At 61.7% G+C, this 41,232-nt stretch carries 37 protein-coding genes and 5 tRNA genes; 23 read left to right on the forward strand and 19 right to left on the reverse strand.

Annotated elements, in window-relative coordinates; translation table 11 throughout:
- Window positions 1–182: 182 nt before the first annotated feature.
- On the reverse strand, window positions 183–1,520 hold the full coding sequence (gdhA, locus tag Q1Y33_RS05960) for an NADP-specific glutamate dehydrogenase (RefSeq protein ID WP_300798834.1): 1,338 nt from the start codon (window positions 1,518–1,520) through the stop codon (window positions 183–185).
- A gap of 125 nt (window positions 1,521–1,645) precedes the next feature.
- Window positions 1,646–4,627 (reverse strand): PEP/pyruvate-binding domain-containing protein, encoded by a 2,982-nt coding sequence (locus Q1Y33_RS05965; RefSeq protein ID WP_300798835.1) that lies wholly within the window; start codon window positions 4,625–4,627, stop codon window positions 1,646–1,648.
- 250 nt (window positions 4,628–4,877) lie between these two features.
- Here Q1Y33_RS05965 and Q1Y33_RS05970 point away from each other — a divergent pair, with 250 nt between their 5' ends.
- The 3 genes from Q1Y33_RS05970 to Q1Y33_RS05980 are packed head-to-tail and all read left to right on the forward strand — an operon-like array spanning window position 4,878 to window position 8,215.
- Window positions 4,878–6,086 carry a hypothetical protein gene (locus Q1Y33_RS05970; RefSeq protein ID WP_300798836.1) on the forward strand — a complete coding sequence of 403 codons (1,209 nt, stop codon included), beginning with the start codon at window positions 4,878–4,880 and terminating at the stop codon, window positions 6,084–6,086.
- Between the two features lie 24 nt (window positions 6,087–6,110).
- Window positions 6,111–7,211, forward strand: a complete 1,101-nt coding sequence (gene gcvT, locus Q1Y33_RS05975) for a glycine cleavage system aminomethyltransferase GcvT (RefSeq protein ID WP_300798837.1) — start codon at window positions 6,111–6,113, stop codon at window positions 7,209–7,211.
- A gap of 29 nt (window positions 7,212–7,240) precedes the next feature.
- Window positions 7,241–8,215: a dihydroorotate dehydrogenase-like protein gene (locus Q1Y33_RS05980; protein WP_300798839.1), complete on the forward strand. Its 975-nt coding sequence runs from the start codon at window positions 7,241–7,243 to the stop codon at window positions 8,213–8,215.
- Between the two features lie 81 nt (window positions 8,216–8,296).
- Here the strand turns inward: Q1Y33_RS05980 and Q1Y33_RS05985 are convergent, their stop codons facing one another.
- The 6 genes from Q1Y33_RS05985 to ftsY all read right to left on the reverse strand — a co-directional run bounded on the left by Q1Y33_RS05985 (window position 8,297) and on the right by ftsY (window position 14,371).
- Window positions 8,297–8,965 (reverse strand): HD domain-containing protein, encoded by a 669-nt coding sequence (locus Q1Y33_RS05985; protein ID WP_300798840.1) that lies wholly within the window; start codon window positions 8,963–8,965, stop codon window positions 8,297–8,299.
- Window positions 8,966–9,097: 132 nt separating this feature from the next.
- On the reverse strand, window positions 9,098–10,642 hold the full coding sequence (gene rny / locus Q1Y33_RS05990; RefSeq protein WP_300798841.1) for a ribonuclease Y: 1,545 nt from the start codon (window positions 10,640–10,642) through the stop codon (window positions 9,098–9,100).
- 601 nt (window positions 10,643–11,243) lie between these two features.
- Window positions 11,244–11,546 carry a cell division protein ZapA gene (locus Q1Y33_RS05995; RefSeq protein ID WP_300798842.1) on the reverse strand — a complete coding sequence of 101 codons (303 nt, stop codon included), beginning with the start codon at window positions 11,544–11,546 and terminating at the stop codon, window positions 11,244–11,246.
- 14 nt (window positions 11,547–11,560) lie between these two features.
- Window positions 11,561–11,887 (reverse strand): hypothetical protein, encoded by a 327-nt coding sequence (locus Q1Y33_RS06000; protein WP_300798843.1) that lies wholly within the window; start codon window positions 11,885–11,887, stop codon window positions 11,561–11,563.
- A gap of 66 nt (window positions 11,888–11,953) precedes the next feature.
- Window positions 11,954–13,264, reverse strand: coding sequence for a 30S ribosomal protein S12 methylthiotransferase RimO (gene rimO / locus Q1Y33_RS06005; RefSeq protein WP_300798844.1), 1,311 nt, complete (start codon window positions 13,262–13,264; stop codon window positions 11,954–11,956).
- A gap of 102 nt (window positions 13,265–13,366) precedes the next feature.
- A complete protein-coding gene (gene ftsY / locus Q1Y33_RS06010) occupies window positions 13,367–14,371 on the reverse strand; it encodes a signal recognition particle-docking protein FtsY (protein ID WP_300798845.1) in 1,005 nt (334 codons plus the stop codon).
- Between the two features lie 88 nt (window positions 14,372–14,459).
- On the opposite strand from ftsY, the gene Q1Y33_RS06015 reads away from it, so the two are divergent.
- Window positions 14,460–15,398 (forward strand): hypothetical protein, encoded by a 939-nt coding sequence (locus tag Q1Y33_RS06015; RefSeq protein ID WP_300798846.1) that lies wholly within the window; start codon window positions 14,460–14,462, stop codon window positions 15,396–15,398.
- A 191-nt stretch (window positions 15,399–15,589) separates the two neighbouring features.
- Here the strand turns inward: Q1Y33_RS06015 and Q1Y33_RS06020 are convergent, their stop codons facing one another.
- From Q1Y33_RS06020 to Q1Y33_RS06045, 6 genes are all read right to left on the reverse strand, one after another.
- Window positions 15,590–15,748, reverse strand: a complete 159-nt coding sequence (locus tag Q1Y33_RS06020) for a DUF4295 domain-containing protein (protein WP_300798847.1) — start codon at window positions 15,746–15,748, stop codon at window positions 15,590–15,592.
- Between the two features lie 12 nt (window positions 15,749–15,760).
- On the reverse strand, window positions 15,761–15,943 hold the full coding sequence (rpmG, locus tag Q1Y33_RS06025; protein WP_300798848.1) for a 50S ribosomal protein L33: 183 nt from the start codon (window positions 15,941–15,943) through the stop codon (window positions 15,761–15,763).
- Between the two features lie 13 nt (window positions 15,944–15,956).
- Window positions 15,957–16,190, reverse strand: a complete 234-nt coding sequence (gene rpmB / locus Q1Y33_RS06030; protein ID WP_295908567.1) for a 50S ribosomal protein L28 — start codon at window positions 16,188–16,190, stop codon at window positions 15,957–15,959.
- A gap of 137 nt (window positions 16,191–16,327) precedes the next feature.
- A complete protein-coding gene (locus tag Q1Y33_RS06035; RefSeq protein ID WP_300798849.1) occupies window positions 16,328–17,581 on the reverse strand; it encodes a competence/damage-inducible protein A in 1,254 nt (417 codons plus the stop codon).
- Between the two features lie 28 nt (window positions 17,582–17,609).
- On the reverse strand, window positions 17,610–18,842 hold the full coding sequence (locus Q1Y33_RS06040; protein ID WP_300798850.1) for a quinone-dependent dihydroorotate dehydrogenase: 1,233 nt from the start codon (window positions 18,840–18,842) through the stop codon (window positions 17,610–17,612).
- Window positions 18,843–19,268: 426 nt separating this feature from the next.
- A complete protein-coding gene (locus Q1Y33_RS06045; RefSeq protein WP_300798851.1) occupies window positions 19,269–20,282 on the reverse strand; it encodes a 4-phosphoerythronate dehydrogenase in 1,014 nt (337 codons plus the stop codon).
- A gap of 77 nt (window positions 20,283–20,359) precedes the next feature.
- Here Q1Y33_RS06045 and Q1Y33_RS06050 point away from each other — a divergent pair, with 77 nt between their 5' ends.
- The 4 genes from Q1Y33_RS06050 (at window position 20,360) to Q1Y33_RS06065 (ending at window position 24,702) form a co-directional block, all read left to right on the forward strand.
- Window positions 20,360–21,415, forward strand: coding sequence for an agmatinase family protein (locus Q1Y33_RS06050; RefSeq protein WP_300798852.1), 1,056 nt, complete (start codon window positions 20,360–20,362; stop codon window positions 21,413–21,415).
- Complete coding sequence (nhaA, locus tag Q1Y33_RS06055; protein ID WP_300798853.1) at window positions 21,412–22,785, forward strand: Na+/H+ antiporter NhaA; 1,374 nt, start codon at window positions 21,412–21,414, stop codon at window positions 22,783–22,785. The genes Q1Y33_RS06050 and nhaA overlap by 4 nt, the downstream gene beginning before the upstream one ends.
- A gap of 16 nt (window positions 22,786–22,801) precedes the next feature.
- The gene (locus tag Q1Y33_RS06060; protein ID WP_300798869.1) at window positions 22,802–23,518 is read left to right on the forward strand and encodes an FKBP-type peptidyl-prolyl cis-trans isomerase N-terminal domain-containing protein; all 717 of its coding nucleotides are present in this window, start codon (window positions 22,802–22,804) and stop codon (window positions 23,516–23,518) included.
- 74 nt (window positions 23,519–23,592) lie between these two features.
- Complete coding sequence (locus Q1Y33_RS06065) at window positions 23,593–24,702, forward strand: FKBP-type peptidyl-prolyl cis-trans isomerase (protein WP_300798854.1); 1,110 nt, start codon at window positions 23,593–23,595, stop codon at window positions 24,700–24,702.
- A 375-nt stretch (window positions 24,703–25,077) separates the two neighbouring features.
- On the opposite strand, the gene Q1Y33_RS06070 is transcribed toward Q1Y33_RS06065, so the two are convergent.
- From Q1Y33_RS06070 to Q1Y33_RS06090, 5 genes are all read right to left on the reverse strand, one after another.
- On the reverse strand, window positions 25,078–25,440 hold the full coding sequence (locus Q1Y33_RS06070) for a DUF3127 domain-containing protein (RefSeq protein ID WP_300798855.1): 363 nt from the start codon (window positions 25,438–25,440) through the stop codon (window positions 25,078–25,080).
- Window positions 25,441–25,514: 74 nt separating this feature from the next.
- Entirely contained in the window at window positions 25,515–26,834 is a 1,320-nt protein-coding gene (locus Q1Y33_RS06075) for a TolC family protein (RefSeq protein WP_300798856.1), read from the reverse strand.
- Window positions 26,831–29,872 (reverse strand): efflux RND transporter permease subunit, encoded by a 3,042-nt coding sequence (locus tag Q1Y33_RS06080; protein ID WP_300798857.1) that lies wholly within the window; start codon window positions 29,870–29,872, stop codon window positions 26,831–26,833. Before Q1Y33_RS06080 ends, Q1Y33_RS06075 begins: the two co-directional genes overlap by 4 nt.
- 12 nt (window positions 29,873–29,884) lie before the next feature.
- Window positions 29,885–30,967 (reverse strand): efflux RND transporter periplasmic adaptor subunit, encoded by a 1,083-nt coding sequence (locus Q1Y33_RS06085; RefSeq protein ID WP_300798858.1) that lies wholly within the window; start codon window positions 30,965–30,967, stop codon window positions 29,885–29,887.
- Between the two features lie 404 nt (window positions 30,968–31,371).
- Window positions 31,372–31,445: transfer RNA gene (locus tag Q1Y33_RS06090), tRNA-Ile, on the reverse strand.
- Window positions 31,446–31,615: 170 nt separating this feature from the next.
- Here Q1Y33_RS06090 and Q1Y33_RS06095 point away from each other — a divergent pair.
- The 15 genes from Q1Y33_RS06095 to rpoB all read left to right on the forward strand — a co-directional run.
- Window positions 31,616–31,882: a type B 50S ribosomal protein L31 gene (locus tag Q1Y33_RS06095; protein WP_015548070.1), complete on the forward strand. Its 267-nt coding sequence runs from the start codon at window positions 31,616–31,618 to the stop codon at window positions 31,880–31,882.
- A 223-nt stretch (window positions 31,883–32,105) separates the two neighbouring features.
- Entirely contained in the window at window positions 32,106–32,978 is an 873-nt protein-coding gene (locus Q1Y33_RS06100) for a hypothetical protein (RefSeq protein WP_300798859.1), read from the forward strand.
- Window positions 32,979–33,278: 300 nt separating this feature from the next.
- Window positions 33,279–34,013 (forward strand): helix-turn-helix domain-containing protein, encoded by a 735-nt coding sequence (locus tag Q1Y33_RS06105; protein ID WP_300798860.1) that lies wholly within the window; start codon window positions 33,279–33,281, stop codon window positions 34,011–34,013.
- Window positions 34,014–34,391: 378 nt separating this feature from the next.
- Window positions 34,392–34,465, forward strand: a tRNA-Thr gene (locus Q1Y33_RS06110).
- A gap of 98 nt (window positions 34,466–34,563) precedes the next feature.
- A tRNA-Tyr gene (locus Q1Y33_RS06115) sits at window positions 34,564–34,646 on the forward strand.
- Between the two features lie 92 nt (window positions 34,647–34,738).
- A tRNA-Gly gene (locus tag Q1Y33_RS06120) sits at window positions 34,739–34,814 on the forward strand.
- Window positions 34,815–34,937: 123 nt separating this feature from the next.
- On the forward strand, window positions 34,938–36,125 hold the full coding sequence (gene tuf / locus Q1Y33_RS06125; RefSeq protein WP_300798861.1) for an elongation factor Tu: 1,188 nt from the start codon (window positions 34,938–34,940) through the stop codon (window positions 36,123–36,125).
- A 50-nt stretch (window positions 36,126–36,175) separates the two neighbouring features.
- Window positions 36,176–36,249, forward strand: a tRNA-Trp gene (locus Q1Y33_RS06130).
- Between the two features lie 17 nt (window positions 36,250–36,266).
- Entirely contained in the window at window positions 36,267–36,464 is a 198-nt protein-coding gene (gene secE, locus Q1Y33_RS06135; protein ID WP_300798862.1) for a preprotein translocase subunit SecE, read from the forward strand.
- Window positions 36,465–36,477: 13 nt separating this feature from the next.
- On the forward strand, window positions 36,478–37,038 hold the full coding sequence (gene nusG, locus Q1Y33_RS06140; protein WP_300798863.1) for a transcription termination/antitermination protein NusG: 561 nt from the start codon (window positions 36,478–36,480) through the stop codon (window positions 37,036–37,038).
- A 16-nt stretch (window positions 37,039–37,054) separates the two neighbouring features.
- Complete coding sequence (gene rplK, locus Q1Y33_RS06145) at window positions 37,055–37,495, forward strand: 50S ribosomal protein L11 (protein WP_300798864.1); 441 nt, start codon at window positions 37,055–37,057, stop codon at window positions 37,493–37,495.
- Between the two features lie 8 nt (window positions 37,496–37,503).
- The gene (gene rplA, locus Q1Y33_RS06150; protein ID WP_300798865.1) at window positions 37,504–38,202 is read left to right on the forward strand and encodes a 50S ribosomal protein L1; all 699 of its coding nucleotides are present in this window, start codon (window positions 37,504–37,506) and stop codon (window positions 38,200–38,202) included.
- Window positions 38,203–38,219: 17 nt separating this feature from the next.
- Entirely contained in the window at window positions 38,220–38,744 is a 525-nt protein-coding gene (gene rplJ / locus Q1Y33_RS06155) for a 50S ribosomal protein L10 (protein ID WP_300798866.1), read from the forward strand.
- A 41-nt stretch (window positions 38,745–38,785) separates the two neighbouring features.
- Window positions 38,786–39,163 carry a 50S ribosomal protein L7/L12 gene (gene rplL, locus Q1Y33_RS06160; protein ID WP_300798867.1) on the forward strand — a complete coding sequence of 126 codons (378 nt, stop codon included), beginning with the start codon at window positions 38,786–38,788 and terminating at the stop codon, window positions 39,161–39,163.
- Window positions 39,164–39,396: 233 nt separating this feature from the next.
- Window positions 39,397–41,232, forward strand: a 1,836-nt coding sequence (gene rpoB / locus Q1Y33_RS06165; RefSeq protein WP_300798868.1) for a DNA-directed RNA polymerase subunit beta, incomplete at its 3' end; no start/stop codon positions are given.

Consider the following 41,232-nt stretch of genomic DNA (forward strand, 5'->3'; position numbering starts at 1 on the left):
CGTTTTTTTGACATAAAAACAGAGATTAGTAGAAACCGGTTTCTACTAATCTCTGTTTTATCCTCCTAACTGCCAAATATTAGGTCGGTTACATTTTATATCTCCAACCAATTTTGGCATCATTACCCAAAAAAGGCGGACCCTGAAGTCCGCCTTTCCCGTATTATCTCCGCGTCTTCCGATTACAGGATGCCCTGCTCGACCATCGACTTGGCAACCTTCATGAAGCCGGCGATGTTGGCGCCCTTCATGTAGTTGATGTAGCCGTCCTTCTCCGTTCCGTACTCCAGGCAGGCGTGGTGGATCGACGACATGATCTGATGCAGCTTGGCATCGACCTCCTCGGCCGTCCAGTTGAGCTTCTGGGAGTTCTGCGTCATCTCCAGACCCGACGTGGCCACGCCGCCGGCGTTCACGGCCTTGCCCGGTCCGTAGGGAATCTTCGCCGCGATGAAGGCGTCGATGGCCTCCGGGCGGCAGCCCATGTTCGAAACCTCGGCCACGATCTTCACGCCGTTGGCCAGCAGCTTCTTGGCATCCTCGCCGTCCAGCTCGTTCTGCGTGGCGCACGGCATGGCGATGTCGACCTTGACCTCCCACGGCTTGCGGCCTGCGAAGAACTGCGAACCCGGGAACTTCTTGGCATAGGGTTCCACGACGTCGTTGTTCGAGGCGCGCAGCTCGAGCATGTAGGCGATCTTCTCGGCGTTCAGACCCTCCGGATCGTAGATGTAGCCGTCGGGACCCGAAATCGTCACGACCTTGGCCCCCAGCTCCGTAGCCTTCGTCGCAGCGCCCCAGGCCACGTTGCCGAAGCCCGAGATGGCGATCGTCTGGCCCTTGATGTCCATGCCGGCCTTCTCGAGCATCTGGCGCAGGAAGTAGACGGCGCCGAAGCCCGTAGCCTCGGGACGGATGAGCGATCCGCCGTAGGTCATGCCCTTGCCCGTCAGCACGCCCGTGTTCTCGCGGGCCAGCTTGCGGTACATGCCGTAGAGGAAGCCGATCTCGCGGCCGCCCACGCCGATGTCACCGGCCGGAACGTCCGTCTCGGGACCGATGTGGCACCACAACTCCGTCATGAAGGCCTGGCAGAAGCGCATCACCTCGCGATCCGACTTGCCCTTGGGGTTGAAGTCCGAACCGCCCTTCGCACCGCCCATGGGCAGCGTCGTCAGCGCGTTCTTGAAAATCTGCTCGAAGCCCAGGAACTTCAGGATCGAGGGGTTCACCGAGGGGTGGAAACGCAAACCGCCCTTGTAGGGGCCGATGGCGTTGTTGAACTGGATGCGGTAGCCGGTGTTGACCTGCACCTCGCCCTTGTCGTCGACCCATACCACCTTGAAGGTGAAGATGCGGTCCGGCTCGACGATACGCTCGGCAATCCGGTTGGCCTCGAATTCGGGATGCTGGTTGTAAGCCTCTTCCACCGTCATGAGGACCTCACGGACGGCCTGCAGATACTCGCTTTCGCCGGGGTGCTTGCGCTCAAGCTCCGCCATAATTTTGTTTACGTTCATAACAATAGGTATTTTGGTTGGTTGATCGTTCTGCGGTTTTGTCGGACAATGCGATGTTGTCTGTTACAAATATAGCAAATTTTATTATGGATCGTAACTTTTCGTGAAAAAAATCTGCGGGATCGTCATTCCTCCCGCTCCTCGCGCACCATGCCCTTGTTCGAGCGGCCGTCGATGGTGACCCACAGCGGCCTCTCGAAGCGCACCAGGCGCAGGTAGCGGCCCTCCCACACGGCGGGCCGGGCGTCGAGCAGCTTTTCGCGGAAGATGCCCTCGCCGCGCGAGGGGTTGATCGTCAGATAGCCCACGCCCAGCGACGTGACGTTCTGGAAGAAGTGTGTGCCCTGCGAGGGCTCGACGTCGAACTTCTCGATGTTGCACTCGACGATGACCTTCGCCTCGGAGATGTGCGTCCACTTGACCGGCACGCCGAGGAACGGGTCCGACGAGCCCCAGCGTCCCGGACCGACGAGGATGTAGCTGCGCTTCTCGTCGCGCATGCGGGCGTTGAGGCCCAGCAGCTCGTCGGCGATCTTCTCCGTGGAGAGCGAGTCGAAGTCGGCGCTCTTGACGTAGATGATGTCGGCGATGTCGGACATGCGGCCGATGCCCAGGGCGCTCTCGCCGTAGATGAGCGCTTCGGCCGGGTTCTCGCGGCTCCAGTCGATCGGGCGGTTGTCCTGGTTGTCGATGATCGGCCGGATCTGCAGCAGGTTGAAGATCCGCTGCCGCCCGGGTGCGACGTCCATGTTCACGGCGAACTCCACCTCTACGGGGCAGCGCATCTCGTCGGCGCCCATGCGCAGGATGTCCGAGATGATCTCGGCCAGCGGGAAGGTGTTGTACTTGAGGATGTTGTTGAAGGTGATGACGCGGCGGCCCCGGTCGAACGGGCTGTCCGATATGCGTTCGTTCTCGCGGTCCCAGACCGAGCAGACGTGGCGTGCGTTGCGGTAGTCGCCGATCTCCTGCAGCGTCAGGCGGTGGAGGTTCACCGCGTCGTCGATCGACGTGCGGAACTCCTCGGGGCGCAGGCTCAGGGCCAGCACCTCGCTCTGCGTGTCGCGCAGCGCCAGCTCGGGCGTCGAGGTCTGGAGGACCTTCTGCGGGTAGCGGGGCGAGAAGCGCAGCGTGCGGCCGCCGTCGACGACCAGCTTGCCCAGCCCCATGGCGATGTTGCAGACGCCGTCCTCGGGCTTCTCGTCGCCGATGGGGTAGTAGTTGATCGAGCGCGCCACGCCCGAGAAGGTCGGGAAGTAGAGCCCGTTCTGCTCCGTGCCGCACACCTCCTGCAGGATGACGGCCATCTTCTCCTCCGAGATGAGGTTCTGCGACGTCTGGATGTAGGCGCGCGACGCCGCGAAGTAGACCGAGGCGTAGACGCTCTTGACGGCGCGCAGCACGAGGCGCAGCATCTGGTCCTCGTTCTCCGTGTAGGGGATCATGTAGGTGGAGTAGATGCCGGCGAAGGGCTGGTAGTGCGAGTCCTCGAGTTTCGACGACGAACGCACGGCCAGCGGCGTGCGCACGGTGCGGATATAGGCCTTGAGCTCCTCCTGCAGCCGCTGCGGGATTGTCGAGGTGACAAACTCCGAGAGAATCTCCTCGTCGGAAGCTTCCTGCGAGATGACGTACTTCAGGCCGTTCATGTCGATGAACTCGTCGAAATACTCCGTGGCGATGACCACCGAGCGGGGGATCATGATGCGCACGTTCTCGTGCTTGTCGTACTGGCGGTACTTGATGAGCATCGAGTTCATGAAGGCCAGGCCGCGGGCCTTTCCGCCGAGCGACCCCTCGCCGATGCGGGCGAAGGCCACGGCGTCGGAGTAGGTCTCGGGGTCGAAGCGTGCGACGACGCCCTGTCCGAGCAGCGTGCGGTAGTCGCGGATGAGGTTCTCGAGCACGCGGCGGTGCTCCTCGACCGTCGCGAAGTGGCTCTTGTTGTACTGGCGGATCGAGGCAGCCAGCGGGAAGAGGCCCCGCGAGTAGAGCCATTTCGAGAGGTGGTTCTGCGAGGTGTGGTACTCGAACGCCCGGTCGGGGATCGTGGCGATCATCTGCTGCATCTGGGCGAGGTCCTTCGCGCGGCCGATCTCGGCCCCCGTGTCGGGGTCCTTGAAGACGAAGTCCCCGAAGGCGAACTCCTTGGAGATGTATTCGTGCAGCTGCGTGAGCAGCGTCTTGGAGTTCTTGGCGATGAACCCCGCACCGAGGCGCCCGGCCTCGGCGGCGAACTCCGTCTGCGAGGATTGCAGCAGCACCGGCATCAGCGGGTTGTCCTCCTTGATGCGGCGGCAGAGGTCGATGCCGGCGTCGAGCTTCTCGCTCTGCGGCGGGTCGTGGCGGTGCAGCACGAAGCCCACGTCGGAGATCACGCCCAGCAGGTTCTTCTTGTAGCGGTCGTAGAGCTCCGTGGCCTCTTCGTAGCTCGTGGCCAGCAGGATTTTCGGCCGCGCGCGCTTGCGCAGCACCTGCTGCTGCTCGTTGAAGGCATCCTTCAGGAACTCGGTGTTCTGGAGCAGGATCAGCTTGTAGAGTTCGGGCAGGTAGGTCGAGTAGAAGCGGATCGAGTCCTCGACGAGCAGGATTGCCTGCACACCCCCCTGGAGGATGTCCTCCGGGGCGTTCATGTGGTCCTCGATGAGCTTGATGATGGCGATGATGAGGTCCGTGTTGCCGTGCCAGCAGAAGATGTAGTCGAGCCCCGAGCGGTCCTGCTCCTCGATGCGGCGGTAGATGTCCTTCGAGAAGGAGGTCAGCAGCGCCACGGGAATCTGCGGATGGCGCTCCTTGACCAGCCGGGCGAAGGCGAAGACGTCGGGTTCGCCGACGTTGTACATCGTCAGGATGAAGTCGAACGTGTCGTCCTCGGCGAGCAGCGCCAGCGCCTCGGAGGTCGAGCTCACGCGCGTGAACGACGGCGGGTTGGACATGTTCAGGTCGAGGTACTCCTGGTTGATCTGCGATTCGATGTGTCCGTCCTCCTCGAGGATGTAGCCGTCGTAGCTGCAACAGACGAGCAGAATCTTGTGAATCCGGTACTTCATGAAGCGGTACTGGGCGAGGCTGTCGTCCGGGAGGTACTTTTCGAGATGCTGGTTCATGGGCGTGGGTTTGTTTCGGTACGGGGGTTGCCGGACGAAGGGGCAGGCCGCGCGGCCGCGGGTGACGGCGCGTGCCGCGGCGTGGACGCCTGTCGGAGCGGGAGTGCGCGGAATGCCATTTCGTGTCGGTCGGTTTGTGTGGTTGTGCTCCTCTTGTCGCAAAACAAGTGATGTCAAATGTAAAAATACACAAAAAAATGGTTACCTTTGTTCGGATGAACGAATTTTCGGACGAATCAAACGCAAAAAGATGAATACGGGAAAATATACCCTGCAGGAGGTCACCTCGCCGGCCGTCGAGCGCGAGTGGCTCGACCTGCCCAAGCGCATCTACAAGGGCAACCGCAACTGGGTCTGCCCGCTGGACTGCGATATCCGCAAGGTCTTCGATCCGGCGAAGAACGAACTCTTCGCCGACGGCGAGGCCATCCGCTGGGTGGTCCGCGACGCCGAAGGCGAGGTCGTGGGACGCATCGCGGCCTTCTACAACCGCGAGAAGGCAGCCCTCGAGGAGCAGCCCACGGGCGGCTGCGGCTTCTTCGAGGCGATCAACGACCAGCAGGTTGCCGACATGATGTTCGACGCCGCGCGCATGTGGCTTGCGAGCCGCGGCATGGAGGCCATGGACGGCCCGGTCAACTTCGGGCAGCGCCGCGACTGGTGGGGCCTGCTCGTCGAGGGCTACGAGTTCCAGCCCCTCTACGCGAACCCCTACAACCCGCCCTACTACAAGGAGCTGTTCGAGAACTACGGCTTCCAGAACTACTTCAACCAGAACAGTTACATCTGGCGGGCCAACATCTCGGAGATGAACGAACGCACCTTCGACCGGGCCGAACGGCTGCTCTCGATTCCGGGCTACCACATCGAGAACATCGACATGAACAACCTGGAGGAGGCGGCCGAGAACTTCCGTCTGGTCTACAACAAGGCGTGGGCGCTCTTCTCGGGTGTCAAGCCCATGACGCGCGAGGAGGCGCTCGAGATGCTGCACGAAATGAAGCCGCTGATCGACCCCAACATCATTTTCTTCGCCTACTTCAACGACGAGCCGATCGGCTTCTTCATCACGGTGCCCGACCTGAACTGCATCATCGGCCGCTTCAACGGCAAGTTCGGCCTGTGGCAGAAGCTCCAGTTGTTGTGGGAGCTGAAGGTGCGCAAGCGCAGCAGTCGCATCTTCGGCATCATCTTCGGCATCGCGCCCGAATTCCACGGCAAGGGGGTCGAGTCGGCGATCATGGTGCGCTACTGGCACTTCATGATGCAGACGCAGACGCGCTACAAGACGCTCGAACTGGCGTGGATCGGCGACTTCAACCCGGTGATGAACCGCATGATCGAGACCTACGTCTGCGCCAAGCGCTACAAGGTGCACACGACCTATCGCTACCTGTTCGACCGCACGAAGGAGTTTCACCGCTGCCCGCGTCTGGGGGTCAAGCGCCGTTACGAATAAGACCAAAACCTTAATACTTTCCTGATGAAAACCACCGTATTTACCAAGTACCACATCGCCGCAGGGGCCCGCATGGCCGAATTCGCGGGATACAACATGCCCATCGAGTTCACGGGCATCAACGACGAGCACATGGCCGTGCGTGAGGGTGCGGGCGTCTTCGACGTGAGCCACATGGGCGAAATCTGGGTCAAGGGCCCGCATGCGCTCGACCTGCTGCAGCGCATCACCTCGAACGACGTGTCGAAGCTCTACGACGGCAAGGTGCAGTATACGTGCATGCCCAACGGCCGCGGCGGCATCGTCGACGACGTGCTGGTCTACCGCATCGACGCCGGGACCTACATGCTCTGCGTGAACGCCGCCAATATCGAGAAGGACTGGAACCACATCTGTGAGGAGGGCAGGGCCTTCGGCATGGAGGCGGGCCACGGCAAGCAGCTCTACAACGCTTCGGACGAGATTTGCCAGCTGGCCGTGCAGGGACCGCTGGCCATGAAGATTGTGCAGAAGATGTGCGACGAGCCCGTCGAGCAGATGGAGTACTACACCTTCCGCAAGATGAAGGTCGCCGGTGTGGATGCCATCCTTTCGATTACGGGCTACACGGGCTCGGGCGGCTGCGAAATCTACGTCGCCAACGAGGACGGCGAGCAGCTGTGGAAGGCCCTCTGGGAGGCCGGTGCCGAATACGGGCTGAAGAACATCGGCCTCGGCGCACGCGACACGCTGCGCCTGGAGAAGGGCTTCTGCCTCTACGGCAACGACATCGACGACACGACCTCGCCGCTGGAGGCCGGGCTGGGCTGGATTACGAAGTTCGCCGAGGGCAAGGAGTTCATCGACCGCCCGCTGCTTGAGCGGCAGAAGGCCGAGGGGCTGAAGCGCCGGCTCGTGGGCTTCCGCATGGTCGAGCGCGGCGTGCCGCGCCACGGCTACGAACTCGCCGCTCCGGACGGCACGGTCATCGGCCATGTCACGTCGGGCACGATGTCGCCCTGCCTGAAGGTGGGTATCGGCATGGGCTATGTCGACGCGGCCCATGCGAAGGCCGGCAGCGAAATTGCCGTCGTGATTCGCGGCAAGGCCGTGAAGGCCGAGGTCGTCAAGATACCTTTTGTATAACACATAACGCAACCAAAACAGAAAACGCCATGAAGGCCAAATACCTCGGACTCGAACTCTCGAGCCCTGTCATCGTCAGCAGCTCCCCCTATACGGCCACGAAGGCCTCCGTCGCGCAGTGTGTGCGCAACGGCGCCGGGGCTGTCGTGCTGAAGTCGATCTTTGAAGAGCAGATTCTCCGCCATGCCGCCGCGTTGGAGTACGCCTCCGATGCCGGCATGGGGGATTCGGGCGAATACCTCGAGCGATACCTCGGCGACGCCTACAAGGCCGAGTTCCTGCAGCTGGTCCGCGACGCGGCGGGCGAGGGCGTGCCGGTCATTACCAGCATCAACTGCATCGCTTCGGCCTCCGCGTGGGTCGACTACGCCGTCATGATGGCCGAAGCCGGTGCTTCGGCTCTCGAGCTGAACATCTTTCTCCAGCCGACGGACCGCCACCGCACGGCTGCCGAGATCGAGCAGGAGTATGCCGATGTCGTGCGTGCCGTGGCCGCAGCCGTGAAGATCCCCGTCTCGGTGAAGCTGCCGCAGCGCCTGACCAACGTGCTGTCGGTCGCCGATGCCCTGCTGGCGCGCGGCGCCCGCGGCGTGGTGCTCTACAACCGCTTCTTCGAGCCCGACATCGACATCGAACGGATGGAGTTCACGAAGGGCAACCCCTTCAGCAGCCCCTCCGAGCTGCGCAGCGTGCTGCGTTCGACGGCCCTCTGCTCGGCAGCGCTGCCGCAGCTCGACCTGGCCGTCTCGACCGGTGTGCACGACGGAGAGGCTGCAGTCAAGGCCCTGCTGTGCGGTGCGCGTGCCGTACAGGTCTGCTCGGCGATCCACGAGAAGGGATATGGCGTCATTGCCGAGATCAACCGTTTCGTCGACGAGTGGGCCGCGCGTCATGGGTTTGCCTCGCTCGAGGAGTTCCGCGGCAAGATGGACTTCGGGCATCCCGAAAACGACATTTACCAGCGCGTGCAGTACATGAAGTACTTCCCGCATGATGCGGAGTAGCCCTGCGCTCCTGTAAGCTTCTGTGAAAAGTTGACCGCCGCCGGAGATGTCTCCGGCGGCGGTTGTTTTGTCTGCGCGGCGCTATCCGCGGCGGGAGATGGGCTGCACGGCGCTCTCCTCCGCAAAGAGACGGTCGAAGAGCCGGTCGAGCTGCGGCGTGTCGCGGATCAGGGCGCGCAGCTCTTCCAGCCGGCGGGCATTCTCCGACTCGGCAATCCAGAGTTGCAGGTAGCCCCCGTCGCCGTATTTGTCGCGCAGGTGCTCCATGCAGCGGGCACGGTGGCCTTCGCGGTCGAGCGCGGGGTAGTGGTCGAGCCCGTACTGGATGGTGCGGCGGAGGATTGTTGCGGCGTCGATGAGCCGGTCGGCTTCGGCGACGATGCGCCCGTAGAGCGAGCGCGGCGGCCGCTTTGCCGACGCACGGTGGTCCTCCACGGCATCGCACATCATGGCCATCTGTTCCGCCGAGAACCAGCGGGACAGGTTTCGGTCCGCCGCGAGGATTTCGGCCGAGACAAGGTGGTGGCGTTCGCGCCCCGCGACGAGCCCCGTGTCGTGATAGGCGGCAATGGCGTAGACCATGTCAAGGTCGACCGTGTAGTGTCCGGCCAGCGCGAGACTGCGCGCAATGACCGTTCGGACGTGGTCCGTGCCGTGTGCACGGTCGAAGCCCTCGTAGCGCGGGATAATCTCGCGTTCGACATAGTCGACCAGCGAAGGGGTGGGGGATTCTGGTTCCGTTGCCTGCATCGGGTGGGTTGTTTGTCTCTTTTTTTCCGGTGTGAAAAGAGCCCTCCGCCGCAGCGGGGAGCTCTTTGTCGTGGTTGGCCGGATGCCGCCGTTGCGGATTCCCGGCCGGGCCTTCCGTGACGCCCGGGCGGCCTACTTGGCGTAGGCGACGGCGCGGGTTTCGCGGATTACGGTGATTTTCACCTGACCCGGGTAGGTCATCTCGTCCTGGATCTTCTTGGCAATGTCGTGCGAGAGGCTCTCCGACTGCTGATCCGAGAGCTTGTCGGCGCCGACGATCACACGCAGCTCGCGGCCGGCCTGGATGGCGTAGGTCTTCACCACGCCGGGGTACGAGAGGGCGATGTCCTCCATCTCCTTCAGTCGCTTGATGTAGCTCTCGACCACCTCGCGGCGGGCGCCGGGACGGGCTCCCGAGATGGCGTCGCAGACCTGGATGATCGGGGCGATGAGCGAGGTCATCTCCACCTCGTCGTGGTGTGCGCCGATGGCGTTGCAGACCTCGGGCTTCTCCTTGTACTTCTCGGCGAGCTTCATGCCGATGATGGCGTGCGGCAGTTCGGGTTCGTCGTCGGGCACCTTGCCGATGTCGTGCAGCAGACCGGCGCGGCGTGCGATCTTGGGGTTGAGCCCCAGCTCGGCGGCCATGATGCCGGCCAGGTTGGCCGTTTCGCGGGCATGCTGGAGCAGGTTCTGTCCGTAGGACGAGCGGTACTTCATCTTGCCGATCATGCGGATGAGCTCGGGGTGCAGTCCGTGGATTCCGAGGTCGATGGTCGTGCGTTTGCCGACCTCGACGATCTCCTCCTCGATCTGCTTCTGCACCTTGGCCACGACCTCCTCGATGCGTGCGGGGTGGATGCGGCCGTCGGTGACGAGCTGGTGCAGGGCCAGGCGTGCGATTTCGCGGCGCACGGGATCGAAGCCCGAGAGGATGATCGCCTCGGGCGTGTCGTCGACGATGATCTCGATGCCTGTCGCGGCCTCGAGGGCGCGGATGTTGCGGCCCTCGCGGCCGATGATGCGGCCCTTGACCTCGTCGCTCTCGATGTTGAAGACCGTCACGGCATTCTCGATCGCCGTTTCCGTAGCCACGCGCTGGATCGATGCCACGATGATGCGCTTGGCCTCCTTCGAGGCGGTCATCTTGGCCTCCTCGATCGTTTCGTTGATATACGATGCGGCTTCGGCCTTGGCCTCGGCCTTCATGTTTTCGATGAGAATATTCCGGGCATCCTCGGAACTCATGCCTGAAATCTGCTCCAGACGCATGTTCTGCTCGCGCATCATCTGGTCGATCTCCTCCTTCTTGTGGTCGACGAGCTGGAGCTGGTTCTTGAGCTGCTCCTTGAGTCGGTCGTTCTCGCGCATGCGGTTCTCGAGGTCGCGCTGCTGGTTCTGGAGGTTCTGCTCGATCTGCTTGGCGCGCTGTTCGCTCTGTGCGATCTTCTGGTTCCGCTCGTTGACCTGACGGTCGTATTCGCTCTTGAGCTGTATGAACTTCTCCTTGGCCTGGAGGATCTTCTCCTTCTTGATCATCTCGCCTTCGGCCTCGGCCTCCTTGAGGGCGGCCTCGCGCTTGCGTCGGATCGACGTCCTGGCCACCATGTTGGTGACCACGGCGTAGACCGCAACGGCCGCGATGGCGGAGATGCAGGCTGTCAAAATGATATCCATTTGGTTCGCTGTGTTTTTTAATTGTTATTATTAAGGTTCCTGAATATTGCCATAAAAAAACCGCATAGGATTCCTTAGTCTTGTTTGACGAATCTGCAAGATAAGTCATTTGTGGGGGCTCCGGCAATCGCAATCTTCCAACGGTACGCCGAGGCGGACACCCCGAAGGGTCAAGGCCTGATTTTGAAGCACCGTGAGTTGCCCCAATATAAAAAGTGTTCAGTTTCGCAAAGCTGTAAGGAATCTATGCGGGTAGATTTTTCCTTCGTATGTTAAAGAACGTCGGCTGTTCCCGAAACCGGAGCCGCAACCTTTTCTCTTCGCTGCATCTCCTGCCGTCCCGTTCCGGCCTATCCTCTTTTTTCTCCTTTTTCCTTTAGTCTCCCGACTCGCGTCTCTCTCGCACCCACATCCACGAGCTTTCGCCCATCCCTTCTCTCTCCTTCTCTCTCCTTCGTCTCTCCTTTTCTCCTCTCTCGTCCCTTTCTCGTCCCTCCTTGTCTCCGTCTCTCGTCTCTCCTCTCTCGCCCCCCCCCGGAATGGTGGTCTCCCGGGTTTTCTTCTGCGGCAAATCGGCTCCGGGGCCCTTCCCGGGTAGCGGTCACTGCTTGTCCATCTCGTTCAGATAGGCGTCGATGCGTTCATCGAGCCTGTGCAGCCGCTTGAGGTCCTCGCTTCCGACTTCGCGGCTCTGCCGCATCTCGACATTCGCGATGGCGAAATTCAGCGCCGTCATCGAGAGGTAGTCCTTTTCGCTCCAGTTTTCGAAGCGCTTTTGCGTGATTCGGGCCAGGTAGGTGTTTACCTCGCGCTCGGCCAAACGGTACATCTCCTCCTTCTCGCTCTCGATATTGAACGAGTAGCTCCGGCCTGCCACCTTGAGCGTTATCGACTGTTTGGCCATCTTTTTTCCGTGCGTTATCTCTGTTCAGCGTCCTGTGTCGTCCCGGCGCTTTCGGGTCTTTCGAGCAGCGCGATGCATTTGTCCACCTCCCGCATAAGACGGTTGACGCGCGCCCGCGCCTTTTCCCGGTTGCGCCCTCCTCCCGACAACCCTTCGACCAGCTGCATGCGTCCGACTTCGGCATCCAGACTGCGGATGCGTTCTTCGAGCCTGCGGTTCGCGACCTTCAGCGCATCGCGCTCGGCGGTCAGCTCGCGGCAAAGCGCGCTCATGCGCCCGTGCTCTTCGATGAGCCTCCCGATCCGGACTTCGAGGTTCGCTATCACGCTTTTGTCGGCCATAGGGCTTCGGGTAAAGTTCCTTTAACTTTTCAAAGGTACGTAAAAGAACGGTAAAAAGCAAATTTTTTATTTTATGCGGCCTTTCGGCTCCACCCGCCCGTAGAGGTCGTAATCGGCGGCATTGACGATTTGCACATCGTAAAAACGACCCCGGAGCAGCCGCCTTTCGGCCGCGGGAATCAGGATTTCCTGATCCACCTCGGGCGAGTCGTACTGCGTGCGGCCGACGTAGTAGTCGCCCTGCCGCGAGTCGATGATTACGCGCTCGGTGCGGCCCACGCGGCGCCGGTTGTTCTCCGCGGCGATCGTGTGCTGCAGCTCCATGATGCGCTCCACGCGCTGCTGCTTGACCTCCTCCGGAACGTCGTCATGCAATTCCCGCGCCGAAAAGGTCCCCTCCTCCTCCGAGTAGGCGAAGACCCCGAGCCGCTCGAAGCGCACGTCGCGCACGAAGTCCATGAGCTCCGCGAAGTCGGCCTCCGTCTCGCCCGGATAGCCCACCAGCAGCGTCGTGCGCAGCGTCAGGTCGGGAACCGCAGCGCGCAGCCGCCCGATGAGCGCCAGCGCCTCGGCCTTCGTGTGGCGGCGGTGCATGGCCGCCAGCTGGGCGTCGGAGATGTGCTGGAAGGGGATGTCGAGGTACTTGCATATCCTGGGCTCGGAGGCCATCACCTCGATTACGTCGTCGGGGAATGCCGCCGGATAGGCGTAGTGGAGGCGGACCCACTCGATGCCGTCGATGCGGCACAGACGGCGCAGCAGCTCGGCCAGCCGCCGTTCGCCGTAGAGGTCGATGCCGTAGTAGGTCGTGTCCTGCGCGATGACAATCAGCTCGCGGACCCCTGCGGCTGCCAGCTTGCGGGCCTCCTCCTCGAGCGTCTCCATCGGCACGGAGACGTGGCGCCCGCGGATGAGCGGGATGGCGCAGTAGCCGCACATCCAGTTGCAGCCCTCCGAAATCTTCAGGTAGGCGTAGTGACGCGGCGTCGAGAGCAGCCGTTCGGTCTCCAGCGCCGGGTCCTGGGATGCGCCGAGCGCCCGGATGATGCCGTCCCACGTGCGGGCGCCGAAGTAGTCGTCCACCTCGGGAATCTCGTGGCGCAGCTCGTCGGCATAGCGCTCCGAGAGGCAGCCGATGACGAACAGCCGGTCGATCTTCCCGGCCTGCTTGGCGGTCGCGGCGCGCAGGATCATCTCGATGGACTCCTGCTTGGCGTCGCCGATGAAGCCGCAGGTGTTGATGACGACGGTGCGGGCGTCGGTGCGGTCGCTGTCCCAGACCACGCCGTAGCCCGCCGCGGCAAGCCGCGCCATGAGGTGCTCGCTGTCGACCGTGTTCTTCGAACAGCCGAGCGTGATGACGTTGATTTTCTTCATTTCGTTCGTTTCCCGGATTCCGCCCCGCCTCCAGAACCGGCCCTCGCAGGGCCGCGGCCGGGATGCGGGGTTGTTTTTGCGGCCCTTGCCGCTTGTCGTTTCCTATTTCCCGGCGTCGCCGAACAGGGCGTCGACAAACTCCCGGCGGTCGAAGATGCGCAGCTGGTCGATGCCCTCGCCGATGCCGATGTAGCGCACCGGGATGCGGAACTGGTCGCTGATGCCGATCACCACGCCGCCCTTGGCCGTGCCGTCGAGCTTCGTGATGGCCAGCGAGGTGACCTGCGTGGCCTGCGTGAACTGCCGGGCCTGCTCGAAGGCGTTTTGCCCCGTCGAGCCGTCGAGCACGAGCATCACCTCATGCGGTGCGCCGGGAATGACCTTCGACATGACGTTGCGTATCTTCGTCAGCTCGTTCATCAGGTTGATCTTGTTGTGCAGGCGGCCCGCCGTGTCGATCAGCACGACGTCGGCGCCGTTGGCCTTGGCCGAGGTGAGCGTGTCGAAGGCCACCGATGCGGGGTCGGAGCCCATCTCCTGGCGGATCATCGTCGCCCCGGCGCGGTCGGCCCACACCTTGAGCTGGTCGATGGCCGCGGCGCGGAACGTGTCCGCCGCGCCGATCCACACCTTGCGTCCGGCCTTCGTGAGCTGGGCCGCGAGCTTGCCGATGGTCGTGGTCTTGCCTGCGCCGTTGACCCCCACGACCATCACGACGTAGGGTTCGCCCGGCCGGGCGTCGAGCCCGAAGCTGCCCTCCGTGGCGTGCGCCTCCTCCATCAGGGCGGCGACCTCCTCGCGCAGGATGCGCTGCAGCTCCGAGGTGTTCATGTACTTGTCGCGCGCCACGCGCTCCTCGATGCGGCGGATGATCTTCACGGTCGTCTCGACGCCGACGTCCGAGGTGATGAGCACCTCCTCCAGCTCGTCGAGCACGTCGGCGTCGACCGTCGAGCGGCCCGCCACGGCGCGTGCGAGTTTCGAGAAGAGCCCCGTCTTGGTCTTTTCCAGCCCGGCGTCGAGCTGCCGCTGCTCCTCGCGCACCTCCTCCTGGGGGGCCGGTGCGGCGTTATCCTGTTTCTTTTTGAAAATGTCGAAGAATCCCATAGCAGTCCGTATATCTGCACAAAGATACGAAGAAAGTTTGGAAAAAAGCGTTACCTTTGCGATATACCTTATATATACAGTTACGAAGATGATGAAAAGGACCTTCCTGCTCTTCCTGATGCTCTGCTGCGGCATCCCGGCCGCCCTTGCGCAGGATCTGATCGTCAAGACCGACGCCTCGCGCATCGAGGCCCGCGTGACCGAAATCTCTCCCGAGACGATACGCTACAAACGCTTCTCGAATCCCGACGGCCCGACCTACCTCCTGCCCGTCGCCGATGTCGAGCGGATCGAGTACGCCAACGGCGAAACCGAGTATTTCAACCGCCCGGCTCCCGCCCCTGTTCCGGCGGCTCCGGATGCCCCGGCGGCTCCGGCGGCAGAGGGGCCTGCCGCCCCTGCTTCCCCGGCCGCTCCGACGGCCGCCGTGGAGACTCCGGCCGGACAGACCGGGGCATACCCCGTACAGTATGAGCTCAAGCGCTACAAGGTGGGCGATCTCTACGACGGCAACGGCGTGAAGGGGGTGGTCTTCAAGGTGTCGGACGACGGCCTGCACGGCCTGCTCGTTTCGCTCGACGAGGCGATGCTCCCGTGGAGCCTCTTCCGCAAGGGCGATCTGTGCACGGTGGGGGCTTCGGACAGCGCCGACGGACGTGCCAACATGGAGGCCGTCGCCCGCTACATCGCCGAAAAGGGGTTGTCGTGGGACGATTTCCCGGCCTTCAAGTGGTGCCGGGAGCAGGGCGAAGGGTGGTATCTGCCCTCCATCGACGAGCTGCTGGTCCTCGGAAACAGCTTCAACGGCGGGACGCGCGTCCACTACGACCGCCAGGCCCGCAACCGCTTCAACGACGCGCTCAAGGAGCACGGCGGCAAACGCATGGACCGGCTGGTCTACTACTTTTCCTCGACGGAACTGAACGAAAAGGAGGCTCATACCACCCACATGGACATGAAGCCGCCCTATGTCGTCGAGATTCCCAAGTACAACAAGTTCCTCGTGCGGGCCGTGCACGCATTCTGACCCGCGGCGGCCGTTTCGTCCGCACCTGCATTTCCGGCCTTCCCCGCATCTGCATTTCCGGCCTTCCCCCGTGTCGCATGCAGCCGTGCGGAGGTTGCGGCCGTCGGTCCCGTATTTCCGGCCGCAGGCATACAGACACACAAAGGGCGTCCCGAAAGACGCCCTTTGTATTTAAGATCGCTCTTAAAATACTACTTCTTCTCCTCGAAGAAATCCTTGATCTGGTCGTTGGCGATGATGCCCTCCTTGAACATGTAGGCTCCGGTCTTCTCCGACTTGACCATCTTGATGCACTTGGTGAACTGCTTGCCCGTGCCGGTCTTCAGCGTTGCGACTACTTTCTTTGCCATAAAACTTCCTTACTATTTGATTTCACGGTGAACGGTGACCCTCTTCAGGTACGGATTGTACTTCTTGCGCTCCAGACGCTCGGGGGTGTTCTTCTTGTTTTTGGTGGTGATGTAGCGGGACATTCCGGGAACGCCGCTCTCCTTCTGTTCGGTGCACTCGAGGATGACCTGAACTCTGTTGCCTTTCTTTGCCATTTGTTACGAGTTTTTAGTGTACGGCCTTTGCTGCGACAGCCTCGCGCAGAGCGACTGCAAGACCCTTCTTGTTAATGGTTTTCATACCGGCGGCCGATACCTTCAGGGTGATCCAGCGGCCCTCCTGCTCCGACCAGAAGCGCTTGGTTTTCAGATTGGGGCTGAACTTGCGCTTGGTCTTGTGGTGCGAGTGCGAGACGTTGTTGCCCACGATCGCCACCTTGCCTGTGATTTCGCAAACTTTCATTTTCGATGTTTTTTAATTAAATCCCCGTAATAAAAGGGAGTGCAAATATACAATCTTTTCGGCAAATCGCCAAAATATCGTAAAATTAATGCTCTTCGGTGTGCGGGACGGTGAAAATCCGCCGCCGCAAGCCGGGACTACTCCGCCGCCTTCTCCTGTTCGAGGCAGTCGCGCAGCAGGCCGATGGCGAAGGCCGAGGCGCGGTCGATGATCTGCCCGCGGTCGGTGCCGCACTGCTTGAGGATGGCCTGCGTGCCGCGGGGCGTTGCCACGGCGATCCACACCGTGCCGACGGACTTTGCGTCCGATCCGCCCGTGGGACCCGCGATGCCGGTGGTCGCCACGGCGTAGTCGGCGCCCGAGATGCGCCGCGCCCCCTCGGCCATGCGGCGGGCCACCTGCTCGCTCACGGCGCCGTAGCGGGCGATCTCTTCGGCCAGTACGCCCAGGATGCGGCTCTTGGCCTCGTTGCTGTAGGCCACCACGCCGCAGAGAAAGTAGGCCGACGCGCCGGGCATGGCCGTGAAGCGTGCGGCGATTGCGCCGCCCGTGCAGCTCTCGGCCGCGGCGAGGGTCTCGCCGCGCTGCGTGAGGATGCCGTGCACGAGCTCCTGCATCGTGGCGCGCTCGAAGCCGATGACGTGGTAGGGGATCAGGCGGCGCAGCGCCTCGAACTGCCGGTCGATCTCCCGCATGACGCTCTCGCCCTCGACCTCGTAGGCCGACAGGCGCAGCCGCACGACGCCCGGGCTGGGCAGGTAGGCCAGCTTCAGGTAGGGCGGCAGGGCATTCTCCCAGGGGGCGATCTTCTCGGCGAGCATCGACTCGGCCAGTCCGGCGGTGATCATCGTGCGGTGGACGATCTGCCGCAGGGCGAAGCGCGCCTTCAGCCGCGGCATCACCTCGTCCTGCATCAGGTGCTCCATCTCGTAGGGAACGCCCGGCAGCGAGACGACGACGCGGCCGTCGCGCTCGAACCACATGCCCGGGGCCGTGCCGTGGGCGTTGAAAAGCACCGTGCAGCAGGCCGGAACGAGCGACTGCGAGCGGTTGAGCTCGTTGTATTCGATGCCGCGCGCCGTGAGCATGCGCTCGACGTGCTCGGCTACGCGGGCGTCGGGCACCAGTTCGCTGTGGAACATCTCGGCGAGCGTCTTCTTGGTGATGTCGTCCTTCGTGGGGCCGAGGCCGCCGGTGAGGATCACGACATTCGACTCCTCCAGTGCCCGTTCGATGCTCCCGATGATCTGCGTGCGGTCGTCGCCGACCGAGAGCTTCTCGCGGACGACGATGCCCGCGGCATTGAGGTGTTTGGCGATGGATACGGAGTTGGTATCCACGATCTGGCCGATGAGAATCTCATCGCCGATGGTGATGATGGTGGCTTTCATGGTTTGGCTGTATGCTTTGTCCCGATGTTCACGCCTGCGGAGACTTCGGCGCGCTATCCGACGCCGGCTCCTGTGCCGCCTGGGCCTCCGTTTGGGACTGTGCGGCGGCTTCGGCCTCGGCTTTTTCAGCGGCAACCTTTTCAGCCGCGGCTTCGGCCTCGGCTTTTTCAGCGGCAACCTTTTCAGCTGCTGCCTTTTCCGCTGCTGCTTTTTCTGCTGCGGCTTTCTCCGCATCGGCGACCAGCGCCCGGCAGATATTCCCGACGAGTGCGGGGCCTTCGTAGACGTATCCCGTATAGAGCTGCACGAGGTCGGCGCCGGCATCGAGCATGGCCCGCACGTCGTCCGCCGACATGAGGCCGCCGACGCCGATGATGGGGAAGTTGCCGCCCGAGCGCGTGTGGATGCGCCGCACGATTTCCACGGCACGGGCCGCGAGCGGGGCGCCGCCGATGCGTCCGTTGCCGATTTTGTCGAGCGATTCGCGGCTGGTCTGCAGCCCGTCGCGGCGCAGCGATCCGTTCGTGGCGACGATGCCGTCGAGCGGCGTGGTCAGCAGGATGTCGCTGATGAGGTCTATCGTCTCGTCCGTCATGTCGGGTGAGACCTTGAGCATGACGGGCCGGTACTGGTTCTGTCCGCGGCGGAAGTCGAAGAGCGGATCGAGAATCTGGAGAATGTATTCGCGCGAGTGGCTCGCGCCGTCACGGCAGGCGTTGTCGCAGCTGATGTTCACGGTGAAGTAATCCGCATACTGGTAGAGGTTGCGAAAAAGCTTCAGGTAGTCCGCAGGGGCGCTCTCGGGGGGCGTCGCGGTGTTCTTGCCGATGTTGCAGCCGACGATGACCCCCTTGTGGGGTCGGCGCAGGTGCTGGATCATGCGCTCCAGCCCGCGGTTGGCCAGTCCGATGCGGTGGATGATGGCCCGGTCCTTCGGCAGGCGGAAGATGCGCGGGCGCGGATTGCCTGCCTGCGGGCGCGGGGTGACGGTCCCCACCTCGACGAAGCCGAAGCCCAGGGCCGAGCATTCGCGGATGATCTCGCCGTTGCTGTCGAAGCCGGCGGCCAGTCCGACGGGGTTGCGGAACCGGATGCCGAAGACCTCGCGTTCGAGGGCCGGGTGCTCCACGCCGTAGCACTTGTGGAGCAGCCAGCGTCCTCCCGGGATCATGCCGATGATGCGCAGCAGCAGGATAACAACCCGGTGTGCCCGCTCGATCGAGAGCGAGAAGAGTATGGGTTTTATGACTCGTTGGTACATGCGAACCTCCGTAAATTGGCGCAAAGGTACAAAAAAAAGATGATTGTGTGCACTTTCCGCCCTTTTTGCAACGTCGGAACGACGAGATGGCGACGCTGCGACGGTGCTGGGACCTCCGTCGGAGCCTTCGACCGGGCCGCCTGACGGCCGTTGCGGGGCGAGTCGAGGCCGTGTTGCAGGGCGGCTGACGGGACATGCCGCGAGGCTTGTGGCGAGCGGGTTGCGGGGCCTTTCAGCGCATATTGCGGCCGCGGGGTGAGCTGCGGTGACCGGCTGGCAACGGAGAACCGTCCCGCTCCGTTTGAACTCCGTTCTGTCCGGGCGACAGGTCAAGTGGCTGTTGTCGGGGTCGGATGGCTGCTGCCGGGGGCGGCGTCGGCCGTGCGCGGCGGGTGGGTCCGGCCGCCCTTCACCCGTTTTTATTCATCAGAAGTATTCGCGGCGGTAGCGGTAGTGGTCGCGCAGGGCCTCGAACTCCTCCGGTGCGGATTTCATGCGGCGGCTCTCCGCCTCGATATCGTAATGGGCGCCGATCGTGGCCGTGAGCTCCTCCCACGAGATCGGCCGCGGCGTCGAGGGGGGCACTTCGGGCGGATACCACCCCTCGAGCGGGAAGCCGAAGAAGCGGGCAAGCGTGGCGACGGACTGCGCCGTGGCGTTGGCCTTGCCCTGCTCGGAGTAGCCGGCGATGTGGGGCGTTGCGAGCAGTGCGCGGTCGAGCAGCGTGCGGTCGAGGTGCGGCTCGTGCTCCCAGACGTCCAGCACGCAGTCGTGGCGGCTTGCCTTCAGCGCCTCGCCGTCGACCACCTCGCCGCGCGAGGAGTTGATGACCACGGCGCCGGGCTTCATCTGCGCAAGGAGCGAGGCATCGGCCAGGTGGCGCGTCGTGGCGTCGAGCGGCGTGTGGAAGGTGATGAGGTCGGCCTCGCGGACCACCTCGCCCAGCGGCCGGAAGCCGGCGTGTTCGCGCTCCTCGCGCGGCGGGTCGCAGCATACGGTGCGGAATCCCCACGCTTCGGCATAGCTTTTGACCAGCGACCCGACGTGTCCCACGCCGACGATGCCGAGCGTCCGCTCGCGGGGTGTCCAGCCTTGCCGGCGGGAGAGATGGGCCAGCACGGCGCCGATCCACTGCAACACGCCCCGGGCGTTGCAGCCCGCGGCCGTGGCGACGCGGATGCCCCGGGCGGCGCACCAGGCCGTGTCGATGTGGTCGAATCCGATCGTCGCCGTGGCGATCAGCCGCACGGACGACGCCCCGAGCAGGGCCTCGTTGCAGCGCGTGCGCGTGCGGATGACCAGCGCATCGGCCGTGCAGACATCCTCCGCACCGATGGCCGCTCCGGGCAGGTAGCGGACCTCGGCCCACGGCTCCAGCACCCCCCGCAGAAAGGGAATGGCGCTGTCGGCCACGATTCTCGGAATGGAATTTTCTGCCATCGGACTTTGTTCTTTGAGGTGAGCAAATATAGGTAAAAAATAAAATTTTCGTACCTTTGTCCATTAATAATCACGTTATGGAAGAAAAAACCTTCGATCCGGACGGCGTGGGCATCGACAACGGCACCTATTTCGGCATGCCGTTCGATCCGGCGTCCGCCGCGCTGGTGCTCGTCTCGGCCCCGTGGGACGTGACGGTCTCCTACGGTGCGGGGGCCGCCTATGCGCCCGATGCGATCATCGAGGCCTCCACGCAGCTGGACTTTCACGATCCGCTGGCGCCGGACGCCTGGCGGCGCGGCATCGCCACGGCCGACATCGACTATACGCTGCAGGAGCTGTCGCAGCGCCTGCGCTCCGACGCCGAAAAGGTGATCGGGCACCTCGAGGGCGGCGGCAGTCCCGACGACGATTATGTCGTGCGCAAGATACGCCGCGTGAACGAGGGGTGCGCCGTGCTGAACGCCAACATCGAGGCGCAGGCCGGCGAGTGGCTCGATGCGGGCAAGATCGTGGGACTGGTCGGCGGCGACCACTCGACCCCCTACGGGCTGATCCGCGCACTCGGGGCCCGGCACGAACGTTTCGGCATCCTGCACATCGACGCCCACTGCGACCTGCGCGACGCCTACGAGGGATTCCGCTTCTCGCACGCCTCGATCATGTACAACGTCCTGCGCGACGTGCCGCAGGTCGAGCGCCTCGTGCAGGTGGCCGTGCGCGACTTCAGCCGCCGCGAGGCCGACCTGGCCGCCGCGTCCGGGCGCATCGTCACCTTTGACGACCTGTCGCTGGCCGCGGCGGAGTTCCGTGGCGAGACGTGGGACGCGCAGTGCCGCCGCATCGTCGAGGCGCTGCCCGCCGAGGTCTACATCAGCTTCGATATCGACGGCCTCTCCTTCGAAAACTGCCCCCATACGGGCACGCCCGTATCGGGCGGCCTGAGCTTCAACAAGGCGGTCTGGCTGCTGGCCGCCGTGGCCCGTTCGGGACGCCGCATCATCGGGTTCGACCTGGTGGAGGTGGCCCCGGCACCCGAAGAGCGGCTCGATGCCATCACGGGCGCCCGCATGCTGTGGAAACTCTGCGGGCAGGCCCTTCTGTCGAACCATAAAAACAACGAACCCGCATGAGACTGTTTTCGCTCTACGGCTGGATCCGCAAACGCCACATCATCGGGCTCCGCGGCCGGCATTTCCTCGAAGCCCCGTGGTCGGGCGGCGTGGTGCTGCTCGTCTGCGTCATCGTGGCCATGCTGCTGGCCAACCTCCCGGCAACGAAACTCTACTACCACCACCTGCTGGAGACCGACCTCTCGCTGATGGTCCATTCGCCCGACGGCGTCATCAACTGGATCTTCCCGCGCGGCATGACCGTCGAGAAGTTCATCAACGACGGACTGATGGTCTTCTTCTTCTTTTCCGTGGGGCTCGAGATCAAGCGCGAGATCGTCTGCGGGCAGCTCTCGTCGGTGCGCCGGGCCATCCTGCCCGTGCTGGCCGCGGCGGGCGGCATGCTGGTCCCGGCGATCATCTTCACGGCCTTCAACCACGGTACCGACGCCGCCAACGGATGGGGAATCCCCACGGCTACCGACATCGCCTTCGCCATCGGCATCCTCTCGATGCTGGGCAACCGCGTGCCGCTGTCGCTCAAGATTTTCCTCACGGCCCTGGCCATTGCCGACGACCTGGGGGCCATCCTCGTCATCGCGCTCTTCTACGGCGGCAAGGTGCAGATCACCTGCCTGCTGATTGCGCTGGCGATCATGCTGCTGGTCTACTTCATGAACAAGATGGGCGAGAAGCACGTCATCTCCTATGTCGTGCCGGCGATCCTGGTGTGGGGCCTCTTCTATTATTCGGGCGTGCACTCGACGATCTCGGGCGTGGCCATGGCGCTGCTCATCCCCATGTCGCCCCGCTACGGCAAGGAGTACTTCGCCCGCAAGATGCGCCTGCTCAAGGAGAAGCTCAACCAGGTCGAAGCCCCCGACTTCCCCAACGACGAGCACCGCTTCTACCTGCGCGAGATGCGCATGCTGGCCTCCGACTCCGTCGGCATGAGCTACCGGATGGAGCATGCCCTCGCACCCTATGTCACCTTCCTTGTGATGCCGATCTTCGCCCTGGCCAATGCCGGCGTCGAGATCGGCTCGCTCGAGTATCTCAATATCTTCCACTACTCGCCCGAGATCGGCTCGGTCGGCATGGGCGTCTTCTTCGGTCTGCTGCTCGGCAAGCCGCTGGGTATCTTCCTCGCGAGTTGGCTTGCCGTGCGTTCGGGCGTGGCCGTGATGCCCGAAGGGGCGAACTGGCGGATGCTCTTCGCCGTGGCCTGCCTGGGCGGTATCGGCTTCACGATGTCGCTCTTCGTCGACTCGCTCGCCTACACGGACCCCACGCTCATCGACCGCGGCAAGATCGCCATCCTGATGGGGTCGACGGCTGCCGCCGCGCTGGGAAGCCTGCTGATACTGGCATTTGCAAAAAAACAGAATTGAGGTGCGTATGAAACGTATGAAAACTGCAGTGATCGTGCTTTTGGCCGCTGCGGGCCTGCTGGCCGGCAGTTGCTCGGAAAAATCGTCCGGCGGCGGGGTGAAGCTCCGCACGGATGTCGATTCGGTGGCCTACGTCATCGGCATGAACGTGGGGCTAAACCTCCAGCGCATGGATTCGACGCTCAACGTCGCCGCCGTCTGCGAGGGCATCCGCGACGTCTTCGCCGGGAAGACGGACCTGACGATGGAGGAGGCCGAGACCTTCTACCTGGCCTACGTCAACTATGCCCTGCCCGAGAAGGCCCGGGCCTATGAGGAGCAGTTCCTCGCCGACTTCGCCAAGTCGAACCGTTCGTATGCCCGCACGTCGTCGGGGGTGACCTATGCCGTGGAGGATGTGGGCGACCAGAACCAGATTCCGACCTCGGAGCGCGACAGCGTGGTGCTGCGCGTGGTGATCCGCTCGATCGACGGAAAGGAGCTCTACTCCTCCTACGAGCGGGGCGACTCGCTGCGCATGGCCCTGTCGGAGATGACGCGCGGCCTGAAGGAGAGCGTGAAGCTCATCGGCCGGGGCGGACGGATCAACGCCTGGATGCCTTCGTCGGCGGCCTACGGGGCCGACGGCAGCGAGGAGTTCGGCGTGGGGCCCAATGCGACGCTCTGTTACGATATCGAGCTCATCGCGGTGGACAAATATGCAAATCGCACGCGCCGCGGCAATTTGCGTTGAAAATTATGAACCATATCGCAATTATTTTGTATCTTTGCGCGCGGAAAAAGGCAAACATAAAATACGCTTAAACAATGAAAAAGATTCTTTTTGCAGCGGCCCTTGCGGGAGCTGCGCTTCTGACTGCCTGCGGCAGCAAGAACAACAGCGTGCAGATGGGCAGCCTGTCGGAGTTCGACTCGCTGTCGTATGTGCTCGGTGCCAACGTCGCAACGGGTTTCAACTACCAGATGAAGGATGTGCCTTTCGACTGGAAGGCCGTCGAGGCCTCCATGATGGAGAGCGCCCTGGGCAAGAGCACGTTCGAGGAGCACGAGAAGTCCCTGGAGACGCTGCGTGAGTACTTCATGACCAAGCGCGGCGAGCGCATGCGCGCCATCGCCGAGAAGCGGGCCGCCGCCGACAGCGTGCGCCTGGCCAGCGGCGACACGACGAAGGTGGAGTATCCGGTTGCCGATCCCGAGATGTTCGAGTCGGAGGAGGAGCGCACCGAGGTGTCGAAGGCGCTGGGCAACGACCTCGGCTACGGCATCGGCAAGAGCGAGCTCCCGCTCCAGATGGTATGGGTCGCACAGGCCATGCAGGACGTGCGTGACGGCAACCCCAAGATGGACGAGAACGCCGTGAACCGCTATATGCAGCACTACATGATGGTGACGCGTCCGGCCGAGAACGCCGCCGCTTCGAAGGAATGGCTCGAGAAGATGGCCGCAAAGTCCGGTGCGCAGACCACCGAGTCCGGTCTGGTCTACAAGATCGTCAAGGCCGGTGACGAGACGGTGAAGGCTTCCGATCCGCGCGACGTGGTGAAGGTGCAGTATACGGGCCGCACGCGCACGGGCCGCGTCTTCGACAGCTCGATCTTCGAGAACCTGCCCGAGGAGCTGCAGGCGCAGCGCAAGCAGTACATGCCCGACTCGTATGACAAGAACGAGGGCGTGGAGTTCCCGCTCAACCGCGTCATCAAGGGTTGGACCGAGGGTATGCAGCTTGTCGGCAAGGGTGGCAAGATCATGCTCTGGATTCCTTCCGACCTGGCATACGGACCGCGCGGCAACCGCGGTATCGGCCCCAACGAGGCGCTGGAGTTCGAGGTCGAGGTGCTCGACGTGACCCCTTATGAGGAGCCCGCTCCGGCCGATTCGACCGCTGTGGCCCCCGCTGTAGAGCAGCCCGAGAAATAGTTTGCGGCGGAATCCCGCCACAATTCCGGAGCCGGACCCTGCAATGAGGTCCGGCTCTTTTTTTGCGCTTGTGCAGCGTCCGGGACTTGCTTCCGCGCAATGCCGGGGTGTGCGGCCGGGATATGCCGCCGACGGAACGTCTGCCCGGACAGGGACCGGCATGATCCGCACAGGAGCCGGGTGATACGCGGGCGGTACCGAAGGTCGGGGAGGGCCGCAGTGCGTGGATGCCGGAACCGTCCGGTTCCGGAGGCAGCGGCGCGGAAGCCCGCAGTACCTTTTGGAAAAACGGACGCGCCGATCCTCGACTGGCTCGGCGCGTCTTGTCTTCGGCGCGGCCGGATTCTTCTGCCCGCGACCGCCCGCGACCCGGTGTCAGAACGGCAGGTCGTCCGTCTCGGCCGGCGTCGAGGCGTAGGAGGGTTCCTCGCCCAGCGGCGGCATGTCGGGCATCGGTGCCGGGGCCTCGGTCTGCCTGGGCTGGATGCGCCAGGCGCGGATATCGGTGTACCAGCGGCCGTTGTACTCGCGCGACTCGATGTTCACCGAGACGTTGTAGACTGCACCCTCCTTGAGCCGGGCCACGTCGTCGGGCCGGTTGAAGAAGGTGACGCAGATCTTGCGCGCATAGGCGCCGTCCTGCATCTCGAAAACCACATCCTGGCGCTGCCAGTCGCCGCGTGCCGACGTTCCCTTCGTCACGGGCATTATTTTGTAGACTGTTCCTTCGAATTCCATGGTAGCTGTTGTTTTTGGATGGACAAAGGTAGCAAAAAATCACGAAAAAGCGCACGGCGCCTCCCGAAAACACGTCACTGCATGTAGACGAGGATGTTGCCGCTGATCTGCTGGAGCGAAATCTCGCACAGTTTGGTGTTGTACTGTGCCGTGAGGATGCGCTCCTCGGCGTCGAGCAGGCTCTTCTGCGCCTCGCGCATGTCGATGCCCGGCAGGTCGCCCAGCAGGTAGCGCTCCATGGCGATCTCGTAGTTCTCCTTCGCGGCGATGAGGTTCTCCTCCTCGAGCTGGATCACCTCGAGGTTGTTGCGGTAGGCCTGCCAGAAGTTCGACAGGTCGGCCTGCAGCGACTGTTCGAGTTGCTGGCGCGTCAGCTCGCTGTTCTCGACCTCGATGCGGGCATTGCGCTGCTCGCGGCGGCGGTTGCCGTCGAAGAGCGTGAAGCCCATCTTGAGCCCGGCCGTCGGACCGAGCGTCGCGCGCCGGGCGGTCGTACCCAGCCCGTAGAGGTTGTGCGTGTAGCCGTACCCGAGCGAGAGGTTCAGGTAGGGGTAGTTGCGTGAGCGGATGCTCTTCAGGTCCAGTTCGGAGAGCGTGCGGTCGTGCTCGGCGAGCAGCAGCGAGGCGTTCGTGCGCAGGGTCCGCTCGAGCAGGGCGTTCCACGTGAGCGAGGCGTTGACGCGGATCACCGAGTCGTGGATCAGCAGCGGCTCGTTGAGGTCCTCGTTGGCCAGCAGCTCGTTGATGCGGATGCGCGAGGCGGTCACCAGCTCGTGCTGCGACATGTATTTCGAACTGTCGGCGTTGAAGTCCACGCGGGCCTGCAGCAGGTCGAGGCGCGAGAAGTCGCCGATGCGGTAGCGGGCCTCGGTGATGCGCAGTCGCTCGCGCGAGAGCGACACGGCGTAGCGGAAGTTCTGCAGGCGCAGCGTCTGCTGCACGAAGTTGTAGTATTCGGCCGTGAGGTTGGCCACGAAGTCCTCGATGGTGATGCGCGTGCGCAGCGCGCCCATCGTCTGCATCTCCTTGAGCCGCTTGTAGTCGGTGCGGATGCGGAATCCGTCGAAGAGGGTCATGTTCACGGCGATGCCCGCGTCGAACGTCCCGTCGTAGATGCCGTGGTCGGTCGTGGCGTCGCCCGTGTCCGGCTGTGTGCGGCGCATGTTGTCCAGCGCTCCGGTGTAGCCCGTCGAGAGGTCCACCGTCGGGAGCATCCCGGCGTTGGCCGCCGTGGCGTTGTTGTCCGTGATGCGCTCCTCGTTGCGCACGATGCGGATGTCGTAGTTGCGTTCGAGCCCCAGTTCGAGGCATTTTTGCAGCGTCAGGGTCTCCTGCGCCGCGGCGGGCAGTGCGGCGAGCGCGGCGAGCAGCAGGGTAAGGATCGGTCGTATCATGAGACTTTCTTTTTCGTTCGGCGGATGCGGTTGGTCGAGACGTAGCTGTAGATGGCCGGGACGATGTAGAGCGTCAGCAGCGTCGAGACCACCATGCCGCCCACGACGGCCACGCCCATGGCGATGCGGCCGTTGGCGCCCTCGCCCGTGGCGACGGTCAGCGGCAGCAGACCCAGCACGGTCGAGGCGCTCGTCATCAGGATCGGGCGCAGGCGCTGCAGCGCCGCCTCCTCGATGGCGTGGAGCTTGTCGTGCCCGGCATCCTGCTTCTGGTTGGCGAACTCGACGATCAGGATGCCGTTCTTGGCCACCAGGCCGATGAGCATGATGATGCCGATCTGGCTAAAGATGTTCATCGTCTGTCCGGTCGCCCACATGAAGACCAGCGCGCCGGCGATGGCCAGCGGCACGGTGAGCATGATGACCAGCGGGTCCTTGAAGCTCTCGAACTGCGCCGCGAGGATCAGGTAGATGAGCAGGATGGCCAGCAGGAAGGCGAACATCAGGCTCGACGAACTCTCGCGAAACTCCTTCGAGTCGCCGGCCAGCGCCGTGCGGAAGTCGTCGCCGAGCGTCTCGGCGGCGATGCGGTCCATCTCGTCGAGCCCCTCGCCGATGGTGCGCCCGTTGGCCAGTCCGGCCGACACGGTGGCCGAGAGGAAGCGGTTGTAGTGGTAGAGCTGCGGCGGTGCCACGTCCTCGACCAGCGCGATGAGGTTGTCGAGCTGGATCATCTCGCCCTTGCTGCTGCGCACGTAGATCGACCGCAGGTCGGCCGGGCGGTTGCGCTGCTGGCGGTTGATCTCGGCCAGAATCTCGTACTGCTTGCCGTTCATGTAGAAGTAGCCCATGCGCTGGCCGCTCAATCCGTACTGTAGCGTTTGGGCGATGTCGCGCGTGCTGATGCCCAGCAGGTTGGCCTTGTCGCGGTTGATCTGGATGCGCACCTCGGGCTTGCTGAACTTCAGGTCGACGTCGGCCATCTGGAAGACGGGGCTTTCGTAGACCTTCGTCATGAACTCGGGCAGCACCTCCTCGAGCCGCTCGATGCCGGTTGCCTGCAGCACGTACTGCACGGGCATGCTGCTGCGGCGTCCGCCGAAGGTGCTTTGCTGCTGCACGAACGAGCGGGCCCTGGTCTTGCGGCGCACGGCTGCCGAGACCTCCTCGGCAATCTCCATCTGGCTGCGTTTGCGGTCTGCAATGTCCACGAGGGCGATGCGGATGTTGCCGCGGCCGCTCGACACGCGCGCCGTGACGGCCTCGGCCTCCGGCACGAGCGAGTCGACGAGCAGGTTGATATCCTCGGTGTAGTCGCGCAGGTATTCGTAGGAGGCACCCTCCGATCCGACCGTGTTGATTGTGATCTGCGAGCGGTCCTCGAGCGGCGCCATCTCCGCGGGGATCGTGCTCCAGAGCCAGCCGATCAGCGCGATGGTCAGCGCCGTGAGGGGCAGCGCCAGCCAGCGCCGTCGGAGAAACGAGGCCAGCGTGCGGCTGTAGAACGAGTTGAGCCACACGAAGAAGGGTTCGGTCTTGTTGTAGAACCAGCTCTGCCGCTCCTGCTTGACGAGGAGCTTCGTGGCGAGCATCGGCGTGACGGTCAGCGCCGCGAAGGTCGAGATGATGACGGCGCCCGAGATCACGAGGCTGAACTCGCGGAACAGACGCCCGGTCATGCCCTCCATGAAGACGATCGGGAAGAAGACGGCGATGAGCGTCACGGAGGTCGAGAGCACGGCGAAGAAGATCTCCTTGGCCCCCTCGATGCCGGCGTCGCGCGGCGTCATGCCGCGTTCGATGCGGATGTAGATGTTCTCGGTCATGACGATGGCGTCGTCGACGACCAGACCCACCGAGAGCACCACGGCCAGCATCGAGAGCACGTTGATCGAGAAGCCCGCGACGTACATCAGGAAGAAGGTGCCGATGAGCGACACCGGGATGACGATGCACGGGATGAGCGTCACGCGCCAGTTGCGCAGGAAGAGGAAGATGATGATGATGACCAGCACGAAGGCCTCGTAGACGGTCTGCTTCACCTCGTCGATCGAGGCGCGGATGAAGCGCGTGTTGTCGAATCCGTATCCGGTGACGACGTCGTCCGGCAGGTCCTTCCTCATGGTCGCCATGCGCTCGTAGACGGCGTCGGCGATCTCGATGTGGTTGGCGCCCGGCTGCGGGATCACGACGACACCCACCATCGGGATGCCGTTCATCTTCATGTAGCTGCGCGTGTCCTGCGGCCCGAGTTCGGCGCGGCCCACGTCGCTCAGGCGGATGATGCGGTCGGCATCCTCGCGGATCACCAGGTCGTTGAACTCCTGCGTCGTGTGCATGAGCCCGAGGGTGCGGATCGTCAGCTCGGTGGTGTTGCCCTCGATGCTGCCCGAGGGCAGCTCGACGTTCTCGCGGTCGAGGGCATTCTTCACGTCGACGGGCGTGATGCCGTATCCGGCCATCTTCGCCGGGTCGAGCCACAGGCGCATCGAGTAGCGCTTCTCGCCCCAGATCTCCACGCCGCTGACGTTGTTGATCGTCTGGAGCTGCTCCTTGACCGTCAGGTCGGCGATCTCGCTCAGCTCGAGCAGCGAACGCTTGTCGCTCTGGATCGTCACCATGAGGATGGGCGTGGCGTCGGCGTCGGCCTTCGAGACGGTGGGCGGGTCGCAGTCGCGCGGCAGGTAGCGCTGGGCGCGCGAGACCTTGTCGCGCACGTCGTTGGCCGCGGTCTCGAGGTCTACCGACAGCTCGAACTCCACGGTGATGCGGCTCTGTCCCTGGCGGCTGGTGCTCGACAGCGAGCGGATGCCCGGGATGCCGTTGATGTTCTGCTCGAGCGGTTCGGTGATCTGGTTTTCGATCACGTCGGCGTTGGCGCCGGGGTAGGAGCACGAGACCGAGATGATCGGGTTGTCGACGCTCGGGTACTCGCGCACGCCGAGGCTGCCGTAGCCGATCATGCCGAACAGCAGGATGATGATCGTCAGCACCGTGGCCAGCACGGGGCGCCGGATGCTCAATTCGGAGATGTTCATGCGGCGGCGGGATTATTCGACGACGTCGAGTTTGACGGGCAGGTCGGTGCGCAGCTGCAGCGTGCCGGAGGTGATGAGCGTGTCGCCGACGTGCAGTCCCTCGATGATCTGGATGCTGCGGTCGGTGCGCAGGCCAGTGCGGACCTCCACGGCGCGGGCCTTGCCGCCCTTGTAGAGATAGACCTTGTCGACGCCCATCTCCGGGACGATCGCCTCGGTCGGGACGGCGATGGCGTCGGGAATGTCGTGCATGCGGATTTTCACGCTCACGAAACGGCCCGGCAGCAGGGGCCGGCTCCCGGTGTTGGGGAACGAGGCGCGCACGGCCAGCGTGCGCGTGGCGATGTCGACCTTCGACTCGGTGGCGTAGACCTGGGCGTGGAAGGTCTCGCTGCGCCCCTCGATGGTGAACGACAGCGGCGTGCCGGGCTTGATCTGGTTGGCGTAGCGCTCCGGCACGAAGAGGTCGATCTTCAGCGGCGAGATCTTCGTCAGCTTGGCCACGACGACGTCGGGCGAGGCGTAGGCGCCCTCGCTGACGTTGCGCAGACCGATGATGCCGTCGAACGGCGCCCGCAGCTCGGTGAGGGCGATGTTCTGCTGCACGATGTCGATGTCGGCGTTGAGCGTGGCGAGCTCCGTGCGGGCCTGCTCGAGGGCCTCCTGGCTCACGGCATCCTTCTCAAGCAGGGTGCTCTGGCGGAAGACGCGGTTCTCGGCCAGCTTGAGCTGCGCCTCATAGCGCTTGAGCTGGGCCTGGAGGGGCTTGTCGTTGACCTTGGCCAGCAGTTCGCCCTTCGCGACGGGCGTGCCTTCGCGGAAGTTGATCGCGACGATCTTGCCCGAGGTCTCGAACGAGAGGTCCACCTCCTCGTCGGGCAGCAGGTTGCCCACGGTCGTGATGCCGTCGGTGAGCGACGTCGGGCGGATGACCAGACCGTTGACATTCAGGATGCTTTTTTTGCGGGGCCCCTTCTCCACAGGGGTGTCGGCCGCACTTCCGCTTCCGGTGCGGTAATGGTTGTAGATGGCCAGGGCCGCGGCGAAGACCGCGAGGATGATGGCCGTGGCAATCCATTTCTTTTTCTTGTTCATCGTGACAAAGTGGTGCTGTTCTGTGAAGGACGATTACAAAGATACGAAAAATCCCAAATAGAACAAGGTTGTTCCGGAACCGAATATTCCGCCGGATCGGTGAAACGGCAAAACCGGGCGGTGAAACGTCCGCCAGCCGCGGCGGAGACGCCGGAGCCTCCGGAAAATCCGGTTCCGGTTCCGATTCCGATTCCGGAGAGTACACGTGCCATCCCGGTATGCCTGTCCGAAAGAACCGCATTCGGGCGCGTCATGGGTTGCGCAGGCAAGTCATATAATAAATAAGGTGGTTGCGGCCGCGTCGTCCCGGTGCGGCCCGTGGCGGGGCAGGTGCGGCTTTCGTCCGGCACGCTTTTGGGAAAAAAGAAAGCCGGAACATCTCGGGGATGTTCCGGCTTGTCGCGTGGGCCCAGAGGGGCATGATCCCACGACCTTCGGATTATGAGTCCGCTGCTCTGACCAACTGAGCTATGGGCCCTCGCTGCGGCTCCTTTCGGGCCTTGCGTGGCGCAAAGATACGAAAACAATTCAGATTGCGCAACCTTTCGGACGCCCTGCGGTGAAAAAAGTTGCATTGGGGGCTTGTTTGTTGTAAATAAATTCGTACCTTTGTCCCGCTTAAGCACTAATTAAAACAAAAACAACGAAATGAAAAAGGGTATTCATCCGGAGAATTATCGTTTGGTGGCGTTCAAGGACATGTCCAACGACGTCGTGTTTTTGTGTCGGTCCGCCGTTTCGACAAAAGAGACCATCGAAGTGAACGGCGAAACCTATCCCGTGTATAAGATGGAAATTTCCAACACCTCGCACCCGTTCTATACGGGCAAGATGAAGTTGGTGGACACCGCCGGTCGCGTCGATAAGTTTATGAGCCGTTACGCAAAGCGCTACGATAAGAAAAACGCGAAGTAAGACTTCCGCTCCCGAAACGACGGACTGCAATCTGATGATTGCGGTCCGTTTTTTTTCGCGCGTCGGCCGCCGCTCCTCCCCTCCGGGAGATGCTCGTTGTGCCTTTCCCTTCACCGAAGCGGAAAAATTTTGCACAGGCTATCGTTTTTATGCATATATTTGCGGCACAGGCAGACAGAAAACAAAACCCGTCAGAAAGGAAACTATCAAAAAAACAAAAAACATGAAAAAGACACTCGTAAAATATCTGTTCGTGTTCGCTGCGGCATGTGCCGCGTGCGTGCCGACCTCCTGCGTGCGCCGTCAGGTGGCCCAGCAGTCCGAAAGCCAGCGCGACTCGCTTGCCGTCGTGGTCAGTGCCAAGGATTCGCTCATCAACACGATCTTCGCCGACATCAACGCCATTTCGGAGAACCTCGCGCAGATCAAGTCGCGCGAGAACCTGATCTCGGTGGCCGGCCAGGGGGAGGGGGTGCGCCGCCCCGTCCAGGAGATCAACAACGACATTGCGGCCATCGACCGGCTGTTGCAGGAGAACCGCGAGAAGATCGCCTCGCTGCAGCGCACGTCGGCCCTGCTGCGCAAGGCCAACCAGCGGATCGAGGGGCTCGACAAGATGATCTCGGACCTGAACGGCCAGCTGGCCGAGAAGACCGGTGAGATCGAGCGCCTGCGCGGCGAACTGGCCCGGATGGGGCTCGAGGTCAAGACCCTCACGGAGACGGTCGCCGAGCGCAACGCCGAGGTCGAGGATTTGAGCGGCCGCAAAACCGAACTGGAGAATCAGCTCAATACGGTCTACTACATCGTGGGCGCCGAAAAGGAGCTGCGCGATGCGCAGATCATCGACAAGCAGGGCTTCATCGGCCGGACGCTGACGGCCAACAGCAACAGCCGGCTCGACAGCTTCACGCAGGCCGACGCCCGGCTGCTGACCGAGGTGCCCGTCGGTCAGAAGCGCGTGACGCTCGTCACGACGCATCCCGAGGATTCCTACCGCCTCGAAGGGGACGGCAAGATCGTCTCGCGGTTGGTCATCACCGATCCCGCGCGCTTCTGGGAATCGTCGAAAGTGCTCATCATCAGTTACAGATAACAGCCATGGAGGAGCCCCGTCGCAGACGGGGCTTTTTTTTGCAGTTTGGCATCCGCTTGTTTGCGATTACCGTTTTTTTTGTATTTTTGCGCGATTAAAACAATACCGTTCATTTTTTATATGGATTATCAACCCAAACCGCAGTTTGTGGAGTCGGCATTGAAGGAGAATTGTCCTGCGGATTGTAGTCGTTGTCCTACCTTTCCTGCACCGTTTCGCCGCATAGGCGATTCGTCCTATTGCCGTTTCACATCCGTTACCTACGCCGCCGGCGAAGGTTCCGCCTTCCCGGGTGACCGCATGGTGCGCATTCTTTTCGTCCTGTCGGGATCGCTCAAGCTGGAACATGCGGACGATGCCGTGCGTCTGGTGACTTCGAAACAGTGTGTCTGCCTGGCCCGCGGCGAGCGCTACATCGTCACGGCCCAGGATGCCGAGACGCATGTCGTCATCCTCTCGTTGATCCATCGCATCGAATTCTGCGAACAGGACCTCTTCAACAAGACCATGCCCTACGACTCGGCCCTCCCGACGGAGGCCGCGCCCGTGCTCTCGATGCACCCGGCCATCGAACGGCTGCTCACGGACCTCTTCCCGGTCCGCGAACTGGCCGATTGCGTCCGCTTCCACAAGCTCAAGGTCGCCGAGCTCTTCATGATGATCAAGGTGCTCTACACCCCGACCGAACATGCCTACTTTTTCCAGTCGATGATCCAGCCGCAGGACAATTTCCGCGTCTTCGTCTGCAACAACTACGACAAGGCGCAGTCGGTGGCTGATCTGGCGGCACTGGCCGGCATGAGCCTGTCGGTCTTCAAGCGGCGCTTCGCCGAGCACTTCAACGACAGCGTCTACCACTGGATGATGCGGCAGAAGGCGCTCAAGATTTTCGCCGACATCCGCGACGGCGAGGACAGCACGAAGGCCCTGATGAACAAGTACGGTTTTCACCACTACACGCAGTTCAGCCGTTTCTGCAAGAACTACCTCCATGCGACGCCGGCCCAGCTGATCGCGTCGATCAAGAAGGGGTGACCCTGCGAACGCGCGGCGGCGTACAGCTGCGATCCTTCACCCGTGCCCCGGCCCCGACAGCGGACCGGGGCATTCGTTTCCGGCGGGCCGGCTCCGATTCCCTTTATATTATAAGGTGCGGCGGCCGGGCGGGTCCCTTTCCGACAGCCTGCCGCGGCGTTTCCGAAACGGCGCTCTTTCGTCCCGAAGACGATATTTTTTATGGAAGCTGTTGCGATATTCAAAACTTTTCCTATCTTTGCACCCGATTTCATCCCCGAATGCGGGGTGGTCATACCGGGTTCTTTGAAGAGAGTGAAAAAATGAAAAATTTATTCCCGAATTATTTGCGAGATAAATTTTTTATGCCTACTTTTGCAATCCAAAACGGTGAATACTGCCGATGTAGCTCAGTTGGCCAGAGCAGCTGATTTGTAATCAGCTGGTCGTGGGTTCGAATCCCTCCATCGGCTCGGAATGCCGGCCGGAGAGGGGGGGGGGTAGACGGAGCTCGGAGACGGGCGAAAGGCTGCGAAGCGCAGCAGACACTCCGCCGCGGCAGGCAAAAAAAGGGAAGTTACCAGAGTGGCCAAATGGGGCAGACTGTAAATCTGCTGGCGTACGCCTTCGGTGGTTCGAATCCATCACTTCCCACTAAAAGGAGACCGGTTGGAGTTGCAAACCCCGGGAGCAGCCGCGAAAGCGGCCGCGCAGGGGAAAGGATAACTCTGATACGGTATATTTTTGCGGAAGTAGCTCAGTTGATAGAGCATTAGCCTTCCAAGCTAAGGGTCGCGAGTTTGAGCCTCGTCTTCCGCTCCAGAACGCAAGCAGCGTGTGATGCGAACGTACCCCGGTCGAAAGACGGGGTGTTTGTGTCGCCCGCTTGTCCTGCAAAATGAACTTTAAAGCAATTTTTAACAATTCTTTAAATACCTTAATACTATGGCAAAAGAAAAATTCGACCGTTCGAAACCGCATGTGAACATCGGTACCATCGGTCACGTTGACCACGGTAAGACGACCCTTACCGCCGCTATTACGACCGTTCTGGCTAAGAAGGGTCTGTCGGAGCTCCGCTCGTTCGACTCGATCGACAACGCTCCCGAGGAGAAGGAGCGTGGTATCACGATCAACACCGCGCATGTCGAGTACCAGACGGCCAACCGCCACTATGCTCACGTGGACTGCCCGGGACACGCCGACTACGTGAAGAACATGGTTACGGGTGCCGCTCAGATGGACGGTGCCATCTTGGTTGTTGCCGCTACGGACGGTCCGATGCCTCAGACCAACGAGCACGTGCTGCTCGCCCGTCAGGTGAACGTGCCGAAGATCGTCGTATTCCTGAACAAGTGCGACATGGTGGACGACCCCGAGATGCTCGACCTGGTCGAGATGGAGGTTCGCGACCTGCTTTCGAAGTATGACTACGATGGCGACAACGCTCCCATCATCCGCGGTTCCGCTCTGGGCGCCCTGAACGGCGAGCCGAAGTGGGAGGAGAAGGTGATCGAGCTGATGGACGCAGTCGACAACTATATCCCCATCCCGCAGCGTGAGAACGAAAAGCCGTTCCTGATGCCTGTCGAGGACGTATTCTCGATCACGGGCCGCGGTACCGTCGTTACGGGCCGTATCGAGACGGGTGTGATCCACGTGGGTGATCCCGTTGAGATCGTAGGTCTCGAGGAGAAGATCCTGACGTCGACCTGCACGGGCGTGGAGATGTTCCGCAAGCTGCTCGACGAGGGCGAGGCCGGCGACAACGTAGGTCTGCTGCTCCGCGGTATCGACAAGAAGGAGGTAAAGCGCGGTATGGTCGTTGCCAAGCCGGGTTCGATTACCCCGCACACGGAGTTCGAGGCCGAGGTCTACATCCTGAAGAAGGAGGAGGGTGGCCGTCACACGCCGTTCCACAACAACTACCGTCCCCAGTTCTATCTGCGCACGATGGACGTAACGGGTGAGGTTCACCTGCCGGCAGGCGTCGACATGGTGATGCCGGGCGACCACGTGACCATCGGCGTGAAGCTGATCTACCCGGTAGCCCTGAACGAGGGTCTGCGTTTCGCAATCCGCGAGGGTGGCCGCACGGTAGGTGCAGGTCAGATTCTGAAGGTTGTCAAGTAATTGACATGACCGCCACGGAGAAGCGGTGCGCAAGCCCGCTTCTCCTTCATAGGAGCATAGTTCAAGGGTAGAATAGCGGTCTCCAAAACCGTTGATGGGAGTTCGAATCTCTCTGCTCCTGCCAAATAAAAGAGTCAAACTATGATCAAGTACTTCAAAGAATCCTACAACGAGCTTGTAAACAAGGTGACGTGGCCGACGTTCCCGCAGCTCCAGAGCTCCACGATCGTCGTGATGATCGCTACGGTCATCTTCGCCGTCATCGTGCTGATTATGGACCTGTCGTTCGAGAACCTGATGGCCGCCATCTACAGGACGCTGGCCAATATCGGTCGTTAATCTACCCTGAACGATGAGCGAAATCAAGAAAGAGTGGTATGTCGTCCGTGCAATCGGAGGTAAGGAGAACAAGGTCAAGGAGTATATCGAGGCCGAAATCCGTCATAACCATCTCGAGGACTATATCTCGCAAGTACTGATCCCTACCGAAAAGGTCTACACGATCCGCAACGGAAAGAAGGTCTCCAAGGAGAAGGTCTCCTATCCGGGCTATGTGCTCGTCGAGGCCGCGTTCGTAGGTCAGATTCCCATCCTGATTCGTAATACTCCCAATGTGCTGGGTTTCCTCGGCGACACGAAGGAAGATTCCCGCAAGATGATTGCAACGCCTCTCCGTCCACAGGAGGTTGCACGCATCCTGGGCCGCGTCGATGAAATGAGCGCCATGGAGGAGGAAAACGAAATACCGTTCTTCGTCGGCGAGACCGTCAAGGTCACCGATGGTCCTTTCTCAAGCTTCCAGGGTACCATCGAGGCCGTCGATAACGAGCGCAAGAAACTCACAGTATCGGTGAAGATATTTGGGCGCAAAACTCCCATGGAGTTGGGTTTCACACAGGTAGAAAAAGAATAATTAACCAAGGAAAACTATGGCAAAAGAGGTTGCTGCATTTATTAAATTGCAGATCAAAGGTGGTGCCGCCAATCCTTCGCCCCCGGTTGGTCCCGCATTGGGTTCTAAGGGAGTCAACATCATGGACTTCTGCAAGCAGTTCAATGCACGGACGCAGGACAAGGCGGGAAAAGTTCTTCCGGTCATCATCACGGTTTACAGCGACAAGTCGTTCGACTTCGTCGTCAAACAACCGCCCGTAGCCATCCAGTTGAAGGAAGCAGCCAAGGTGCAGAAAGGTTCCGCACAGCCCAACCGCGACAAGGTGGGCCAGGTGACCTGGGACCAGATCCGCGAGATCGCGCAGGACAAGATGTCCGACATGAACTGCTTTACGCTGGAGTCGGCTATGCGCATGGTTGCCGGTACTGCACGCAGTATGGGTATCAATGTCGTCGGTGAATTTCCTAATATGTAAGTAAGAAGATGAGTAAGTTGACAAAAAATCAAAAAATCGCCTACGCAAAGGTGGAAGCCGGCAAGGCTTACAAGCTCCCGGAGGCTGCCGCTCTTCTGAAGGAAATCACGTTCACGAAATTTGATGCTTCGGTAGATATCGACGTGCGTCTGGGCGTGGATCCGCGCAAGGCGAACCAGATGGTCCGCGGCGTGGTGACGCTTCCCCACGGTACCGGCAAGACGGTCCGCGTGCTGGTGCTCTGCACTCCCGAGAAGGAGGCCGAGGCCAAGGCCGCAGGTGCCGATTACGTAGGTCTGGACGAGTACGTTGACAAGATCAAGTCCGGATGGACCGATGTCGACGTGATCATCTGCACCCCCAACGTGATGGGCAAGGTCGGCGCCCTGGGCCGTATTCTGGGTCCCCGCGGCCTGATGCCGAACCCCAAGACCGGTACGGTTACGATGGAAGTGGGCAAGGCCGTTCAGGAGGTAAAGGCCGGCAAGATCGACTTCAAGGTCGACAAGTTCGGTATCATCCACACGACGGTAGGCAAGATTTCGTTCACGCCGGACCAGATCGTAGACAATGCGAAGGAGGTCCTGAACATGATTATCAAGCTGAAACCGGCTGCTGCCAAAGGTTCTTATGTGAAGAGTATTTATCTCTCGACCACGATGAGTCCCGGCTTGCAGATTGACGCCAAATCAGTAGAAACCAAATAAGAAGGAGGAGAGTAGAGATGACAAAGGAAGAAAAACTGGTTGTAATCAACAGCCTCACCGAGCAGCTCCAGGCTTATCCTCACTTCTACATCGCCGACATCGAGGCGCTGAACGCCGAGCAGACCGCTGCCCTGCGCCGCAAGTGCTTCGAGAGCGACGTGAAGCTGGTGGTCGTGAAGAACACGCTACTCACGAAGGCGCTCGAAAAGGCGGAGAAGGCCGATGCTGAATTGGTCAAAGTACTGGAGGGTCCCACGTCGATCCTTTTCGCACACGTGGCAAAGGCTCCTGCGGTCCTGATCAAGGAGTTCCGCAAGAAGTCCGACAAGCCCGTCCTGAAGGCGGCTTTCGCCGAGGGCGGCGTCTATGTGGGCGACGACAAACTGGACGCTCTGTGCAACATCAAGTCGAAGGAAGAGCTTATCGGCGACATCATCGCCCTGCTCCAGTCCCCGGCGAAGAATGTTATTTCTGCATTGCAGGCTAATGCAGGCCAAAAGATTGCGGGCCTCGTGAAGACGCTCGAATCGAGAAACAACTAATCACCAACAAGAATTAAAAACAAATTAATAAGCTTACAACTATGGCAGACGTAAAGAAACTTGCTGAAGAACTGGTAAACCTGAAAGTTACCGAGGTAAACGAACTCGCACAGATCCTCAAGGAGGAGTATGGCATCGAGCCGGCAGCTGCCGCCGTTGCCGTTGCAGCTCCCGCTGCTGGTGCAGGTGAGGCCGCTCCCGCCGAGAAGACGTCGTTCGACGTGATCCTGAAGAGCGCAGGCCAGGCCAAGCTCCAGGTGATCAAGGCCGTCAAGGACATCGCCGGTCTTTCGCTGGGTGACGCCAAGGCTCTCGTGGACGGTGCTCCGAAGGCCGTCAAGGAGGGTGTTTCCAAGGAGGAGGCCGAGCAGATCAAGGGCCAGCTCGAGGAGGCAGGTGCAGAAGTTGAGCTCAAGTAGCATTGCTGCTTAAGCCGCGACAGACAGATCAGGTATAGGGCTTACCGTGGTGTAGGCTCTATGCCTTTTCTTGGTCTAAAGAACGGAAGTGCCGAGCAGGAGCTGTGTCCGTTCTTTGGCGATTGGATGCTCCCGGGGCCGCAGTGCCTGCATACGGGGGCTTCGGCGGGATAGAGACCCGCACTTTTTGGGGAGCGTAACCCATTACACTTCAAATAATTTTGGATTTTACGATGTCCGCAGCAAAAACACAACAGAGAATCAGCTTTTCGTCAGTAAAAAACCGGGTCCCCTATCCGGATTTGCTGGAGGTACAGCTTAAATCATTCCGGGATTTTTTCCAGATGGACACCACGGCCGAAAACCGTAAGAACGAGGGACTCTACAAGGTCTTTCAGGAAAATTTCCCCATTACGGATACCCGGAACAATTTTGTTCTGGAGTTTATCGACTACTATATCGACCCGCCGCGCTATTCGATCGAGGAGTGTCTCGAGCGCGGCCTTACGTACAGCGTCCCGCTGAAGGCCAAACTCAAGCTTTACTGCACGGACGACGAGCACGAGGATTTCGGCGTTGTCGTTCAGGACGTGTACTTCGGTACGATTCCCTATATGACCGAACGCGGTACGTTCGTCATCAACGGTGCGGAGCGTGTCATCGTATCCCAGCTGCACCGTTCGCCGGGCGTCTTCTTCGGACAGAGCATGCACACGAACGGCACAAAACTCTATTCGGCGCGCATCATCCCCTTCAAGGGCTCGTGGATAGAGTTCGCTACGGACATCAACAACGTGATGTATGCCTACATCGACCGCAAGAAGAAGCTGCCCGTCACGACGCTGCTGCGCGCCATCGGCTATGAGGCCGACCAGCAGATTCTCGAGATTTTCGACCTTGCGGACGAGGTGAAGGTGTCGAAGGCCACCCTCAAGAAGGCCGTGGGCCGCAAGCTGGCCGCACGCGTCCTCTCGACATGGGTCGAGGACTTCGTCGACGAGGATACGGGCGAAGTGGTATCCATCGAACGAAACAACGTCATCGTGGACCGCGAGACGGTCCTCGAGGAGGAGCATATCGACCAGATCATCGAGAGCGGCGCCAAGACGATCCTCCTGCATAAGGAGAACCTCTCGGGCATCGACTTCTCGATCATCTACAACACCCTGCAGAAGGACCCCTGCAACTCCGAGAAGGAGGCCGTGGTCTACATTTACAGACAGCTGCGCGCTTCGGAACCGCCCGATGAGGCGACGGCCCGCGACGTCATCGAGAAGCTCTTTTTCTCGGACAAGCGCTACGACCTGGGCGATGTGGGACGCTACCGCATCAACAAGAAGCTGGACCTGGACATCGATCCGGCCATCCGCACGCTGACGCGCGAGGACATCATCGCCATCATCAAATACCTGATCCAGCTGATCAACTCGAAGGCCGACGTCGACGATATCGACCACCTGTCGAACCGCCGCGTCCGCACCGTGGGCGAGCAGCTTTCCAACCAGTTCTCGGTCGGTTTCGTGCGCATGGCACGCACGATCCGCGAGCGCATGAACGTGCGCGACAACGAGGTCTTCACGCCGGTGGACCTGATCAACGCCAAGACGCTCTCGTCGGTGATCAACTCCTTCTTCGGCACCTCGCAGCTCTCGCAGTTCATGGACCAGATCAACCCGCTGGCCGAGATCACGCACAAGCGCCGTCTGTCGGCCCTCGGCCCCGGCGGTCTGTCGCGCGACCGCGCCGGTTTCGAGGTCCGCGACGTACACTATACGCACTACGGACGTCTCTGCCCGATCGAGTCGCCGGAAGGCCCGAACATCGGTCTGATCTCGTCGCTGTGTGTCTATGCGAAGATTTCGCCCATGGGATTCATCGAGACGCCCTACCGTACGGTGGAGAACGGCGTCATCGACATGGACAACTCGCATATCCGCTACTACTCGGCCGAAGAGGAGGAGGGCAAGATCGTCGCCCAGTCGAACATGCCGATCGACGACGAGGGCCACTTCCTGCAGCCCGACCGCATCAAGGCGCGTCAGGGTGCCGACTTCCCCGTCGTTACGGCC

Origin of the sequence: uncultured Alistipes sp., assembly GCF_949296715.1 — a bacterium.
GTDB lineage: Bacteria > Bacteroidota > Bacteroidia > Bacteroidales > Rikenellaceae > Alistipes.

Bases quoted from the DNA above. Each gene is read 5' to 3' on its own strand.
- gdhA (WP_300798834.1), bottom strand. From the start codon at position 1,520: ATGAACGTAAACAAAATTATGGCGGAGCTTGAGCGCAAGCACCCCGGC.
- Q1Y33_RS06020 (WP_300798847.1), bottom strand. From the start codon at position 15,748: ATGGCAAAGAAAGTAGTCGCAACGCTGAAGACCGGCACGGGCAAGCAG.
- secE (WP_300798862.1), top strand. From the start codon at position 36,267: ATGATCAAGTACTTCAAAGAATCCTACAACGAGCTTGTAAACAAGGTG.
- Q1Y33_RS05970 (WP_300798836.1), top strand. From the start codon at position 4,878: ATGAATACGGGAAAATATACCCTGCAGGAGGTCACCTCGCCGGCCGTC.
- rny (WP_300798841.1), bottom strand. From the start codon at position 10,642: ATGGATATCATTTTGACAGCCTGCATCTCCGCCATCGCGGCCGTTGCG.
- Q1Y33_RS06065 (WP_300798854.1), top strand. From the start codon at position 23,593: ATGAAAAAGATTCTTTTTGCAGCGGCCCTTGCGGGAGCTGCGCTTCTG.
- Q1Y33_RS06095 (WP_015548070.1), top strand. From the start codon at position 31,616: ATGAAAAAGGGTATTCATCCGGAGAATTATCGTTTGGTGGCGTTCAAG.
- Q1Y33_RS06070 (WP_300798855.1), bottom strand. From the start codon at position 25,440: ATGGAATTCGAAGGAACAGTCTACAAAATAATGCCCGTGACGAAGGGA.
- rplL (WP_300798867.1), top strand. From the start codon at position 38,786: ATGGCAGACGTAAAGAAACTTGCTGAAGAACTGGTAAACCTGAAAGTT.
- nusG (WP_300798863.1), top strand. From the start codon at position 36,478: ATGAGCGAAATCAAGAAAGAGTGGTATGTCGTCCGTGCAATCGGAGGT.
- Q1Y33_RS06035 (WP_300798849.1), bottom strand. From the start codon at position 17,581: ATGAAAGCCACCATCATCACCATCGGCGATGAGATTCTCATCGGCCAG.
- rpmB (WP_295908567.1), bottom strand. From the start codon at position 16,190: ATGAAAGTTTGCGAAATCACAGGCAAGGTGGCGATCGTGGGCAACAAC.
- Q1Y33_RS06040 (WP_300798850.1), bottom strand. From the start codon at position 18,842: ATGTACCAACGAGTCATAAAACCCATACTCTTCTCGCTCTCGATCGAG.
- Q1Y33_RS06045 (WP_300798851.1), bottom strand. From the start codon at position 20,282: ATGGCAGAAAATTCCATTCCGAGAATCGTGGCCGACAGCGCCATTCCC.
- ftsY (WP_300798845.1), bottom strand. From the start codon at position 14,371: ATGGGATTCTTCGACATTTTCAAAAAGAAACAGGATAACGCCGCACCG.
- Q1Y33_RS06000 (WP_300798843.1), bottom strand. From the start codon at position 11,887: ATGGCCGACAAAAGCGTGATAGCGAACCTCGAAGTCCGGATCGGGAGG.
- Q1Y33_RS05995 (WP_300798842.1), bottom strand. From the start codon at position 11,546: ATGGCCAAACAGTCGATAACGCTCAAGGTGGCAGGCCGGAGCTACTCG.
- tuf (WP_300798861.1), top strand. From the start codon at position 34,938: ATGGCAAAAGAAAAATTCGACCGTTCGAAACCGCATGTGAACATCGGT.
- rplK (WP_300798864.1), top strand. From the start codon at position 37,055: ATGGCAAAAGAGGTTGCTGCATTTATTAAATTGCAGATCAAAGGTGGT.
- Q1Y33_RS06080 (WP_300798857.1), bottom strand. From the start codon at position 29,872: ATGAACATCTCCGAATTGAGCATCCGGCGCCCCGTGCTGGCCACGGTG.
- rplA (WP_300798865.1), top strand. From the start codon at position 37,504: ATGAGTAAGTTGACAAAAAATCAAAAAATCGCCTACGCAAAGGTGGAA.
- Q1Y33_RS06105 (WP_300798860.1), top strand. From the start codon at position 33,279: ATGGTGCGCATTCTTTTCGTCCTGTCGGGATCGCTCAAGCTGGAACAT.
- Q1Y33_RS05985 (WP_300798840.1), bottom strand. From the start codon at position 8,965: ATGCAGGCAACGGAACCAGAATCCCCCACCCCTTCGCTGGTCGACTAT.
- Q1Y33_RS06085 (WP_300798858.1), bottom strand. From the start codon at position 30,967: ATGAACAAGAAAAAGAAATGGATTGCCACGGCCATCATCCTCGCGGTC.
- Q1Y33_RS06075 (WP_300798856.1), bottom strand. From the start codon at position 26,834: ATGATACGACCGATCCTTACCCTGCTGCTCGCCGCGCTCGCCGCACTG.
- Q1Y33_RS06060 (WP_300798869.1), top strand. From the start codon at position 22,802: ATGAAAACTGCAGTGATCGTGCTTTTGGCCGCTGCGGGCCTGCTGGCC.
- nhaA (WP_300798853.1), top strand. From the start codon at position 21,412: ATGAGACTGTTTTCGCTCTACGGCTGGATCCGCAAACGCCACATCATC.
- rpmG (WP_300798848.1), bottom strand. From the start codon at position 15,943: ATGGCAAAGAAAGGCAACAGAGTTCAGGTCATCCTCGAGTGCACCGAA.
- Q1Y33_RS05980 (WP_300798839.1), top strand. From the start codon at position 7,241: ATGAAGGCCAAATACCTCGGACTCGAACTCTCGAGCCCTGTCATCGTC.
- Q1Y33_RS06100 (WP_300798859.1), top strand. From the start codon at position 32,106: ATGAAAAAGACACTCGTAAAATATCTGTTCGTGTTCGCTGCGGCATGT.
- Q1Y33_RS05965 (WP_300798835.1), bottom strand. From the start codon at position 4,627: ATGAACCAGCATCTCGAAAAGTACCTCCCGGACGACAGCCTCGCCCAG.
- rimO (WP_300798844.1), bottom strand. From the start codon at position 13,264: ATGAAGAAAATCAACGTCATCACGCTCGGCTGTTCGAAGAACACGGTC.
- gcvT (WP_300798837.1), top strand. From the start codon at position 6,111: ATGAAAACCACCGTATTTACCAAGTACCACATCGCCGCAGGGGCCCGC.
- Q1Y33_RS06015 (WP_300798846.1), top strand. From the start codon at position 14,460: ATGATGAAAAGGACCTTCCTGCTCTTCCTGATGCTCTGCTGCGGCATC.
- Q1Y33_RS06050 (WP_300798852.1), top strand. From the start codon at position 20,360: ATGGAAGAAAAAACCTTCGATCCGGACGGCGTGGGCATCGACAACGGC.
- rplJ (WP_300798866.1), top strand. From the start codon at position 38,220: ATGACAAAGGAAGAAAAACTGGTTGTAATCAACAGCCTCACCGAGCAG.